57 protein-coding genes (2 of these 57 only partly in view) are annotated in these 54,397 nt (G+C 64.2%); 19 read left to right on the top strand and 38 right to left on the bottom strand.

Annotation, left to right across the window (positions count from 1 at the left end):
* The 8 genes from AAG591_RS02525 to AAG591_RS02490 form a co-directional block, all read right to left on the bottom strand.
* Positions 1 to 555, bottom strand: partial view of a cytochrome c oxidase subunit 3 gene (locus tag AAG591_RS02525; RefSeq protein ID WP_342529371.1) — the 5' portion only. It extends 72 nt beyond the left edge of the window; 555 of the gene's 627 nt are visible here — the first part of the coding sequence; the start codon lies at positions 553 to 555; its stop codon lies beyond the left edge, outside the window.
* Positions 552 to 2,657: a cbb3-type cytochrome c oxidase subunit I gene (locus AAG591_RS02520; RefSeq protein WP_342529370.1), complete on the bottom strand. Its 2,106-nt coding sequence runs from the start codon at positions 2,655 to 2,657 to the stop codon at positions 552 to 554. Before AAG591_RS02520 ends, AAG591_RS02525 begins: the two co-directional genes overlap by 4 nt.
* A complete protein-coding gene (locus tag AAG591_RS02515) occupies positions 2,654 to 3,544 on the bottom strand; it encodes a cytochrome c oxidase subunit II (RefSeq protein ID WP_342529369.1) in 891 nt (296 codons plus the stop codon). Before AAG591_RS02515 ends, AAG591_RS02520 begins: the two co-directional genes overlap by 4 nt.
* 131 nt (positions 3,545 to 3,675) lie before the next feature.
* Positions 3,676 to 4,095, bottom strand: a complete 420-nt coding sequence (locus AAG591_RS02510) for a hypothetical protein (RefSeq protein ID WP_342529368.1) — start codon at positions 4,093 to 4,095, stop codon at positions 3,676 to 3,678.
* A gap of 46 nt (positions 4,096 to 4,141) precedes the next feature.
* Positions 4,142 to 5,860 carry a thiamine pyrophosphate-dependent enzyme gene (locus AAG591_RS02505; protein ID WP_342529367.1) on the bottom strand — a complete coding sequence of 573 codons (1,719 nt, stop codon included), beginning with the start codon at positions 5,858 to 5,860 and terminating at the stop codon, positions 4,142 to 4,144.
* Between the two features lie 93 nt (positions 5,861 to 5,953).
* Positions 5,954 to 6,898, bottom strand: coding sequence for a mechanosensitive ion channel family protein (locus tag AAG591_RS02500; RefSeq protein ID WP_342529366.1), 945 nt, complete (start codon positions 6,896 to 6,898; stop codon positions 5,954 to 5,956).
* Between the two features lie 7 nt (positions 6,899 to 6,905).
* On the bottom strand, positions 6,906 to 8,525 hold the full coding sequence (locus AAG591_RS02495) for an FMN-binding glutamate synthase family protein (RefSeq protein WP_342529365.1): 1,620 nt from the start codon (positions 8,523 to 8,525) through the stop codon (positions 6,906 to 6,908).
* Positions 8,526 to 8,656: 131 nt separating this feature from the next.
* On the bottom strand, positions 8,657 to 10,045 hold the full coding sequence (locus AAG591_RS02490) for a M20/M25/M40 family metallo-hydrolase (RefSeq protein WP_342529363.1): 1,389 nt from the start codon (positions 10,043 to 10,045) through the stop codon (positions 8,657 to 8,659).
* 144 nt (positions 10,046 to 10,189) lie between these two features.
* Here AAG591_RS02490 and AAG591_RS02485 point away from each other — a divergent pair, with 144 nt between their 5' ends.
* Entirely contained in the window at positions 10,190 to 10,597 is a 408-nt protein-coding gene (locus tag AAG591_RS02485) for a hypothetical protein (protein ID WP_342529361.1), read from the top strand.
* 25 nt (positions 10,598 to 10,622) lie between these two features.
* Here the strand turns inward: AAG591_RS02485 and AAG591_RS02480 are convergent, their stop codons facing one another.
* Together AAG591_RS02480 and AAG591_RS02475 are read right to left on the bottom strand one after the other, a co-directional pair.
* On the bottom strand, positions 10,623 to 11,120 hold the full coding sequence (locus tag AAG591_RS02480) for a DUF427 domain-containing protein (protein ID WP_342529360.1): 498 nt from the start codon (positions 11,118 to 11,120) through the stop codon (positions 10,623 to 10,625).
* A gap of 45 nt (positions 11,121 to 11,165) precedes the next feature.
* On the bottom strand, positions 11,166 to 12,239 hold the full coding sequence (locus AAG591_RS02475; RefSeq protein ID WP_342529359.1) for a L,D-transpeptidase family protein: 1,074 nt from the start codon (positions 12,237 to 12,239) through the stop codon (positions 11,166 to 11,168).
* 111 nt (positions 12,240 to 12,350) lie between these two features.
* On the opposite strand from AAG591_RS02475, the gene ettA reads away from it, so the two are divergent.
* Positions 12,351 to 14,024, top strand: a complete 1,674-nt coding sequence (gene ettA / locus AAG591_RS02470) for an energy-dependent translational throttle protein EttA (protein WP_342529358.1) — start codon at positions 12,351 to 12,353, stop codon at positions 14,022 to 14,024.
* A gap of 384 nt (positions 14,025 to 14,408) precedes the next feature.
* Here the strand turns inward: ettA and AAG591_RS02465 are convergent, their stop codons facing one another.
* Complete coding sequence (locus AAG591_RS02465; protein WP_342529356.1) at positions 14,409 to 14,720, bottom strand: GIY-YIG nuclease family protein; 312 nt, start codon at positions 14,718 to 14,720, stop codon at positions 14,409 to 14,411.
* Between the two features lie 559 nt (positions 14,721 to 15,279).
* Between AAG591_RS02465 and AAG591_RS02460 the strand changes: the two genes are divergently transcribed.
* Both AAG591_RS02460 and AAG591_RS02455 read left to right on the top strand, forming a co-directional pair.
* Positions 15,280 to 16,332 carry a PAS domain-containing protein gene (locus AAG591_RS02460; protein ID WP_342529354.1) on the top strand — a complete coding sequence of 351 codons (1,053 nt, stop codon included), beginning with the start codon at positions 15,280 to 15,282 and terminating at the stop codon, positions 16,330 to 16,332.
* 10 nt (positions 16,333 to 16,342) lie between these two features.
* Positions 16,343 to 16,612 carry an acylphosphatase gene (locus AAG591_RS02455; protein ID WP_342529353.1) on the top strand — a complete coding sequence of 90 codons (270 nt, stop codon included), beginning with the start codon at positions 16,343 to 16,345 and terminating at the stop codon, positions 16,610 to 16,612.
* Here the strand turns inward: AAG591_RS02455 and AAG591_RS02450 are convergent.
* Entirely contained in the window at positions 16,609 to 18,042 is a 1,434-nt protein-coding gene (locus tag AAG591_RS02450) for a DUF1254 domain-containing protein (protein WP_342529352.1), read from the bottom strand. The two genes, AAG591_RS02455 and AAG591_RS02450, sit on opposite strands and share 4 nt — an antisense overlap.
* A gap of 69 nt (positions 18,043 to 18,111) precedes the next feature.
* Here AAG591_RS02450 and AAG591_RS02445 point away from each other — a divergent pair, with 69 nt between their 5' ends.
* Positions 18,112 to 18,768, top strand: coding sequence for a TetR/AcrR family transcriptional regulator (locus AAG591_RS02445; protein WP_342529351.1), 657 nt, complete (start codon positions 18,112 to 18,114; stop codon positions 18,766 to 18,768).
* 67 nt (positions 18,769 to 18,835) lie between these two features.
* Here AAG591_RS02445 and AAG591_RS02440 read toward each other — a convergent pair whose 3' ends face one another.
* Positions 18,836 to 19,222, bottom strand: a complete 387-nt coding sequence (locus AAG591_RS02440) for a winged helix-turn-helix transcriptional regulator (RefSeq protein WP_342529349.1) — start codon at positions 19,220 to 19,222, stop codon at positions 18,836 to 18,838.
* A 109-nt stretch (positions 19,223 to 19,331) separates the two neighbouring features.
* Between AAG591_RS02440 and AAG591_RS02435 the strand changes: the two genes are divergently transcribed.
* Together AAG591_RS02435 and AAG591_RS02430 are read left to right on the top strand one after the other, a co-directional pair.
* Complete coding sequence (locus tag AAG591_RS02435; RefSeq protein ID WP_342529347.1) at positions 19,332 to 19,904, top strand: FMN-dependent NADH-azoreductase; 573 nt, start codon at positions 19,332 to 19,334, stop codon at positions 19,902 to 19,904.
* 116 nt (positions 19,905 to 20,020) lie between these two features.
* Complete coding sequence (locus AAG591_RS02430) at positions 20,021 to 20,521, top strand: hypothetical protein (RefSeq protein ID WP_342529346.1); 501 nt, start codon at positions 20,021 to 20,023, stop codon at positions 20,519 to 20,521.
* Between the two features lie 166 nt (positions 20,522 to 20,687).
* Here AAG591_RS02430 and AAG591_RS02425 read toward each other — a convergent pair whose 3' ends face one another.
* Positions 20,688 to 22,052, bottom strand: a complete 1,365-nt coding sequence (locus AAG591_RS02425) for a chloride channel protein (protein WP_342529345.1) — start codon at positions 22,050 to 22,052, stop codon at positions 20,688 to 20,690.
* Positions 22,053 to 22,085: 33 nt separating this feature from the next.
* Positions 22,086 to 22,655 (bottom strand): pyridoxamine 5'-phosphate oxidase family protein, encoded by a 570-nt coding sequence (locus AAG591_RS02420; RefSeq protein WP_342529344.1) that lies wholly within the window; start codon positions 22,653 to 22,655, stop codon positions 22,086 to 22,088.
* A gap of 215 nt (positions 22,656 to 22,870) precedes the next feature.
* On the opposite strand from AAG591_RS02420, the gene AAG591_RS02415 reads away from it, so the two are divergent.
* Positions 22,871 to 23,815, top strand: a complete 945-nt coding sequence (locus tag AAG591_RS02415; protein WP_342529343.1) for an RcnB family protein — start codon at positions 22,871 to 22,873, stop codon at positions 23,813 to 23,815.
* Between the two features lie 68 nt (positions 23,816 to 23,883).
* Here the strand turns inward: AAG591_RS02415 and AAG591_RS02410 are convergent, their stop codons facing one another.
* Positions 23,884 to 24,441 (bottom strand): cytochrome b, encoded by a 558-nt coding sequence (locus AAG591_RS02410; protein ID WP_342529342.1) that lies wholly within the window; start codon positions 24,439 to 24,441, stop codon positions 23,884 to 23,886.
* A gap of 68 nt (positions 24,442 to 24,509) precedes the next feature.
* Between AAG591_RS02410 and AAG591_RS02405 the strand changes: the two genes are divergently transcribed.
* Positions 24,510 to 25,190: a prolyl hydroxylase family protein gene (locus AAG591_RS02405; RefSeq protein ID WP_342529341.1), complete on the top strand. Its 681-nt coding sequence runs from the start codon at positions 24,510 to 24,512 to the stop codon at positions 25,188 to 25,190.
* Positions 25,191 to 25,194: 4 nt separating this feature from the next.
* Here the strand turns inward: AAG591_RS02405 and AAG591_RS02400 are convergent, their stop codons facing one another.
* A complete protein-coding gene (locus tag AAG591_RS02400) occupies positions 25,195 to 26,829 on the bottom strand; it encodes a lysine--tRNA ligase (RefSeq protein WP_342529340.1) in 1,635 nt (544 codons plus the stop codon).
* 86 nt (positions 26,830 to 26,915) lie between these two features.
* Entirely contained in the window at positions 26,916 to 27,287 is a 372-nt protein-coding gene (locus tag AAG591_RS02395; protein WP_342529339.1) for a VOC family protein, read from the bottom strand.
* 114 nt (positions 27,288 to 27,401) lie between these two features.
* On the opposite strand from AAG591_RS02395, the gene soxR reads away from it, so the two are divergent.
* Complete coding sequence (gene soxR / locus AAG591_RS02390) at positions 27,402 to 27,842, top strand: redox-sensitive transcriptional activator SoxR (protein ID WP_342529338.1); 441 nt, start codon at positions 27,402 to 27,404, stop codon at positions 27,840 to 27,842.
* 3 nt (positions 27,843 to 27,845) lie between these two features.
* Here the strand turns inward: soxR and AAG591_RS02385 are convergent, their stop codons facing one another.
* The 3 genes from AAG591_RS02385 to ubiA are packed head-to-tail and all read right to left on the bottom strand — an operon-like array spanning position 27,846 to position 32,145.
* Positions 27,846 to 28,373 carry a SixA phosphatase family protein gene (locus tag AAG591_RS02385; RefSeq protein ID WP_342529336.1) on the bottom strand — a complete coding sequence of 176 codons (528 nt, stop codon included), beginning with the start codon at positions 28,371 to 28,373 and terminating at the stop codon, positions 27,846 to 27,848.
* Positions 28,374 to 28,400: 27 nt separating this feature from the next.
* Positions 28,401 to 31,172 (bottom strand): ATP-dependent DNA helicase, encoded by a 2,772-nt coding sequence (locus AAG591_RS02380; protein WP_342529335.1) that lies wholly within the window; start codon positions 31,170 to 31,172, stop codon positions 28,401 to 28,403.
* A gap of 49 nt (positions 31,173 to 31,221) precedes the next feature.
* On the bottom strand, positions 31,222 to 32,145 hold the full coding sequence (ubiA, locus tag AAG591_RS02375) for a 4-hydroxybenzoate octaprenyltransferase (protein WP_342529334.1): 924 nt from the start codon (positions 32,143 to 32,145) through the stop codon (positions 31,222 to 31,224).
* A gap of 40 nt (positions 32,146 to 32,185) precedes the next feature.
* On the opposite strand from ubiA, the gene AAG591_RS02370 reads away from it, so the two are divergent.
* Positions 32,186 to 32,953, top strand: a complete 768-nt coding sequence (locus tag AAG591_RS02370; protein ID WP_342529333.1) for a 16S rRNA (uracil(1498)-N(3))-methyltransferase — start codon at positions 32,186 to 32,188, stop codon at positions 32,951 to 32,953.
* A gap of 41 nt (positions 32,954 to 32,994) precedes the next feature.
* Positions 32,995 to 34,365, top strand: coding sequence for a glutamate--cysteine ligase (locus tag AAG591_RS02365; protein WP_342529332.1), 1,371 nt, complete (start codon positions 32,995 to 32,997; stop codon positions 34,363 to 34,365).
* Between the two features lie 9 nt (positions 34,366 to 34,374).
* On the opposite strand, the gene AAG591_RS02360 is transcribed toward AAG591_RS02365, so the two are convergent.
* From AAG591_RS02360 to AAG591_RS02340, 5 genes are all read right to left on the bottom strand, one after another.
* Positions 34,375 to 35,739 (bottom strand): methyltransferase family protein, encoded by a 1,365-nt coding sequence (locus tag AAG591_RS02360; protein WP_342529331.1) that lies wholly within the window; start codon positions 35,737 to 35,739, stop codon positions 34,375 to 34,377.
* Between the two features lie 59 nt (positions 35,740 to 35,798).
* Positions 35,799 to 37,139, bottom strand: coding sequence for an outer membrane protein assembly factor BamB family protein (locus AAG591_RS02355; RefSeq protein WP_342529329.1), 1,341 nt, complete (start codon positions 37,137 to 37,139; stop codon positions 35,799 to 35,801).
* 36 nt (positions 37,140 to 37,175) lie between these two features.
* Complete coding sequence (locus AAG591_RS02350; protein ID WP_342529327.1) at positions 37,176 to 37,970, bottom strand: tetratricopeptide repeat protein; 795 nt, start codon at positions 37,968 to 37,970, stop codon at positions 37,176 to 37,178.
* A 130-nt stretch (positions 37,971 to 38,100) separates the two neighbouring features.
* Positions 38,101 to 39,255, bottom strand: a complete 1,155-nt coding sequence (locus AAG591_RS02345) for a glycosyltransferase family 4 protein (RefSeq protein WP_342529326.1) — start codon at positions 39,253 to 39,255, stop codon at positions 38,101 to 38,103.
* Positions 39,255 to 40,142, bottom strand: coding sequence for an alpha/beta fold hydrolase (locus tag AAG591_RS02340; protein ID WP_342529325.1), 888 nt, complete (start codon positions 40,140 to 40,142; stop codon positions 39,255 to 39,257). The genes AAG591_RS02345 and AAG591_RS02340 overlap by 1 nt, the downstream gene beginning before the upstream one ends.
* 70 nt (positions 40,143 to 40,212) lie before the next feature.
* Here AAG591_RS02340 and AAG591_RS02335 point away from each other — a divergent pair, with 70 nt between their 5' ends.
* The 3 genes from AAG591_RS02335 to rarD all read left to right on the top strand — a co-directional run bounded on the left by AAG591_RS02335 (position 40,213) and on the right by rarD (position 44,440).
* Entirely contained in the window at positions 40,213 to 41,610 is a 1,398-nt protein-coding gene (locus AAG591_RS02335; RefSeq protein ID WP_342529324.1) for a protein adenylyltransferase SelO family protein, read from the top strand.
* Between the two features lie 247 nt (positions 41,611 to 41,857).
* Positions 41,858 to 43,273 carry a succinylglutamate-semialdehyde dehydrogenase gene (gene astD / locus AAG591_RS02330; RefSeq protein WP_342529969.1) on the top strand — a complete coding sequence of 472 codons (1,416 nt, stop codon included), beginning with the start codon at positions 41,858 to 41,860 and terminating at the stop codon, positions 43,271 to 43,273.
* A gap of 246 nt (positions 43,274 to 43,519) precedes the next feature.
* Positions 43,520 to 44,440, top strand: coding sequence for an EamA family transporter RarD (gene rarD / locus AAG591_RS02325; RefSeq protein ID WP_342529322.1), 921 nt, complete (start codon positions 43,520 to 43,522; stop codon positions 44,438 to 44,440).
* 2 nt (positions 44,441 to 44,442) lie between these two features.
* Here rarD and pyrC read toward each other — a convergent pair whose 3' ends face one another.
* Positions 44,443 to 45,480, bottom strand: coding sequence for a dihydroorotase (gene pyrC, locus AAG591_RS02320; RefSeq protein ID WP_342529321.1), 1,038 nt, complete (start codon positions 45,478 to 45,480; stop codon positions 44,443 to 44,445).
* 208 nt (positions 45,481 to 45,688) lie between these two features.
* On the opposite strand from pyrC, the gene ygfZ reads away from it, so the two are divergent.
* Positions 45,689 to 46,444: a CAF17-like 4Fe-4S cluster assembly/insertion protein YgfZ gene (ygfZ, locus tag AAG591_RS02315; RefSeq protein WP_342529320.1), complete on the top strand. Its 756-nt coding sequence runs from the start codon at positions 45,689 to 45,691 to the stop codon at positions 46,442 to 46,444.
* Positions 46,445 to 46,567: 123 nt separating this feature from the next.
* Here ygfZ and AAG591_RS02310 read toward each other — a convergent pair whose 3' ends face one another.
* Positions 46,568 to 47,173, bottom strand: coding sequence for a TetR/AcrR family transcriptional regulator (locus AAG591_RS02310; RefSeq protein WP_342529319.1), 606 nt, complete (start codon positions 47,171 to 47,173; stop codon positions 46,568 to 46,570).
* A 131-nt stretch (positions 47,174 to 47,304) separates the two neighbouring features.
* Between AAG591_RS02310 and AAG591_RS02305 the strand changes: the two genes are divergently transcribed.
* The gene (locus tag AAG591_RS02305; RefSeq protein WP_342529318.1) at positions 47,305 to 48,153 is read left to right on the top strand and encodes a metal-dependent hydrolase; all 849 of its coding nucleotides are present in this window, start codon (positions 47,305 to 47,307) and stop codon (positions 48,151 to 48,153) included.
* A gap of 27 nt (positions 48,154 to 48,180) precedes the next feature.
* On the opposite strand, the gene AAG591_RS02300 is transcribed toward AAG591_RS02305, so the two are convergent.
* The 3 genes from AAG591_RS02300 to rplU form a co-directional block, all read right to left on the bottom strand.
* Complete coding sequence (locus tag AAG591_RS02300; protein ID WP_342529316.1) at positions 48,181 to 48,735, bottom strand: GNAT family N-acetyltransferase; 555 nt, start codon at positions 48,733 to 48,735, stop codon at positions 48,181 to 48,183.
* A 156-nt stretch (positions 48,736 to 48,891) separates the two neighbouring features.
* On the bottom strand, positions 48,892 to 49,161 hold the full coding sequence (rpmA, locus tag AAG591_RS02295) for a 50S ribosomal protein L27 (protein ID WP_010414272.1): 270 nt from the start codon (positions 49,159 to 49,161) through the stop codon (positions 48,892 to 48,894).
* A gap of 31 nt (positions 49,162 to 49,192) precedes the next feature.
* Positions 49,193 to 49,726 (bottom strand): 50S ribosomal protein L21, encoded by a 534-nt coding sequence (rplU, locus tag AAG591_RS02290; protein WP_342529315.1) that lies wholly within the window; start codon positions 49,724 to 49,726, stop codon positions 49,193 to 49,195.
* 198 nt (positions 49,727 to 49,924) lie between these two features.
* Here rplU and AAG591_RS02285 point away from each other — a divergent pair, with 198 nt between their 5' ends.
* Both AAG591_RS02285 and AAG591_RS02280 read left to right on the top strand, forming a co-directional pair.
* Positions 49,925 to 50,500, top strand: a complete 576-nt coding sequence (locus AAG591_RS02285; protein ID WP_342529314.1) for a hypothetical protein — start codon at positions 49,925 to 49,927, stop codon at positions 50,498 to 50,500.
* 9 nt (positions 50,501 to 50,509) lie between these two features.
* Positions 50,510 to 51,199 carry a Crp/Fnr family transcriptional regulator gene (locus AAG591_RS02280; protein ID WP_342529313.1) on the top strand — a complete coding sequence of 230 codons (690 nt, stop codon included), beginning with the start codon at positions 50,510 to 50,512 and terminating at the stop codon, positions 51,197 to 51,199.
* Here the strand turns inward: AAG591_RS02280 and AAG591_RS02275 are convergent, their stop codons facing one another.
* The 7 genes from AAG591_RS02275 to AAG591_RS02245 all read right to left on the bottom strand — a co-directional run.
* On the bottom strand, positions 51,200 to 51,718 hold the full coding sequence (locus AAG591_RS02275; RefSeq protein ID WP_342529311.1) for a hypothetical protein: 519 nt from the start codon (positions 51,716 to 51,718) through the stop codon (positions 51,200 to 51,202). It abuts the gene before it with no gap.
* A gap of 122 nt (positions 51,719 to 51,840) precedes the next feature.
* Complete coding sequence (locus AAG591_RS02270; RefSeq protein ID WP_342529310.1) at positions 51,841 to 52,308, bottom strand: molybdenum cofactor biosynthesis protein MoaE; 468 nt, start codon at positions 52,306 to 52,308, stop codon at positions 51,841 to 51,843.
* 3 nt (positions 52,309 to 52,311) lie between these two features.
* Positions 52,312 to 52,554, bottom strand: a complete 243-nt coding sequence (locus tag AAG591_RS02265) for a MoaD/ThiS family protein (RefSeq protein WP_342529308.1) — start codon at positions 52,552 to 52,554, stop codon at positions 52,312 to 52,314.
* A 1-nt stretch (position 52,555) separates the two neighbouring features.
* On the bottom strand, positions 52,556 to 53,587 hold the full coding sequence (gene moaA / locus AAG591_RS02260) for a GTP 3',8-cyclase MoaA (RefSeq protein ID WP_342529306.1): 1,032 nt from the start codon (positions 53,585 to 53,587) through the stop codon (positions 52,556 to 52,558).
* Entirely contained in the window at positions 53,571 to 53,933 is a 363-nt protein-coding gene (locus AAG591_RS02255) for a Rossmann fold domain-containing protein (RefSeq protein ID WP_342529304.1), read from the bottom strand. Before AAG591_RS02255 ends, moaA begins: the two co-directional genes overlap by 17 nt.
* A gap of 22 nt (positions 53,934 to 53,955) precedes the next feature.
* Complete coding sequence (locus AAG591_RS02250; RefSeq protein ID WP_342529303.1) at positions 53,956 to 54,327, bottom strand: dihydroneopterin aldolase; 372 nt, start codon at positions 54,325 to 54,327, stop codon at positions 53,956 to 53,958.
* Between the two features lie 11 nt (positions 54,328 to 54,338).
* A protein-coding gene (locus AAG591_RS02245; protein ID WP_342529302.1) for an RsmD family RNA methyltransferase crosses the window boundary here: on the bottom strand, positions 54,339 to 54,397 show its 3' end. 928 nt of this gene lie beyond the right edge of the window; the window shows 59 of its 987 coding nt (coding positions 929-987); its start codon lies off the right edge, out of view — the gene reads right to left on this strand; the stop codon is at positions 54,339 to 54,341.

The raw sequence follows: 54,397 nt of genomic DNA, 5'->3' as shown, positions 1-54,397 counted from the left end.
ACCCAGCATCGACAGGCGGACCTTTACGACGTCGTCGACCCCGCGGGTCGCGATCTGCACGATCATTGCGAGTATCCAAAGGATGCCGGAAAGGACGTGCAGGCCGTGAAGGCCCACCAGCATCCAGTAAGAACTGAGCCAGCCGCTTGCCTGCGGAGTGCCGCCCTTCCCGGCCGCGCTGATGAAATCCTTCACCTCGAAGAACAGGAAGCCCGCACCCAGCAACGCGCACACGATCAGCCAGGCAATCAGTTTCCCGCGTCCCTGCATATACTTCAGCGTCAGCGAAACGCCTGCATAGGCGATACCGCCGATGAGCAGGAATGCGGTCTGGATAGCGACGCTTCTTATATCGAAAAGGTCGCTCGGCCCCGGCCCACCGGCCATCCCCATCGGATCGAGGTAAGACGCGTAGGATGCGAACAGGATGCCGAAGATGATGAGGTCGCTCATCAGGAAGACCCAGAAGCCGAACACGGTCGTCTCTGCCTGTTCGTGCGCCTCGCCATGCGTCGCGCCGAGGTTGAGGCCGGGATAGAGACGGTTTTCGCTCATCCTGCGAACTCCGAGATGTCTGGAACGCCGCGATTGCGCCGCGTCTCTTCATCGGCGCGGGTTGCCCCCGGAAGGCTGGCGACCAGCTGCCGGAAGCGGCGATCAACATCCGCGACCTCGGCCGCCGGGATGATCCGTGGCTCGATCACGCGTATCGCGCGCATCACGACAAGGACAGGGACGGCAGCGAAGCCGATGATCGCGAGCCACCAGATATGCCACACCATCGCAAAGCCGAGCAGGAACGCCGCGATTGCGATCAACAGGCCGTGTGCGGTGTTGGCAGGCATTTCGATGTCGGCATATTCGGCCGTCCCCTTCCACGGATCGCCTGCGCGCTTCCTCTCGCCCCACTCGTGGCGTGCCTGCACCTGCGGTATGCACGGGAATGTCCATTCGGGCACCGGCGCGGGCGTCGACCATTCGAGCGTGGAGCCGTTCCACGGATCGCCCCCGGGCACCGCGAGGTCCGCGCGGTGGCGATAGCTGGTCCAGAACGTCCAGATCAGGCTCGCGAGCGCACAGAGCATCAACACTCCGCCGAACGCAGCAAGGTACATCCACGGCAGGAAATCGGGGTTCTGAAAGGTGGGCGAGCGGCGCGGCATGCCCATCAGACCGAGGACGTAGAGCGGCATGAAGGTGAAGACGAAGCCGCCGACGAACAGGTAGGCCGTGCGCCGCCCCCATGTCTCGCTAAGCCGGAAGCCGAACGCCTTGGGGAACCAGTAATGAATGCCCGCCAGCATTCCGTACAGCACGCCGGGAATGATCACATTGTGGAAGTGAGCGACGAGGAAGGTCGAGTTGTGGACCTGGTAGTCGATCGACGGATTGGCGAGGATGATGCCCGATAATCCGCCGATGACGAACAGCAGGAAAAACCCGGTTAGGTACACGATCGGCGTCGTGATCCGCACCCGGCCGCGCCACATGGTCGCCATCCAGTCGTAGATCTTCACGCCGGTCGGAATGCCGATCACCATCGTCGCGATGCCGAAGGCGATGTTCACGCCCGCGCTCTGCCCCATGGTGAAGAAGTGGTGCAGCCACACGGTGAAGCTGACCACCGCGATGCACATGCTGGCGATCACCAGCGAGGTGTAGCCGTACAGCCGCTTGCCCGAAAAGGTGGAGCTGATTTCCGAGAACACGCCGAAGGCGGGCAGGATCAGGATGTAGACTTCCGGGTGGCCGAACATCCAGAAGATGTTGGCATAGTTCATCATGTTGCCGCCCGCTTCGTTGGTGAAGAAGTGGAAACCGGCATAGCGATCGAGCGCCAGCATGGCGCTCGACACGGTCAGCGCGGGCATCGCGTAGATCAGCATGATCGCGACGCACAGGCTCGTCCAGCAGAACAGTGGCATGCGCATCAGGTGCATTCCCGGCGCGCGCTGTTTGAAGATCGTGACGGCGAAATTCATCCCCGTCAGCGTCGATCCCATGCCCGAAATCAGGATCGCCCAGAGCCAGTAGTCGACTCCCTCGCCTGGACTGAATATCTTGCCGGTATAGGGCGGATACATGGTCCAGCCACCGGTGCCGAAATCGCCGACCAGCAGCGAAATCATGACCAGCGCCGCGCCTGCCGCGGTCAGCCCCAGGCTCACCTGATTGAGCACCGGGAACGCCATGTCGCGCGCGCCAAGCTGCTGTGGCAGGACGAAATTGATCAGCCCGATCAGCAGCGGCATGGCGACGAAGAAGATCATGATCGTGCCGTGCGTGCTGAACAGCTGCGCGAAGTGATCAGGGGCAACGAGCCCGCCTTCGGGCTGCGCCAGCGTGCCCAGCGCGCTCGCCTGGTGCGCGCGCATCACGAAGCCTTCGATGATCCCGCGCGCCAGCATGATCAGCGCGAGCGCAATGTACATGATGCCGATCTTCTTGGCGTCGGGCGAGGTCAGCCAATCGCGATAAAGCGGCCCCCACCAGCCCTTCCTGCTGAGCAGAGCCAATACCGCGATCCCGCCGAGCACAAGGATGCTGGCCGCCGCAGCGCCCACAATGGTGCTGCTGCCCGGATGCTGGATCACATCGGTGAACGGGGTGACGGTCCAGTCGAGATTGCCGAAGATCGGGCTGGTACGTCCGGTCATCTTTCGGCCCCCGACGCGCCTGTCTCCGGCAGGCCAGTGCCGCCCAAGCGCTCTGCCTCGCCGCCATGGTACTTCGCGACGATCTGCTGGAAAATGTCGGGCTGGCCGAGTGTCATGACGATCGGCGCGGCGATTTTCTCCAGACCCAGGTCGCCGCGCGCTTCCGCCAGAACGGTGCGTCGGCGTAAAATGCGATAGGTGTTGTCATCAAGCGTTAGGGCGCCGCCGCTGCGAGCCTTCCAGGATTTATAGTCCGCCCGGTCGAGCGCCCGGACAGTGAACTTCTGGCGTCCGAAGCCATCGCCGTTGAATTGCGTGTTCTCTCCCTCCGCCTCGCCGGTGCGGCTGGCGGAGAAATTGAGTTTCGTCGTCATGCCCGGCATTGCGTATATCTGCCCGGTCAACGGCGCGATCAGCAGGCTTTGCATCACGGTGTCGGTGGTCAACGTCAGCTCCACCGGTCGCCCGACGGGCACGACCAGCTCGTCGACGGTCGCCAAGCCCTCTTCCGGGTAGATAAACACCCATTTCCAGTCGAGCCCGATGGCCTGCACCTGCAACGGCTCCGGGCCGATCTGCTCGTATGGGTCGAGCTTGTCGGTCGAATACCACAGCCAGCTGGCCAGCACGGCGACCACCGCGATCGGCACGCCCCACAGCAGGTATTCGAGCTTTCCGGAATATTCCCACTCGGGCGCGTAATCGCCGCGCGGCTTCGCATACCGATACCGCCACAGGATAAAGGGCACACCGATCAGCACCGGCAGGATCACCAGCATCGTGATCCCGACGACGCGCATCAGGTGCGTCGCCTGCTCCTGCGCGACCGGCCCCATCGGCTGGAGAAAGCTCTGTTGGAGCCCGCCCGAAGCCATGGCAGCATCCACGGCGAAACAGGCAATCAGGCAGGTCGCAACAATCCTGGCCCAAGAGAGAGGACCTGAAGCCATCAGAACTGTCCGAAAATCAGAATGAAATCGGGATCAGGCGCCGCCGGAAATGCGGCGGCGCCCGTCACTTACTTCGCGTCGGATGCGGTGGCCGAACCGGCAAGCTTGTCGTGAAACTGCTTGGCCGCTTCCTGCATACCGGCCATGTCTTCCGCTTCGAGCGCGTCCTGGGCAGACTGGATATCCCCGGTCAGCGCCGGGCGCATGTCTTCGGGGAAATCGGTCAGATTATCGGTTACCAGGCGATTGAGGTCTTCGAGAACGATCGCCGCTTCGCCAGCTTCCAGAGTATCCGACGAGAGATGTTGAGCGAGCGAAAGCGCCTCCGACTGCGCTTCCGAAGGCGTCGCCGACTTGCCATCGAAGCCTGGCTGGTCGAGCGTCTTTTCCTGCACCGCTTCGGCCTGCTTTTCCTGCGGGTTGCCACAGGCCGACAGCGCGAGGGCCACCGGCAGGGCGATGAGGGCGTATTTCAATTTGCTGGTCATGATAGTCTCTTCCTCGATTGCGCCGCCGTGTTAGCCGCATGACAGGTCATCGCAAGAAATTGTTCCGCAGCAGGTCGACCACCTCCTTCGTCCGGCCATCGAGCACGGCTTTCACACCGAACATGGCGGTCGATGCGACCTGAGACACCTCGACCTTGGGCGGCATGACCAGTTCCATCTGGTTGACGTGAACGTCCAGCAGTGCGGGCCCTTCGTGCCGCAGCCAGGCATCCATCGCCGCTTCGAGCTCTCCCGCCTGCTCGACATGCCAGCCGGCAAACCCGCAGGCCTCCGCCAGCTTGGCGAAATCGGGATTGTGCAGCCCGGTGAAGTGATCGACCAGTCCCTCGACCCGCTGCTCCATCTCCACGAAGCCGAGCGTGTTGTTGTGGAACACCACCAGCTTGAGCGGGATATCCTCCTGCACCAGTGTCAGCAGGTCGCCCATCAGCATGGTCAGCCCGCCATCGCCGCACATCGCGATTACCTGACGATCGGGATAGGCGAGCTTGGCACCCATCGCCTGCGGCATTCCACTCGCCATCGTGCCGTGAAGCAGGCTGTTGAGGAAGCGCCGTTTGCCATTCGCCTTCAGGTGCCGCAGCATCCACACCATCGCGGTGCCGACGTCGGACACGAAGATCGCATCGTCCGCTGCCTTCGCGTCGAGCATATTGGCCACGAATTGCGGGTGGATCAGGTCGGGATCATGCTCCTCGCCCTCATGGTCGTAGCCCTTCAAGTCTTCGGCCCACTGCCTGAGGTGCGCCTGGAGGTGGCTGTCGTCGCTCTTCGGGGCGACCAGCGGGGCCAACGCCGCAAAGGTCGTCTTCGCATCGCCGACCAGCCCCATGTTGATCGCCGACCGGCGGCCCAGATGCGTGGGATCGATATCGATCTGCACGATCTTCTTCGCCTCTGGGTAGAACTGAGTGTAGGCAAAGTCGCAGCCCAGAGTGATGACCAGATCGGCGTCTTCCAGCGCTTCCACACCCGCCTTGTTGCCGAGGATGCCGTTCACCCCGACGTTGTACGGGTTGTTGGGCTCCAGGAACTCCTTCGCGCGGGTGGTGTGCACCATCGGTGCCTTCACTTTCTCGCAGAAGGCCATGATTTCCTCGCGCGCATCGCGGGCACCGATCCCGGCATAGACCGATACCTTGCTGGCGGCGTCGACCATCGCGGCCAGCTCGGCCATTTCGGCATCATTCGGGCGGCTGACCGGCTGCGGGCGATAGACCTCCCAGTCCATCGCATCTTCGTCGGTCTCAGTGAACATGTCCCCGTTGACGATAACGACCGCCACGCCCCTCTTCGTCAGCGCAGCCTGCGCCGCCTTGGTCACGATCCGCCGCGCCTGCGAGGGGTGCGAGATATATTCGCAGAAGTGGGAATGCTGCTCGTAAATCTTCTTCTGATCGACTTCCTGCGGGAAGTTGAAGCCGCTCTCCGTGCGCGCAACATCGGAGGCAATCAGCACCACCGGCGCGCCGTTGCGGTGGCTTTCGTAGATCCCGTTGACGAAGTGCAGCGACCCCGGCCCGCAGGTACCCGCGCAGACGGATAGCTCGCCGGTCATGTAGGATTCTCCGCCTGCAGCAAACGCGCCCACTTCCTCATGGCGAACGGTGATCCAGCGAAGGTCGCTTTTGGCGACGGCATTGGTGAAATGATTGATCGTATCGCCGGGGATTCCGTAGATCCGCTTCGCACCCGCCTTTTGCAGGGCATCGACGACGATCTCCGCCACCTTCTTCGACATCATGTTCCTTTCGTTGGGCAGCGCCTTGCGCCCCGGTTAAGATACGATCTCGGCGGCTTTCTGTGCCATCGCCGCCTTACTCGGAGGGCGGATGCCTCAAGGCTGGTCCGTGGCGCTTGCCGGAGCGATCGAGCCGCTCACGATCACGTTCTGGTAGGCGTAGGGAATCTCGATGCCCGCCTCGTCGAAGCGCGTCTTGATCTGTTCCAGCAGGTCGAATTCGACCGCCTTCGCAGACGACGCATCGGCGCACCAGGCGCGCAGCGAGAGGTCCACACTCGACGCACCGAGGTTCACAACGGGGCAACCGACCACTTCCAGAACATCGTCGTGCGCGTGCGCCAGCTCGAGGATGATCGCGCGCGCCTTTGCGATGTCGGAATTGTAGCCGATGGAGATCGTCGGCGTCATCATGACCCGGAGATCGACCGACGACAGGTTGATCATGATCTGGTTCGCGATGGTCCCGTTCGACAGGACGATGCGGCGATTGTCGAACGTCCTGAGCACGGTGTAGCCGAGCGACAAGTCCTCCACGATACCGGTCTCCAGCCCCGTCGGGGTCGTCAACTGCAACCGGTCGCCGCGGCGGAAGGGCTTGTAGATCACTAGGCTGATGCCCGACACCAGATTGCCCAGCGTCGATTGCGCGGCGAACCCGATCACCACGGAGACGATGCTGACGCCTGCCAGCAGCGAGGTCGTCAGCTTGTTGAGCGCGGGCACCGCGTGGCAGAACACCAGAGCGAGCACGATCCACATGACGAAGGTCGCGAGGTTCGAAATGAAGCTCAGCGTCATCCGGTCGAGATGCTCGTTCGGGTCGTGATCGATCAGCGCATGGATCGCATGTCGCAGGAGCCTGGTCAGCAGCAAACCGAAGATCAGGAACAGGATGCCGATCGCCACCGCACCCCACAGGTGGTTGGGATCGATGTAGTGCGTCAGTTCGACCACCGCTTTGGGTGTGTCGGACGCTGCGGGTGATGGCGTCGCGGTGGGCGGTGGGCTCGCCTTGGCGTTCAGGAACGGTGTGATCATCGCGCGATCACAGCGTCGGCTTGAACGTGTCCGGGTTCGCCATGCGCCAATATTCAGCAAAGGGCGTGTCGTCCGGCTCGCTCAGCAGCTTGCCGGGCTCGACCTCGTGCACGATCTGCGACCACGGGATCATCTGCGCGTTGTTCTTCCACTGGCGGAGGTGGCGCGGGGTGAACTCGTCGGGCGATTCCAGGCCGCAGGCGACGACGATATCGTGCAGACTGTCGAGCGTTTTCGACTGGAAATTGGCCACCCGCTGGGCCTTCTCCGGGATGACAAGCCCGCGCTGGCGAGCGGGCGAGCTGGTCGCCACGCCCGTCGGGCAGGTGCCGGTGTGACAGCGCAGCGACTGCACGCAGCCGAGCGAGAACATGAAGGCGCGCGCGGCATTGCACCAGTTGGCACCCAGCGCGGCATTCATCGCGATGGCCGAACCCGAGAACACCTTTTCCGACGCGGCGAGCTTGATCTTGTCCTTCAGGCCCGTGCCGATCAGCGCATTGTTGACGTAGTAGAGCCCGATCCGGAGCGGCAGACCGATATGGTCGGACAGTTCGAGCGGCGCGGCACCCGTGCCCCCGCCGCCACCATCGACGACGATGAAGTCGAGCGTGATGCCGCTGTCGAGCATCGCCTTGCAGATCGCGAACACCTCGTGCGGCATGCCGACGCACAGCTTGATGCCGACCGGCTTGCCGCCCGAAAGCTCGCGCATCTTCGCCGCGAATTCGAGCATTTCGCGCGGGGTCGAGAAGGCCGAGTGGCCGGGAGGCGAAAGGCAGTCTTCGTGCGCGGGCACCTGCCGCGTCTCGGCGATCTCGTCGGTCACCTTGGCGGCGGGCAGCAGGCCGCCGTGGCCGGGCTTGGCCCCCTGGCTCAGCTTGATCTCGGTCATCTTGACCTGGTCATGCTGCGCCTTGTCGCGGAAGCTCTCCGCGTCGAAATTGCCATCCTTGTCGCGCGCACCGAAATAGCCCGATCCCAGCTCCCACACGATATCGCCACCATGCTTGAGGTGGTACTTCGACAGCCCGCCCTCGCCCGTGTCGTGATAGAAATCGCCGATCTTCGCACCCATGTTGAGCGCTTCGATCGCATGATTGCCGAGCGCGCCGAAGCTCATCGCGCTGATGTTCAGCCGGGCGGCGTCATAGGGCTTGCTGCACTGATCGGTGCCGACATGCACCCGCGTACGCTTGGGTGCCTTGGGGTTGGGATTGATCGAGTGGCACAGCGCCTCGTATTCTTCGGAATAGACATCCAGCTCGGTGCCGAAAGGATGCGCGTCTTCCTGCTTCTTGGCGCGGGCATAGACGAGAGAGCGCGAGACCCTGTCGAACGGGCGACCCTCCAGCGGGCCTTCGACGATATAGCTGCGCAGGAAGGGGCGCAGGTCCTCGAACAGCCAACGGAAGCGCGCGGTGAGCGGATAGTTGCGGCGCAGCGAATGGGTGGTCTGCACCATGTCCCACAGCGCGATCAACAGCAGCGGGACAGCTACGACGAGGCCCCAGAAGAAGCCTTCGTGCACCCAGAGCCCGAGGATCGCCAGAGCGACGGTCAACGCCAGCGGCACCCAAAGGCCCAGATTTCGCTCCAGACCCTTGTCCGCAATCAATCCGCGCATTCGCAATCCCTTACCTTGTCTCTGCCTCGATCAATGCGATCGGTGCGGCTCCGGACAGAGGCAGAGAGACCGCACCTCAACTTGCCCTCACCCAGGCCTCACAGCCATAGCGGCGCGAAAGGCCCCGGTGATTACTCCGCAGGCTTGTAGGGCGCAGCTTCGTTGGCGAGGATGCCGACCACCTGCGTGTACACCGCGACGTTCTGCCTCAGCTGTACGGGGTCGATCTTGTCGAGCGTATCGTCGGGCGTGTGGTGCAGGTCGAAATAGCGGGTTCCATCCTGCTGCAGGTCGATGATCGCACCACCCTGCTCGCGCACCACGTTGATGTCTGCCCCGCCGGTTGCGACCTCGCGCGAACCGGCCACGCCGAACCGCGCGACCGCTTCGGCAAGGCGCTTGTACAGTGCGGGGTTCTTGTCGGTGAAATTGCTGTCGATCCGCCAGATGCGATCCGCGCCGAAATCGCTTTCGATGCCCACTGCAAACGGTTCGTCGGCGTGGGCCTTCGCATAGGCGGCGCTGCCGAACAGGCCGACTTCCTCCGCGCCTGCAAACAGCACGCGGATCGTCCGCAGCGGCTGCCCAGCCTCAGCAACGTTCTTCGCTGCGGCGGCAACGATCCCGCAACCCGCCGCATCGTCGATCGCGCCCGTACCCGGCCACCAGCTGTCGAGGTGACAGGCAAGCAGAACCGGCGGCAGGCTGGGGTCCTTGCCGACGATCTCGCCGACGACGTTGCCGCTTTCCTGTTCGCCCAGCGAACGCGGCGTCAGGACCAGCTTCATGGTGATCGGCTTGCCGTCCGCACGCGCGAACATACGCTCCAGGTTGTCCGCATCGGGGTTGGAGAGAGCGCCCGCCGGGATCGGATCGACCCCTGCGCCGAAGCCCGTGCCGCCAGTATGCGGCGTGCGGTGATTGTCGGTACCGATCGATCGGATCACCGCGCCCACCGCACCCTTGCTCGCGGCGAGGCCCGGCCCGGTCCAGCGCACCGGACCGGCGAAACCGTAACCCGAACCATCCTGCGTCGGGCGCATGTCGTGGCTGATGAAGGCGATCTTGCCCTTCAGGCTGCCATCGGGGGCCGCCGCAAGGGCGGAATAGCTCGGGAAATACACCACCTGGGCGGTGACGCCTGCTTCGCCCGAGCTGCCGCTGCCACCCAGCGGGAGGATCGTCAGCGATTGCGCGTAGGGCGAGACGACGGTCGCGCTCGCGTGCTCACCCGGCACCCATGTCTCCATCATGTAGGGTTCGTCCGCGACATTCTGGAAGCCGTTCGCACGGAGCCATTTGATCGCCCATTCGCGCCCGCGCGCCTCGTCGACCGTGCCCGCCTGCCGCGGGCCGACCTCGGTGGTGATCCCTTCGACGAAATCCCACGCCAGCTTGTCGTCCGCCAGTGCCTCATCGGCGGCGCAGGCGATCGCGCCTTCGCAAGGGCCCGGCCCGAGCTGTGCGACGGCGGGGGCGGAGAGCGAGAGCGCGGTCAGCGCGAGGAGAGATGTTTTCATGGCGCGCAGAGCTAGCGCCATGGCCGCCCCCTGCCAAGCCTCCAGCGCGCGAGAGACAGCCGATTCACCATCGACATTGACCGACCCCATCGATCAGGGCTAGACGCTATTGCGAAGCATTCTCATATTTAACGGAGCGCAAGCGTGACCCTACAGAACCTGCTCGTCACTCCCGACCTCAACGAAATTGCTCCGGTCCACGCGCGGCTGGTCTGCGCCATGCGCTACGTCCACATGGCCCGCGCCCAGCGCAGCTATTGCTGCCGCGCGCTCGCCACGCAGCTTGGGTCAGCAGACGCGGTCCGGCCGTTTCACGTCTTCATGGACGAGGCGGGTCGCGCCTGGCCCGACCCTATCGCCCTCAACCGGCCCTGTCAGATGTCGCTCAGTTACGACGAGATGCTGCTGGTGGACCTGTGTACGGCGGCCGCCCGCAAGGAACGCGGCGTCTTCGATGAACTGGTGGAGGACATGATCGGCGTCGGCGGACGCAACGCAATCTGGGGTGCCGGTCGCAGGCTTATGGCGCACATCGTGGGTATCGTTCACTAGAGGCCTGACGCCGCCGCGACACCCGTTACCAGAAGCGGCTTCCGGGGACGCCCTTGAACGGGCCGACGACCTTGCTCGTCACCCATCCGCCATAGAACTCGCCGGGCTGCGGCTCGACCGGTTCCCCATCGAGCGTGATGCGGTCGAACGGCGCGGCGTAGAAGGCCACATGATCGGTTAGCAGACGAAAGCCCGGTGCCGGGTCCGGATAGCTCCAGCCCACGCGATCTAGACGCTCACCGCCGACAACCACGCTCCAGTAGCGCGCCTGCCCCTTCCACTCGCACAGGGACTTGCCGGGCGCCGGTTCGAGAATGCCCGAGGCGATATCGTCTGGCGGGATATAATATTGCGGCGGATGGCTGGTTTCGAGCACGCGCACTGCACGGCGGGTTTCCGCGATCCGCTTGCCCCGATGCTCGATCAGGATATGCGCCGTGGTCGGTTCGGCGATGGCGGGGCGCGGATAGTCCCACACGCTTTCCTGCCCCGGTCCGGGCACGATGGGTTCGGGTCGGTTCATGGTGGCGCAGAATAATGGTTGCCGCACAAGGTCCCGATATGGACCTTAGGCGAAGACCACCTTCGTTCCCTTCTGGATCACCTTGGCGAGTGCGGCGGCATTCCAGTTGGTCAGCCGCACGCAGCCGTGGCTTTCGCCCTTGGCGATGAAGTCCGGATCGGGCGTGCCGTGGATACCGTAACCGTCCTTCGTCAGGTCGATCCATGTCCCACCGACCGGATTGTTCGGCCCCGGCGGAATGATGAAAGTGCCGTCCGGCCCCCATTCCTGCTTGTCGCCATCAAACGTATAATTGGGTTCGGGGGCGACCGTGTTGACCGCCATGGAGCCGCTCGGGCTCGGGAATTCGACGCTGCCGATGCTGGCGGGGAAGCTCGCGACGATGTCGCCCGCGTCGTCGAAAGCCACCAGACGCCCCTCGCCCTTGCGCACTTCGAGCTTCGCGATGTCGCCGGGCACTTTTTCGTTCCCGTGGCTGACGATCACCAGCTTGGTGCCCGCTTTGCCGAAATCGGCGTCGGGGTTGAGCGCTTCGAGGAATTGCTGGTCCATGTGAAACCGCTCGGCCAGCATTTCCGCCGGGGTTTCGTAGCCCATCGCATCGACCTTGGCCTGATCGGCGAAGTCTTCAGGCAGCTTCTTGTACGGGCCCTTCGCGTCCTGCTCGGTCACGGTATAAGTGCGGAACACATCGCCGCCGGTTTCATCGTACAGCGCCTGAAGGAATTTCGCGTCGACACCGCCATTGGCGGACATGCCATGCGTTTCGCGGAAATAGCGGACGGCGCTGTCAGTGTTGCCGCCGCCGTATCCGTCGATCACTCCCGGCGCGTGGTGCGTGTGATCCAGCATCACCTGAACCGCGATCATCTCCGGCGTCCGCTCGCCCAGCATTTCCTGCGTCACGCCCTCGGGCAATGTCAGCGACACCTTACCGTCGGTCACTTTCGCCTCGGGCTCGGCAGCGGTGCGCGCATCGTCGTAGCCTTCGGGCGCGGTCGACCGGGTTTGCGTGGGTGTATCCGGCTGGTCCTTCTCCTCCGTATCGGTTCCCTGGAGGCCGCACGCGGCGAGAGAGGTGGCGACGAATGCGACGATTGCGAGATTGGAGTATTTCATGTGAGCCGAACGGCAGGCGACAGACCCTGTTCCCGCGCTTGCCCCTGCGCGCTTCTGCCCCTATCTGGCGGGCCAAATCTCCGAACACGACCAGACCCGAAGGACCATCCGATGGCCGCGCAATACGCCTACGTCATGAAGAACATGACCAAGACCTTCACCGGCGCCCCCAAGCCGGTGCTGAACAACATCAACCTGCAATTTTACCAGGGCGCGAAGATCGGCATCGTCGGGCCCAACGGTGCGGGTAAGTCGACCCTGATGAAGATCATGGCCGGGATCGACACCGAATTTGCGGGCGAAGCATGGCCGGGCGAGAACATCACCGTCGGCTACCTGCCGCAGGAGCCCGAGCTGGACCCGACCAAGACCGTGCTCGAAAACGTCAAGGACGGCGCGCGCGAGACCGCCGACATGGTCGAACGCTTCAACCAGATCGGCATCGAGATGGGCGAGGAAGACGCCGATTTCGACGCGCTGAGCGAAGAGATGGCCGAGCTGCAGGACAAGATCGACGCGGTCGATGGCTGGACGCTCGACAACCAGCTCGAAATCGCGATGGAAGCGCTGCGCTGCCCGCCCTCGGATGCCTCGGTCGAGAACCTGTCCGGCGGTGAAAAGCGCCGCGTCGCGCTGACCCGCCTGCTGATCCAGAAGCCGGGGATCCTGCTGCTGGACGAACCGACCAACCACCTCGATGCAGAAAGCGTCAACTGGCTCGAAAACCACCTCGCCGAATATGCCGGCGCGGTGCTGATGATCACCCACGATCGCTACTTCCTCGACAACGTGGTGGGCTGGATCCTCGAGCTCGATCGCGGCTCGTACTACCCCTACGAAGGCAACTACTCGACCTATCTCGACAAGAAGGCCAAGCGACTTGCGCAGGAAGAGCGCGAGGAATCGGGTCGCCAGAAGGCGCTGTCCGAGGAACTCGACTGGATTCGGCAGAACCCCAAGGGTCGCCAGACCAAGTCCAAGGCGCGCCTCAAGAAGTTTGAGCAGTTGCAGGACGCGCAGAACGACCGCAAGCCGGGCAAGGCGCAGATCGTCATCCAGGTGCCCGAACGCCTCGGCAGTCAGGTGATCGAAGCGCACAACCTGACCAAGAGCTTCGGCGACAAGCTCTTGTTCGAAGACCTGAGCTTCACCCTTCCCCCGGGCGGCATCGTCGGCATCATCGGGCCGAACGGCGCGGGCAAATCGACGCTGTTCCGCATCATCACCGGTCAGGAACAGCCCGATAGCGGCAGCATCAAGATCGGCGACACCGTGCATCTTGGCTATGTGGACCAGAGCCGCGACGATCTGACTGCGAGCAACAACGTGTGGGAGGAAATCTCCGACGGGCTCGATTACATGAAGGTCAACGGCCACGACATGAGCACGCGTGCCTATGTCGGCGCGTTCAACTTCAAGGGCCAGGACCAGCAGAAGAACGTCGGCAAGCTGTCGGGCGGTGAACGCAACCGCGTGCACATGGCCAAGATGCTCAAAGAAGGCGGCAACGTGCTGCTGCTGGACGAACCGACCAACGACCTCGACGTGGAAACCCTGCGCGCACTCGAAGACGCGATCGAGAACTTCGCCGGCTGCGCCGTGGTCATCTCGCACGATCGCTTCTTCCTGGATCGCCTCGCCACCCACATCTTGGCGTTCGAGGGCAACAGCCACGTCGAGTGGTTCGAGGGGAACTTCGAAGCTTACGAGGAAGACAAGCGGCGGCGTCTTGGCGATGCGGCGGATCGGCCTACGCGGTTGGCGTATAAGAAGCTGACGCGGTGATAAAAGTCGAGGTTTTCGCGGGAGAACATGGCGATACACTGCTCTTTGCAGGCGATTTCCCCGCGATGCCTCGGATTGGTGAAACAATCTCGAGGGACGCTGGTGGCTATTTCGAGTATTATGACGTGACCGACGTTTGGTATCGTCAAGACGGCGAATCTGGTCGGTTCAACGCTTGCGTTTCTGTGAAACTGAGCGACTAGCTCGCAGGAGAGTGACGTCCAAAGAAGCCTGATCCCGGCTCGGGGGCCGGGATGACGTGGGTGGGAGTGTAGCGCTTATCCATCCTCGTCGGCCCGTGCCTGACACGGGCCAGGGCTTCTTTTTGCTTGGCGGGGAAGAAGGGGAGCCTTGGACCGTGTCAAGCACGGCCCGACGATGTTGCTAGGGGCGTGCGTTATCCCCGCCGAACCATACGTCCCACAAGTCATTCCACTCGGGGTTCTCCGCCTCGATCAGTGCGAACTTCCATTCGCGGCGCCATTTCTTGACCAGTTTCTCGCGGGCGATGGCGGCTTCGATCCCTTCGTGGCGTTCGGCGTAAACCAACAGCGTCCTGCAGGTCTGCGCGACGTGATCCGAGCCTTCGCCGGTGCGGTGCTGGTATACTCGGGCGATCAGGTCTGCGGTGACGCCGACATACACTCCGCCGCGATAGCGGTTGGCCATGACGTATACCCAGCCGCCCTTTTCCATCTCTCCGTTATGCCGGAGTGCGTGGCTGAAGAGAAGCCTTGGCCCGTGTCGAGCACGGGCCGACGAATGTGGATAAGGTTGCACCACCCCCTCCCCCTGCTAGCCCCCGCGCCTGTCATATGGGGAGTAGCCCGCCGCCGCCCACGCGCAGCGGTTCCATCGCGTCAACATACTCGGCCGAGAGGTCGTGGCGCGGGGGCGCGGAAGTGTCGCGCACGGGCAAGAGCAATGGGACCTGACCTCAGCTCGATCTCCGAAAGAAAAGCCTGATCCCGGCTCGGGGGCCGTGATGTCGCCCTTGGGTCCCAAGCACTTATCGGCCCTCCGTTCGGTACACCGGGCCCTGGCTCCTTACAGCCTGGCAGAGGATCGCTCACCACGATTCATTTCACGTCCGCTCTCCATAATCCTGTTCGAATGCGATGTTTATTTCGGAACCCGCTCTACGGACGTGCCATTACTTCACCAAGCGGGGCGTAGACCCCGGACGGACAGGCAGACGCACTCCGCGATCGAGAATGGGTGAACCATCGAGGCCGGATGCGTGAACAGGGGAATCATGGCCAACGATCTGAAGCAGCTGAGTGTCAGCGAGGACTTTCCGTTTGCCCTCGCGATTTCCGATCCTTCGATCGAAGACAATCCTCTGGTCTTCGTCAGCGATGCGTTCGAGAGTTTAACCGGGTATGCCCGCGATGCGGTGATCGGTCGCAATTGCCGGTTCCTGCAGGGGGAAAACACCGATCCCGATGCGGTCGCCCGATTGCGCGAAGCGGTCGAAGAAGAAGCCGAAATCCAGATCGACATCTACAATTACCGGGCGGACGGCAAGGGGTTCTGGAACCGCCTGATGCTCAGCCCGCTGAAGGGCGAGGACGGCAAGGCCAAGTTCTTCGTCGGCATCCAGCACGATCTGGGCGAACGCAAGACCAGCGAAAGCGCGCGCGAAACCGACCAGCTGCTTGCGGAGATCCAGCACCGGGTGAAGAACCACCTGTCGATGGTGGTCGGGATGATCCGCGTCCAGGTGCGCGACCACGACGCGTCGGAGAGCTTCGACAGCCTCGCCCGCCGTGTAGAGGCGCTGCAACTGCTCTATAGCGAAATGAGCCACGCAGGCTCTGCCTCCGCGACCGACAAGGTGATCCCGCTCGGCGCCTATCTGGGGCGCATCGCCGCGGCCATCAGCCATATCGACGGTCGCCGGAGCATTCGCGTCAATTTCGATGCCGACAAGGTGGAGGTGCCGATCGAAACCGCGGCACGCACGGGCCTCGTCTTCTCCGAAATCCTCACCAATTCGCTGCAGCATGCCTTCGAGGGCCGCGATGAAGGGGTGGTGGAAGCGTGGGTCAAGCGCCTGAGCGGAGACGTGCTGCGCATCTCGATCATGGATGACGGGGTCGGCCTGCCGGAAGATTCCGAGTGGCCTGAGAAAGGCAATCTCGGCGCGCGGATCGTGCGCAATCTGATTAGGGGTCTCGACGCGGAACTCAACCTGCAGCGGGGTGCCCGGGGGACGACCTTCCTGATCGACATTCCGCTCGACGAACAGGCCCGGATCATCGCCCGGGATCATCAGAAGGACGCGGGCAATCTCGACGAAAACTGACTCCGGCAGGATGCCCAGCGCCACCCACCTCATCCTCCACGGCAAGGTCCAGGGCGTGTTCTATCGTGACTGGACGGTCGAGACCGCACGCGGGCTTGGCCTCACCGGCTGGGTCCGCAACCTGCCCGATGGCACGGTCGAGGCGCAGCTGGAGGGCGACGAGGGCACTGTCGAGCGGATGATCGAGGCGATGCGCGACGGCCCTCCCCGCGCGTCGGTCGAACGGATCGAACGGCGCGATACCGAACCGCAGGGGTTCGACAGCTTCGCGCGACGCTAGCCCTGCTTTTCCAGCGGTGGCACGCTCCAGCTGCCGTCGATCACCGGCTCCTCCGGCCGATATGTGCGGAAGATCGCTACGAACGGGCCATCGGGCGTCGGCACCCAGACCACATCCTTCGCCGCAGGCCGCTCGCGCGAGAGGTGGAGGACGATCGATCCGTCGGCCCGCTTCACCAGATCGGACGAGCCCGAATTGATCGAGTGCCGGTCGATCGGCACCTTGAAGAAGAACAGCCGCCCGTCGGCATCGGGCTTGTACACGCTCAGCGACCAGAATGCCTTCACCGGCACGCCTGCGGGCGGGATCACCATCTCGTACGCGGCATCGCCCGTCAGCCCGTCGCCCTTGGCATCGGTCTCGGTGCGGAAATAGCGCGCGTCCTTTGTCTTGAGCGCGCCGAACCCAATGAGGGCGATTGCCGCGCGCACCAGATCATTATTGCCGTAATCGCCCAGGATCAGCGGCGGCGCGTTCCAGCCCGGCTTGTCCTGCGATCGCGAAAGCCCCTTCCGCAGCATCTCCAGCGCGCGGGGCAGCCATGCGCCCCACGCGGTGCGCGAACGGGCGGAAAGATCGTCCCACACATCGACCTTGCCCGGGACGATGCCCCTGTCCGCGAACTTCGCTGCGCGCGCGACCTGCGGATGGCTGGGCGAACGCCCCAGCACCTCGTTGGTCAGCGCAAGGAAGCTCTTCGGCTCCATTTCGGGCGGGGCGAGCGTGGTGAAGAGCTTCGGTTTCACCTTGGTATCCATCGGTTCCACCACGATCCCGCTTTGCACCGCGCGCGCGGCATCGAGATCGTCGACCCCGGCCACGAAGGTGCGTGCCAGCAACCAGACGTCGTTCGAAGGCATGCGGATCACGCCGGGCCCATCCTTTTCCGCGCTGTCCGGGCCGACGATCAGGTAGGTCCCGCCCTTCCCGCCCTTGTCGGCATGGCCCACCATCGTCTGGTCGGTGAACATGTCCATCAGCGCGACCGACAGATAGCGGTCGCCTGTATCGGGCAGCGTCAGGCGCACCGCCGTCTTCGAGAGTTCCAGCACCGCCGAAGTGTAAAGCGTGTCGTTGTTGGGGGCGGTGACCGATCGGATACGCTCATCGGCCAGATCGCGCACGTGGATGTGGCGATTGATGAGCACATCGGTATCGCCCGCCCGCTTCGCCGCATCGGCCAGCGCATTTTCCGACACCAGCGTATCACCGACATCGATCTGGCCCGAAAGCGCCTGGATCGAGCGGGCGAACTCGTACGGCCCGAAGGCGTAGAAAAACGCGTCGACCACCGTCCCGTCGAGCGCGCCGGCCAGCTGGTCTTCGCGCGAATTGGGATCGGGCTGGATCGGCGCGCAGCCGGGTAGCGCGAGCAGGGAAAAGGCCGACAGATTGAAAAGCGCGGCGCGGCGCGTGATAACATGGCGCATGAGAGCGATCCTTTTGCCCGAAACGACTGACATGACATTTTATGTACACTCGTACATATACGAGACACGATGAGCGAAGGTCAAGATCGAACCGCCCCGCGACGCGGACGGCGCACGGCAGATGCGCCGGCGGGGCGCGATGCCTTGCTGCGCGCGGCGACGCGGTGCTTTGCCGACCACGGGTTCGAAGCGGCGGGCGTCCGCATGATCGCCAGCCGGGCGGGTGCGGCTCCCAATCTGGTCGCGGTCCATTTCGGCAACAAGGAAGGGCTGTGGCTCGCCTGCGTCGACCTGCTGGCGGACACGCTCGCGTCGCGGATCGAGGCGCTTTCGGCCCTCTCGAACGACCACAAGACGCCCCTTCGAGAAAGGTTGCAGTTCGCCATCGCAATGACAGCCGACTACTATGATCGGAACCCGGATCTGCGCGGCTTCATCGCACGCGCCAGCCTGGAACCGGCTCCACGTGGCGATATCGTCGCTGAGCGCTTGCTCAAACCCCTTTACGAGGCGGCACGGCCGCTGATCGAGCAGGGAATCGACGCCGGGGTTGTTCCCATCTCCGACCCGGCCATCGTCTTCGTGATACTCCATGGCGCGCTGGGTCAGCCAGACAGGATTACGTCGGCGCTTGCGATACTCGCGCCCGACAGGGCGACGGAGAACGCCGCCGGGAAAATAGGCGAAGCATTGGCTCAGCTCTTGCTGGGCGGCGAGGGAAGCTAGCCCGCACATTCGTTTCGAGGTCTAATCGAGCCTCAGCAACGCGAGCAACGGACGCCCCCGCGCAAGCTCAGGCTGCGTTCGCAAGCTCGTCGTAAGCGGAGCGGTTGGCGTGGATCAGCTCCATGTTCTCGAACGTCCAGTCGGCGAGCGCCATGACCGGCACCGCGAGCGAGTTGCCAAGATCGGTCAGCCGGTATTCGACCTGCGGCGGCACCGTGGGGTGCACCGTGCGCGCCACCATCCCATCACGCTCTAGAGAACGCAGCGTCCTCGTGAGCATCTGCTGAGAAATCCCGCCGATATCACGCTTCAGATCGTTGAAGCGGCGGCCGTCTTCGTCAGCCGCTTGCAGCGATTTGACGATCAGGACGGTCCACTTGTCGCCCACGCGGCTGAGCACTTCGCTCACCGCGCGGCAGCCGGGTTCGGAATGGGGATGCGAATTTGCAGTCATATTCGTGTGACCTGGTCAGGAAGATTTGCGTTCTTGCGAGGCTTATGTGGTCACTTATGTGGCTCTGGTCAACATTAGTGACCACCCAATACGACCGGAGCACAGACCCATGAACATCCTCCACATCGACAGCAGCATCACCGGCGAGGCATCGGCCAGCCGCGACCTGACCGCCGCCATCGTCGCCAACCTGAAAGACGCCAACGGCGACGCGAATGTGACCTATCGCGATCTTGCAGCAAATCCGCTCACCCACCTCACCCTGCCCGCGTTCGGCGAAGAAGATTCCGCCGAGGCGCTCGCACAGTTCAAGGCGGCGGACACGGTGGTGATCGGCGCGCCGATGTACAACTTCACCATTCCCAGCCAGCTCAAGGCGTGGATCGACCGCATCCTCGTGGCAGGCGAAACCTTCCGCTACACCGAAACAGGCGCTGTTGAAGGGCTGGCGGGCGGCAAGCGGGTCATCGTGGCCATCGCGCGCGGCGGGCTGTACGGCGAAGACAGCGAGCAGCGCAGCGTCGAACACGCCGAACGCTACCTCACCAGCGTGCTCGGCTTCATCGGGATTACCGATCCTGTCTTCGTCATCGCCGAAGGCCTGAAGATCAGCGAGGACGCGGCGAAGGCGGCCATGGCCGAAGCGCACGAGAAGGTGCGCGATCTGCTCGCCATCGCCTGAGAGGGGCCTTTCCAACACACAGCGCGCGGGGCGCCTCAAGTCGCTCCGCGCCTAGGCAGCATACCTACAATTGTCGGTTTTCGGACCTTCCTGCCCACTCGTTCGCTGCCCCCAGCATGAGCAGCAAACGCAGTATTATCTATCCCGTCCTTTCCTTCACCGTCTTCTGCCTGATCGGCCTCGCCGCGCGGCAGGCCATCGGTTCGGTCTATGGCGCCGCCGAGGCGCGCGATCTGCTGGAGGCATTGAGCCGTGCCGGGCTCTATCTCGGCTCGGCCATCGCCACCGCATCGGCCACCACGCTTGCCCTGATGCTGACGCTGATCGGCATGATCCGGCGGATCGAGACGGATTTCGACCGGCAGACCTACAAGCACGTCAGCCGCATTGCGGTGATCTCTACGGCAACCCTGATGCTCAGCTTCCTCGTCCTGCTGGCCTACACGCTGCCGATGGGCGAATTCGAGAACCTGCCGAGCGGCTGGTACAATTACCTCTATACCGCGCTGTTTTCCCTAACCGTGCTGATGGTAGCACTGGCCGCGTCGAGCGTGACGATCGTGTTCATGACGATACGGTCGATCGTGATGCACATTACGCCGGGAGACGAAGTATAAGGGCCAGGCAGGGCGGCGCGCGATTTTCCTACTCTCGGGAGAATAGCTATCCCCCTCCCCGCTCTTTCGCATTGTCGGCTCCCCATGCCCGCGCACCCCGCGCGAGCAAAAATTCGCGACTTCCACGCGTGGAGTTTTTTGACCCCAGGACACTGTGTCAGGTGTGTCAGGCGCCGTTGGTAGGAGAACCCTTCAGCGGGTCGTCGTCCGTGCCCTCGATCTTATCCGCCTTCACGGACGGCGCGAAATCGCCCGCCAACGCGTGGTAGAGTCGTTCCTTGCACACCAGCGAGCCCGCCCAGTCGCCGATCAGCGCGGTCGCGAAAAGCGGCAGGATCGCGTGGCTCGAACTGGTCGCCTCGCTGAGGATGATGACCGCGGTGAGCGGCGCACGCACCACCCCGGTAAAGTACCCCCCCATTCCGATCAGGATAATCAGCCCCGCCTGCTCTGGGGGGAACAGCGGCGTCAGCAATTCGCCGAAGCCTGCGCCCACCGCCAGCGACGGAGCAAATATCCCGCCGGGAATGCCGCTGGCGCTGGTCGCCAAGGCCGAGAGGAACTTGGCCGGGCCGAACCAGTATTCTGCATCCTCGCCCGAAAGCAGCGCGCGAGTGGGCTCGTACCCCGTCCCCGACGTCGCCCCCGCCGTGACGAAGCCGAGCACGCCGACCACAACGCCGCACACCAGCGCGGTGGTCAAGGGGCGAGCCTTGAGCTTCGCTGCGAAGCGCCCGCCCGGCCCACGCAAGGCGAGCACCATGCGCGAGAACAGGCCGCCCGCCGCGCCTCCTGCGAGGCCGGCGATCGGCGCAGCGACCAGCACTGTCAGTATCGGCAGGCTGCCCGTGATCTGCCCGAAATAGACGTAGTCGCCCGAAATGCCCTGCGCAGTCAGACCGGAGATCATCACCGCGCCCATCACCAGCACGGCGACTCGCTGCTCGTAGGCGACCGCCAGCTCTTCGATGGCGAAGGCGATGCCCGCCAGCGGCGTATTGAACGCCGCCGCAACCCCCGCCGCGCCGCCTGCGATGTACACGCCCGCGCTGATCGGCACACGAAACAGGCGGTGGACCTGCACCATGATCGCCGCGCCCAGCTGAACCGTCGGCCCCTCTCGCCCGACCGAAGCCCCGCCGAGCAGAGCGGCGACGGTCAGCACCGCCTTGAACAGCGCGGTGCGGATCGCGACCAGTCCCGCGATGGCCGCATTGCCCGGCATACGGCTGGCGGCGATGACTTGCGGAATGCCCGATCCGCGTGCGTCGGCTGCAAACCGGTTGGTGACGGCGGCGATCGCGACGAACACCAGCGGTGCCGACACAAGGTAGACCCAGGGATAGCGGTGCGTCGTCCGTTCGAACAGCGTGCTGGCGTGGTCGCCTGCGATCGCGAACCCGATCGCGACCAGGCCGATCAGCACCGCGCTTACCAGCGTGGCGGCACGGCGGCCCCAGTCGCTCGGGCTGATCAGCTCTTCGCCCATGCCCGGCAACAGATCTCTGGCTGGCAGGCGGGGGCGCTTCATGGTGCATCCCCTATGGCAAGCAGCCCTGGCGGTCTAGGGCGTAACCCAGCGCGCCGTCCCGCCAGCCAGATCGAACCGCGCGCGCCGGTGCCCTTCGTGCGAAAGGCTGAACCAGTCGAGCGTGGCCAGCTCGACCAGCATCACCGCAAAGTTGTGTCGTGCCGGGAGCAATTCGCCGTCCGTCGGCTCGACGCCCTCGAATGCAGTAGGCAGGCCACTAGAGGCGGTCTGGGCCACGGTGCCCGGCCCCTCGCCCAGATAGCAGCGGCGGGCGAAGTTGGTGCCCGCCTCCCACGCAGCATCCGCCACCGCACCATGGCGCTGTATGGTGGCTGTGCCGCGTACGCGGATCTGCACGTTCTCCGCCTGGTCGTAGAACAGCACGCCGACGCGCGGATCGTCAGCGATCACATTCACTTTGGGCGCGCGGAAATCGGTGTGGAAGCGTAACGTCCACGGCGTGAAGGCACGCAGCACCATCACCCGCGCATCGGCATCGCCTGTCGCCACGACAGGCGTATGCATCGCGGATCGCCGGTCGCTGGCGGCTCGCGCCAGTCGCCGGGAGGCATCGTCCAGAATGGCGTCGAGCGTATCGATCATTGTGCGCTCAAAGCCACGTAATTGCCCGGCCTGTCAAATCGCTCCACGTTTCCATCATTCATCAACTTGACTTCAAACATGAACAAATGGTCAATGGTCACGTTCAGTTTTGTGTCAGCGCGTATCGCGCATGTATCAATTCAGGACATGGGAGTCGCATGGTGGGCGCGGCGGCCATTGGCCAAAAGCAACGAAGGGAGCCGCAAGGACACATCATGTACGACATCTCCAGAATTCTCCGACATAGCGGGCTTACCGCAATTGGGCTGGCCCTCGCCGCCACCAGCCTGCCCGCGAGTGCATCGGCAGCAGAAGCGCAACCGGTCGCCGTGATAGCCTCGGTCAGCGCCAGTGGCGCAATCGCAGAACGCCCGACCCGCGACGACAATCGCAGGCAGCGGGTGCAGGAGCGCGGCGACCGTCAACAGGCTCGGCAGGAACGTCGGGCGGCGCGGCAGGACAATCGCCAGAACGCCCGTCAGGAACAGCGACAGGCCGACCGCCGTGTCGAGCGACGCGAAAACCGCCAGGAAAATCGCGCTGAGCCCTATCGCCAAGAATGGCGCGAAGCGAGGCGCGAAGCGAGGCGCGATGCCCGTCAGGACGCCCGGCAGGAAGCACGCCGCGATGCCCGCCAGGAAGCACGGCAGGATGCACGCCGCGAAGCCCGCCAGGAAGCGTGGCGCGATGCTCGCCAGGAAGCACGTCGCGATGCGCGCCAGGAAGCACGTCGCGACTACCGTCAGGAAGCACGTCGCGATGCGCGCCAGGAAGCACGGCGTGACTACCGCCGCGAAGTGCGTCGCGACTACCGCCAGGCAGAGCGCCGTGAAGCCCGCCGCGACTATCGCCGGTGGAACCGTGGATGGCGGAACGACCGGCGGTATGATTGGCAGCGCTATCGCAACCAGAATCGTCGCGTCTACAACATCGGCCGCTATTATGCGCCGTATCGCAACTACAGCTATCGCCGCCTGAACATCGGCTTCACGCTGGGCAGCCTGTTCTTCGGCAACCGCTACTGGATCAACGATCCGTGGAGCTATCGCCTGCCGCAAGTCTACGGCCCCTACAAGTGGGTCCGCTACTATGACGACGTACTGCTGGTGAACACCTATACCGGCGAAGTGGTCGATGTGATCTACGACTTCTTCTGGTAAGTCGCCGGTCGAAACCCAACCTTGTGCCCCGTCGGCTTACGCAGCCGGCGGGGCCTTTCGTTTGCAGCCTATTCGCGCGCCTTGCCGCCGAAGGGGAGCATCCGGAAGATGCCGAGATCCTTGTCGATGAAGGTGTGCTTGAGAGCGCCGAGGATATGCAAACCGATCAGGTAGATCATGATCGTGCCCGCAGTTTTGTGTGCATCGAAGATCGTGCCTGCGAGATCCTTGTTCTCGCCCACCGGCAGCATCGGGATGGTGAACAGGCCGAAGAAGTCGACCGGGCGCAGCGCCAGCGAGCTGGCCAGCCAACCGCCCAGCGGCAGGCCGACGAGCAGGACATAGAAGATGACGTGCGTCGCGCGCGCGAGCAATCTCTCCCACGGAGCATAGTTGTTGGGCAGGCTGGGCAATGGGTGGGTGAAGCGCCATGCAAGCCGCCCCAGCGTCAGCACGAGGATCAGCATCCCCAGCGCCTTGTGATTGGCGAAGACGGCGCCCTTCTCGGGGCCCGAAAGATGCTCGGCGCTTTCCGCAATGCGCCAGTTCACGATCACCAGAACCGCGATAAGCCAATGAAAGATCATCGCGCCGATGCTGTAGCGCTTCTGGTTTCCGATAGTCATGCAAGTTCCCTTTCGCCCTGAATTCCCGCTGTCTAGCGGGCGCGCGATGCACTTGCTAGAAAACTTGCATGACAGAATCGACGACGAAAACAGCCAAGGTGCCTGATCAGGACGCACTCGCCCGCGTAGGCAAGACCGTACGCGAACGCCTGGATGCGGACCCCAAGGCTTACAAAATCCCGAGCGAGAAGGCGGAAATCTACGCGATCGGCGAGTTCCTGACCTCGAACGAATGTCGCAAACTGGCCGGCATGATCGATCAGGTGGCCCGGCCGAGCAGCCTGTACGAAGGCACCTACAAGGACGGGTACCGCACATCCTACTCGGGCAATTTCGACAGTAGCGACCCGACGGTGAAGATGATCAGCCGCCGCATCGATGATGCGCTAGGCCTGCCGGGCAAGATCGGCGAAACGATGCAGGGCCAGCGCTATCTGCCCGGTCAGGAATTCAAGAACCACCACGACTATTTCTTCCCGAGCGAGGAGTACTGGAAGCAGGAACGCAAGAACGGCGGCCAGCGCAGCTGGACCGCGATGATGTATCTCAACAATGTTCCTGCCGGCGGTGCCACGGCATTTCCCACGCTCGGCATCCAGATCGCGCCGAAAGCCGGCGTCCTACTGCTCTGGAACAACGCAAAGCCCGATGGTTCGCCCAACGTGAACACGTTGCACGCGGGCACCCCTGTTGAATCGGGTGCGAAATACGTCATCACCCGATGGTATCGCACGCGAAAATGGGGCTGACCGATCAGCCCTGCGCGAGCGCTTCCGCTATAAGATCGCGGGTGTTCGCCACCCCATAGAGCGCGATGAAGCTGCCCATGCGCGGCCCCTGCTGCGACCCGAGCAGCGTCTCGTACAGCGCCTTGAACCAGTCGCGCAGCGATTCGAACGCGAACTCTTCGCGCTTGCCGATTTCATAGACCATGGTTTGCAGGTCTTCGGCACTGGCATCGGCCGGGGCCTGCGCCAATTGCTCGTCGAGCATCCGCAGCGCCGCAGCCTCGTTCGGTGCGGGCGCACGGCGCTTGAGCGTCGGCGCAATGAAATCGCGATTATAGGCAAGCGCAGTGCCGACGAGAGCGTCAAGCTCCGGGTGCTTCGCCGGATCGGGGTCGGCGATGTAATTGCCGAGATAGGCCCACACCTGATCGCGGGTCGTCGCTGCGCCCATGACGCCCACCAGGTTCAGCAGAAGGCCGTACGTCACGGGCAAGCTATCGCCCGCACCGGGGGCCTCCTCGGCCTCATACCCGCCATTCGCGCGCAGCAGGTGCCACGCCGGATTCCCCAGCTGCTTGTCGAGCGCTTGCTCGGGCAAACGCTCGCGGAACTGCCAATAGTCGTCCACTGCGCGCGGGATCACACCCACGTGCAGCTGCTTGGCACTCTTGGGATTGGGGAAGATGTAGAAGCCGAGCGATTCCTCGCTGCCATAGGTCAGCCATTCGTCGATCGTCAGGCCATTGCCCTTCGACTTGCTGATCTTTTCGCCCTTTTCGTCGAGGAACAGCTCGTAAATCAGCCCCTCTGGCTTCCGCCCGCCCAGTACCTGCGCGATCTTGCCCGACTGGATGCCGGTGTCGGTCAGGTCCTTCCCGTACATCTCGTAGTCGACGCCCATAGCGACCCAGCGCATGGCGAAATCGACCTTCCACTGAAGCTTCGCCTGTCCACCGAGCGCGGACTGCTCCACCATCGTGCCGTCTTCATCCGTGAAGCAGATCGTGCCCGCCTGTGCATCGACCACCTCGACCGGCACCTGCAGCACGCGGCCAGTGGCCGGGCTGATCGGCATGATCGGCGAATAGGTCGCCGCGCGTTCGGCACGCAGCGTGGGCAGCATGATGTCGAGGATCGCCTGGTTGTTCGCCAGCACCTTCCTCAAGGCATCGTCGAACGCGCCCGAATTGTACTTCGTGTGGCTGGCGATGAACTCGTAATCGAACCCGAACCGGTCGAGGAACTCGCGCAGCTTGGCATTATTATGTGCGGCGAAACTCTCGTGATCGGTCCCGAACGGGTTGGGAATGCGGCTGAGCGGCTTGTGCAGGTTCGCTTCTAGCAATTCCGCATTCGGCACGTTGTCGGGTACCTTACGCAGACCGTCCATGTCGTCGCTGAACGCCACGAGGCGCGTCTTGCCATCCTCGGGCCGGGCACCGATCAGCGCCTCGAACGCGCGACGCACCAGCGTGGTGCGCAGCACTTCCTGGAAGGTGCCAATATGCGGCAGGCCCGACGGTCCGTATCCCGTTTCGAACAGGATCGGCGAACCGTCGGGCTTCGCGCCGTCAGGATAGCGTTTGAGCAGCCGCTGTGCCTCCTGGAAGGGCCAGGCCTTGGACACGCGGGCGGCTTCGATCAGGTCTTGCATGCTCATCGTTCGAGCCTGTTGCGGAAGCCCTGCCACGTTGCAAGTGCGAAGACCCACTACCGCGTGAGAACATCGGCTCTTTCAGGATCGGCTCATTCATAATTGACCACCTCGAATTCGATCCCGTCCCAGTCGAAGAAGTAGAAGCGGCGGCCCGGTTCGTAGTCGTCGTGCCCAAAGGGCTTGAGCCCGTGGGACACGACCACTTTCTCGGCCGCTTCGAGATCGTCGACCACGAAGCCGAGGTGGTTGAGCGGATTCCCTTTCTCGAAAGACCCGCGCACGTGCGGGCCGGTGTAGAGCGCAACATAAGCGTGCTCGGTCCCGACGTGGATCGTGTGTCCGCCGCTCATTGCGTCACCCTTCCAACGTTCGTGCCAGCCGAGCAGGTCGATCAGCAGCGCGGCACTGCGGTCGGGATTTGTGACGGAAATATTGGCGTGTTCGAGGTTTCCCTTGGGCATCGCGATTCTCCTTACTCTGGCGGTGCCGGGGTGGCCCCGCGATTGCGATGCGCAAACAGATGGAACCTCAACCTAACTTGAGGTCAAGAGGCAATGCTTCTATTGTGGTGATCGATGAAAGCGAACGACCTGCTGCCTATCGGAGATCTCGCCCGGCGTACCGGGCTCAGCGTCTCTGCAATTCGGTATTACGAGAGCAAGGGGCTGATCGAACCGCATCGCACGGGCGGCAATCAGCGGCGTTTCCTGCGCTCGGACATCCGGCGCCTCAGCTTCATCCTGATCGCACAACGGCTGGGCCTGTCACTCGGCGAGATCGAGGGCCAACTCGCACGACTGCCACAAGGGCGAACCCCCGATGCAAAGGACTGGGCGGCAATCAGCCGGTCGATCCGCGATCAGCTCGATGCGCGGATCGCCGAGTTGCAGCGCGCACGCGACAATCTCGATGGATGCATCGGCTGTGGCTGCCTAAGCCTGAAGAACTGCACGCTGTACAATCCGGACGATGCCCTTGCCACCAAGGGGCCGGGCCCGCGCATAGTGATCGGCTAGAACCTAGTCCTCGGGGCCAAGGTTGGGGTCCAGATCGCGCGGCCGCATGAAGTGGACGAGGCGCGCGTCGCGCCTGCCAAGCTCGCTCCAGTCGTCGATCGGCAGTTCGAGAATCGCGAAGGACGCGGTCGGGAATTTCACCATCGCTTCGCGAAAATCGGGCGTTTCGTTTTCATGCGATACCAGCGCCAGAACGAGATCCTGCAGGCCCGGATTATGCGCCGCGATCAGCACTGCGTCAGCGTCACCCGCCTGTTCGCGAACCACCTCATAATGAGTTTCCGGACCGGCAAGGTAGAGCCGCTGATCATAGGTCGGCTCGATCCCGATCGCAGCCGCCTCGAGCGTGTGCTTTACGCGCACGGCCGGGCTGGCGAGTAGCTGATCCCACTTCTGCCCCTGCGACCGGATGTGCCGGCCCATCAGCCGCGCGCCCGCGCGCCCGCGCTCGTTGAGGCCGCGATCGAAATCGCGCGTGCTCCGGTCGTCCCAGTCGGACTTCGCGTGCCGCAACAGGCCGAGATATTTCATGCTACCAGCCCCATCATCGCCGCATCCTCAATCCGCCGTCGCATCGATGGCGGCGGGTTTCATCTCTCCCTGCCTTGCCGGAGGCCCAGCGGCAAGGCGCGAAACGGCTTCGTCCAGCGTAACACGCTCAATCGGCGTACCCTTGGGAAAGGCGCTGAGCAGGCGGCTGGGAAATGCTGCCGAGAGAACGACGAAATGGCCGCTGTCCTCCCGCGTGCGAATCAGCCGTCCGAACGCCTGCGCCAGCCGGGCACGGATGATCCGGTCGTCATATGCCCCGCCCCCACCTCCGGATTCGGCGAAAGCGGCGCGGCGTGCGCGATGGAGGATCGTGGGGCGTGGCCACGGCACCGCCTCCAGCACGACGCTGCGCAGCGAGTCGCCGGGCACGTCGATCCCGTCGCGCAGGGCATCGGTACCGAGCAGGCTGGCGCGCGGATCGTCGCCGAATATGTCGGTCAGCGTGCCCGTGTCGATCGGATCGACGTGCTGCGCGTAGAGCGGCAGCCGCGCCCTCGCCAGCCGGTCCGCGATCCGCGCATGGACCGCACGCAGCCGCTTGATCGCGGTGAATAGGCCGAGCGTTCCGCCACCCGACGCCTCGATCAGCCGCGAATATGCTCCCGCCAAGGCCGCTATATCGCCGCGCCGTATGTCGGTGACGATCAGAACCTCGGCATTGCGGGCATAGTCGAAGGGGCTCGGCTGGCTGGTCAGGTGCGGTTTCAGCCCGATATGCTCGGCCCCACTGGCAGAAATGGCGCGCGCCCAGTCTGGCTCGCCTTCGGCATCGCGATCCGCCAGCGTCGCGCTGGTCAGCATCACGCCATGCGCAGGTTCCAGAACGACCTTGGCGAAGGGCTTCATCGGGTCGAGCCAGCGGCGATGCAGGCCGATATCGTAATCGCGCGCCTCGAACCGGTCGACCGCAAGCCAATCGACGAAATCGGCGTCGGCAGGGCCGCCGATTCGCGCGAGCAGCGCTTCCCATGCGGCGAGCAGATCGATCCGCCAGCCCAGCGAATGGCGTGCGCCCTCGATCCGTGCCCGCCCCTGCGAGTCGAGCCAGTCGGGTGGGTCTTCCATCACCGCTTCGAGGCGCTGGCCGAGCGTCAGCAACGGCTTGCGGAGGCCCGCCAGCGCGACCTGCGCATCTTGCGCCGCATCGACCAGCGCACCGGGCGGATCGGCAATTTCGGTTTCGATCCCGTAGCCCGCTTCGGACCCGCCACTCTCGTCGCGCGCGAACACGGTTGCGCGCACCTGCGCGAGCAATTCTTCCAGCGGTCCCGACGGAGCACCCTCGGCGATCCGCCCCAGCCAGCCATCGGCGGGCAAGGCCTGCGCCGCTTCGATCGCTGCTTCGACTGCCTCACCGCCCGCATCGTCGTAGGATGCGACGTCCGCCAGCCGCGCTGCCAGCCCGCGCCTGCGTCCACGCGAGTTGCGCTCCGGCCCGATAATCCAGCGGCGCAGCTCGATCGCTTCCTGGCCGTTGAGCGCGGCGGCAAAGGTGCTATCGGCGGCGTCGAACACGTGATGGCCTTCGTCGAAGATCAGCCGTGTCGGTGGGTGGCCGTGATGGCGCCCGCGCGCCGCGTTGATCATCACCAGTGCGTGGTTGGCGATCACCAGGTCGGCCTGCGCGGAGGTTCGCGCGGCGCGTTCGATAAAGCACTTCCGGTAATGCGGGCACCCCGCATAGACGCACTCGCCGCGCTGGTCGGTAAGCGCCGAAATTCCGCGTCGTGGGAACAGCGTGCCGAGCCAGCCGGGCAGATCGCCGCCGATCATGTCGCCATCGCGTGAATATTGCGCCCAGCGAGCGACCAGCTGCGCCAGCACCGCGCCGCGCCCGGCGAACCCGCCCTGCATCGCGTCTTCGAGATTGAGCAGGCACAGGTAGTTTTCCCGCCCCTTGCGCACCACCACTGGCGCACTGCCGTCTGCGCGCTTCTCCGGCCACGCACGCCGACTCTCGCGCCGCAGCTGGCGCTGGAGGTTCTTGGTATAGGTGCTGACCCAGAGCGTGCCTTGCGAGCGCTCAGCCCACACGCTCGCCGGCGAGAGATAACCGAGCGTCTTTCCAATACCCGTGCCCGCCTGCGCCAGCAGCAGGTGCGGGCGGCCTTTGGCATCGCGGGGCGCAAAAATGCGGGAAACCTCGCCCGCATAGGCTCGCTGACCCTCGCGCTTCTCGGCACCCTGGCCCGTCAGGCGGGCGAGCTGCCCATGCACTTCTTCCTCGCTGATCGAGACTTGCGCGGGTTGCGGACGTTCGGGCGATTCTTCCCATTCAGGCAGGGTCGCGAACAGCCAACGTTCCGCGCGTTCGGGCTTCGGTATAAAGGGAGCCAGCACTTGCGCCCACGGCCACCGAGCGCGCGCGAGCGATTGCAACGTGCTCCACGCACCTTGCCGTTCCTGCCAGTCATCCCGACCGCAGACGGCGAGCATCGCCACCAAAGCTTCGCGCAGGAAAAGCGGTGTCGCCGCATCGTCTTCGGGAGGCTCGATTCCCAGTGCCGCTGCCAGGCCCTTTGGAGTGGGGACACAGAAACGCGCGGGATGCAGGAAGGCGTAGAGTTCGAGGAGATCGAGACCCGAAAGGTCGGGGTACCCCAGCCGTGCAGCGACCAGCGGCGCATTGAGCATGAGGACGGGCGTATCGGCGCACGCATTGATCGCCTGCCCCTTGCCGATCTCCTGCGCGACACCGCCCGGCGCGCTCAACCACAATCCAGCATGGCTGGCGTGGAGTGCGGGCAAAGCAGGCGGTTCTGGGGTCGGCGCAGCCATCGCGCGCCAATGTCGGGGGTGAGGAACGAAAAGTAAACGGCTGGGCGAATTATACCCCTGCGTTCCCCACGATGAAGCACGCAATCGCGAGCAGGAACCCAGCCCAACGGTTCGAACGGAAGCGGTGAAGCGGATTTGCCGGATCATTCTCGTCCAGCGTCGTCACCTGCCATCCGAGATGCCACGCCACCGGGATCAGCGTGATGCATGCCACCCAATCGGCCCGCAAAAACCAGAAGCCAATGGCCCACATGGCAACTGCCAGCGCATAGCAGCCCGCGACGCCCTGCTTCACCTTGCCCCCCATGCGCAGCGCGGAGGACCGGATGCCCACCAGCGCATCGTCCTCCCGATCCTGCAGCGCGTAGATCGTGTCGTAGCCGACCGTCCACGCAACGCAGCCGAGATAGACCGCAATTGGCGCTGCCCAGTTGTCGCTTCCGAACACTGCCCAGCCGACCAGCGCACCCCAGCTGAAGGTCAGCCCCAGCCACGCCTGCGGCCACCAGGTGATCCGTTTCATGAACGGATAGGCGGCGACCAGTATCAGGGAGACCAGCGCCACGATCTGGGCGCGAAGCGGCAGTTGCAGCAGCACGATCAACCCAACGAAACTGAGCACCGCCAGCCAGATCCATGCGGTCCGCTTGCTCACCCGCCCGCTCGCTATCGGACGGCTGGCGGTGCGCGCCACCTTCCTGTCCAGCTCTGCATCGGTGATGTCGTTGTAAACGCAGCCTGCGCCGCGCATGGCGATGCTGCCGAGTAGCAGCCATGCGAGCAGCGCCCATTGCCAGCCCGCCCCGCTCAGCCACACGCCGGCGACGCAGGGCCAGAACAGCAGCCACCAGCCGATTGGCCGATCGAACCGGGCGAGCTGCGCGAGATCGCGCGGCAGCGGTGGCAGACGCGCGATCAGGCCGCGGTGTTCGGTATCGGGGACGATCGTCTCGGCGGAGTCGCTGCTGCTCATGGACTTGCTCCCTAGCGCGCCGCGTGCCACCTGCACAGCCATGCCCGCAACCCCCGCCTGGCCTCCGAAAAGCGCCCCGAGACTGTTCGTCGAACAAGAGCTGGCGGCCGGGATGCGCGTCGCACTCGAAGGGAACCCGGCGCATTATCTGATTCGCGTAATGCGGGTCGCAGAGGGCGACACGGTGATCCTGTGCGACGATGCGACCGGCGAGTGGGCTGCGCATGTTACCGCACCTGGCAAGCGTGCGGTCTGCCTCGAAACCGATCGATTGCTGCGCCCGCGCGAGCCTGTACCCGACCTCTGGCTGTGCCCCGCACTGCTCAAGAAAGACCGGTTCGATCTCGTGCTCGAAAAGGCGACCGAGCTTGGCGTCGGCGCGATCCGCCCGGTAGTCACCCGCCGGTGCGTTGCCGACAAGCTCAACCCCGACCGGGCCCGGGCGAATGTGATCGAAGCCGCCGAACAATGCGCGCGCACCGCCCTGCCCGAACTGGATTCTCCGCAAAAGCTGGACGCACTGCTGGCTAGCTGGCCCCAGGACCGCACGCTGTTCTTCGCCGATGAAGAGGGCGGCGAGGAAGCAGCCAGTGCGTTTGCAAAGCATGGTTCGCCCGCTGCGATTCTCATCGGCCCCGAAGGCGGGTTCGACGACGCAGAGCGCGAGGCAATACGGTCCCTGCCACAGGCAATTCCCATCACGCTCGGCCCGCGCATCCTCCGGGGTGAAACGGCTGCGATTGCAGCTACCGCGTTATGGATGGCGCAGGCTGGCGACTGGAATCGTGTTGCGGGCAGCGAAGAATAAATTTCTTTCATCCCGGCGATCGGTTTCCTATCGCCACCGACATGAGCACGCGCGACGCATCGAACGAAGATGATCCGATCATCGAAAGCCGCGACCAGCTGGTCGCACCGATGCAGCAGGGTGAGAAGCCGAAGGCCAATTGGCGCATCGGCACCGAGCACGAAAAGCTGGTTTACAAGCGCAGCGATTTCCACGCCCCATCCTACGACGAACCCTGCGGTATCCGCGATATCCTCATGAATTTGAAGGATTTCGGGTGGGAGCCCGTCGAGGAGGGCGGCAAGGTTATCGCCATGCGCGGCGAAGATGGTACGGTCAGCCTGGAGCCGGCGGGCCAGCTCGAACTCTCGGGTGCACCGCTCGAAAACCTGCACGAGACCTGCAACGAAGCCGGGCGTCATCTCAGCCAGGTGAAAGAGATCGGCGAGCGTTGCGGAGTCGGCTTCCTCGGTCTTGGCATGTGGCCCGACAAGACCCGCGAAGACCTGCCGATCATGCCCAAGGGCCGCTACGAGATCATGATGCGGCACATGCCGCGCGTCGGCACGCTCGGGCTCGACATGATGCTGCGCACCTGCACCATCCAGGTGAACCTCGACTATTCGAGCGAGGTCGACATGGTGCAGAAATTCCGCGTCGGCCTCGCGCTGCAACCGCTCGCGACCGCGCTGTTCGCCAATTCGCCCTTCACCGAGGGCAAGCCCAACGGATATCTGAGCTACCGCAGCCATATCTGGTCGGACACCGACCCGCACCGTACCGGAATGCTGCCCTTCGTCTTCGACGAGGATTTCGGGTACGAACGCTATGTCGACTACATGCTCGATGTGCCGATGTACTTCGTCTTCCGCGACGGGAAATACCTCGACGCCGCAGGTCTCAGCTTCCGCGATTTCCTCGAGGGCAAGCTGTCGATCCTGCCGGGCGAGAAACCGACGCAGAGCGACTGGTGGGATCACCTTTCCACCGCCTTCCCCGAGGTACGGCTCAAGAGTTTCCTGGAAATGCGCGGCGCCGATGGTGGCCCGTGGAGCCGCATATGCGCCCTGCCCGCCCTGTGGGTCGGCCTGCTGTACGACAGCCAGGCTCTCGATGCGGCGTGGGATCTGGTCAAGGACTGGACGATGGAAGAGCGCGAAGCGCTGCGCAATGCGGTGCCACAGGAAGGTCTGGCGGCGAGCGTGCCGGGCGGACGCACCTTGCAGGACCTCGGCAAGGATGTACTGGCGATCGCGCGGTCGGGGCTGACTGCACGCGCACGGCTGAACACCGGCGGCGACAACGAGACCGGTTTCCTCCAGACGCTCGACGAGATCGTCGAGAGCGGGAAATCGCCCGCCCAGCGCATGCTCGATCGCTATAATGGAGAATGGGGCGGCGATATCAGCCGGGTCTACAAGTACAGCTTCTAGGCTGCGCGCTTACTCCGCAGGTTGCAGAGACTCTCTACGTCCACGAGTGATTGCTCTGCTGAGAGCCGCGAGCGGCGCGGTGATGATGCCATGCTCGCTCATCCACGCATGGTATTCGCGATACTTGGCGTCCTCGCGCAGCAGGTGCGCCTCCTCGGTACGGGCGCGCCAATAGTAGATGCCCGAGACCAGCGAGATGCCCACCACATTGCGCAACGCCTCCATCGGGCCGCCATCGGTGACAAGGAAAGGCAGCGACGCGCTCCACCAGAAGGTGTTCTTCGCCAGATAGGCGGGATGGCGCGTAAAGCGGTACGGGCCGTTCGTAATGACGCCGCGATAGGTCAGGTTTGAGAACCGCAGGCCGAATGCCACTGTCGCCCACGCGTACACGCCGGTCAGAAAGACCAGCCACCCACCCCACATCGAAAGCAGAAGAGGGCTTCCGGCCAACCAGTGCTGCCAGCCGGGAGCATTCGATTCATACGCGAGAAGCCCGCCCGCTTCCATCACACCATAAACGAACGGGGGGTAGCAAAGCAGCGCAGCGAGCCATCCGGCAAGGAATGGGTTGCCGCTCCGGATATGGCTGTCGAGCGGGCGCAACGTCATAACGTACCCGACAGTCCCGATCTGCACGTCGATCACGAACAGCAGCCCGATCAGTGCAACCGCCAGCGCGCCCGGCTGATGGGCAAGATCGGCGAGGTTGGAATTGACCACCTCGGCAAAGCCGCCCGGCAGGATCGAGATCATGAAGGCTCCGAAGAACCCCTTGATGATCCACGCGCGCCAGTGGCCGATGACCCTGTCACGGTCCCACGCTTCACGCGCGAGCAGGAAGGCCCCGAAATGCCATGTCGCATCGCGCGGGTTCACCATCCGGCGGTCGAGCCAGAAGACGTAGGGAATAGAGAGAACGAGCGCGGGGATCGCCACCGCGCCGAGCACTTCCATCGCGAACAGATATTGCCCGTCCCAATACCAGCGCCCGATCGCATACATCGCCGCGAGCACCGCCCACGTCGCCCACAGTCCGGTCAGCTTGGTGAACGATACGGCCCGGGTCGCCTCTGCACTGGCGGGCTTGCCCCAGTCCAGGCCGGTCGTGGGGTTGCGGTGCACCTTGTCGATGAAAACCGACCACAGGACCATCGGCACCCCGCTGGCCACAAGTCCGCAAAGCGCTGCGTAAGGTCCGTCGAGTCGCGCATGCGGGACCGGGAGGTTCAAGGCGGACGCAATCTCCGGAAATGCCCGGCAGAACACGATCCAGCCGAGCAATCCGGCCAGCCCGACGAGCCCTACCCCGACCGATACGTCGCTACGAGGAAGGCCTTCGATCCGGCCCGTGCTGTTGGCGGCTTCGCGCATGAAGCCGCCATAGGCGCATAATGGTTAAACGCTCGGTAATGCGCTGGCCGAAAACCGGCCTAGCGCAGCGCCGTGATCGTTCCGCCGTCGTCGAGCACGTACAGCGTCTCGTTCGCAACGATCGGCGGCAGGCTGACACCGTCAGGCAGCTCGGTCAGCATAGTGGCCGACCCTTCGCCGACGCTCGCCTGCCACAGCTCGCCCCGCGAGTTCGCGATATACAGCAGGTTGCTGGCGAGCACCGGGCCGGTCCAGAAAATCGGGCCCTTGCGGTCCTTCTCGTCGCGATAGCGCGCGAGCTGAGTGATCCAGCGGACCTTGCCCGAAGACCGCGCAATTGCGAGCAAGCGCGCATCGCTGGTCAGCGTGAACAGCCACTCGCCTGCAAGCGCGGGGGTAGAAATCCCAGCCAGATTGATTTCCCAGATCCGCTGCCCGGTCACGAGTTCGTAAGCCGCCATGCGGCCACCCTGGCCAAGCGCATAGACACGCCCGCCGTCGATAATCGGATCCGCGTCGATATCGGTGAGACTGCCGACCTCGGTCGAGATCGAGGTGCGTGCCAGCGCATCCGACCACAGGACGCGGCCATTTTCGTAGCGATAGGCAATCAGCTCGCCAGAGCTGTAGCCTGCAACGACGGTCCCTTGCCCTGCTGCAGGCGATGCGACGCCGAATACGCCGGCCTGCGCGATGGAGCCCGATTCCTGCCAGCTTATCGAGCCATCATTCTGGTTCAGCGCGATAATCCGGTTGTCCTGGGTCATCACCAGCACGAGATTGAAAGCGAGCGTCGGAGCGTCGCGCAGTGGGCCCGCCGGCTTTACCTTCCATTCCTCGCTGCCATCGGCCGCATCGAGCGCGACGACCATGCCGGTGCCCGTCGTCACGAAAACGCGATCGCCCGCGACGGCGAGACCGCCGCCGAAGGCCGAATTGCGCAGATCGGATGCAAGATCGAGCGAATACTGCCAGCGCTTGGCGCCGGTCGCCGCATCGAAGGCATGGACCGCACCTGCGGTGTCGACCGCGTAGAGTATCCCGTTCGAAACGACCGGCGACGCCCCAAGGCGGCGGCTGCTGGTCGAACCGGCGATCTTCGCGGACCATACGCGAGTCGGATTCGTGGAGAGCGCGAGATTGCCGTAACTCTTGCTCGGCACACCGCTGGCCATCGCCCAGGTCGTGTTGGCCTTGGCCGGCGGCAGGACAACCGAAACGCTCGCCAGAGCCGGATCGACACTCGCGCCGCTTTCGATGCGGGAGAGCACGGGAACGCGGTCGCCCACGGTCGGGGTGACGTTCTTGTCACCGCCACCGCCGAACAGGCCGCCCGCGCAGCCGCTGACGAGAAGAGCGGTGAGTAATAGCGGGATTGCGCCAATGGCTCGCAAGGTCATCCTCCGGTTGTTCGCCTTCGTGGGCATAAGTCTCTTTTACTGTCCCTGCGGACCGGCGGGGCGCCGACCGGTCGCTCCGCCCAATTCCTCGACCAGTTGATCCGCGTCGCCAACCGCATCGAACCCCAGCACGCTCGCCATCTGGCGGGCACGCCCCCGGGTGGTGTCGGCGACATCCTCGTTCCTGGCGATCTTCTCGAAAAGGGCACCGGCCTTTTTCTTATCGCCAGCGTCGAGATAGGCCATCGCGAGCACTTCGCCTGCGGTGCCGAAATAGGGCTCGCCTTCTTGCGCCAGCGGGGTCAGGCGACGGATCGCTTCCGCAGGCTTGATCGTGTCGTAACTCGCCAGGACCGCACGCAGTTCGGCGAGGTTGCTCAGCGATTCAGGAATATCGTCCATCGCGGCGACCTGTTCGAACATCGCCACGGCATCCTTCGGGCGACCCTGTTCAAGTGCGATCCCCGCACGCAGCATCAGGGCCTGCGCCTGCGCGCCGCTCTCTCCATCCTTGGCCAGCGGCGCAAGATCGCTATCCGCGGCTTTCAGGTTGCTGGCTTCTACCTTGTCCAAGGCGGTGACCAGAACTTCGGAATCAGCTTCCAGCGAGCCTTCGCTACGGTGACCGAAGAAAAGTACCGCCGCGAACACCAGCAGGGCGAGCACGATAGCGCCCACGATGTAGAGCCCGTATTTCTGCCAGATGCCGAGATACTGATCGCTACGGACCGCATCGTCGACCTCGCGAAGCAGGGCGTCGTCCTCTGCCGCTCGTGCCTTGGCCTTGCGGTCTGCTGCTGATGCGCTGTTGGGAGTGGGTAACAGGGCCACGCCTGGGTACTTTCTGTAGAAACTGCCGGGATTGGCGCGGGTCTTTAAACCATGGCGCTGTCAATTCAATAGTGGCGACTCAACAGCACGGCGGGTGAACGGTCGATGAAAACAACCGCCGGTTGGGGGTTCAATCGAGCGTCCCGCCACCCAGTGCGCTGGCGTAGAGACGGCGATAGGTGGCGAGCATCTTCGCCTCGTCGAATTGCGCGCGCGCCTTGGCGCGATTGGCCTGGCCGATCGTCTGGCGCCGATCCGCGTCCGCTGCGAGGGTCAGCAGCGCCTGTGACAAAGCATCCTGGTCGTTAGGGCGAACGATGAAAGGCGCATTTTCCTCTGCCACCATCGCAGCGATGTCCCCCACCGCGGGCGCGGCGACCGGCAAGCCGGCAGCCATCGCCTCGACCACCGAAAGCGGGAATTGTTCGGATCGCGAAGATAGTGCGAATATGTCGAACAGGCCCAGAAACGTTTTCGGCTTGGCAACGAAACCGGGCAAGTGGACGCGATGCGCGATTTCGGCAGCATCGGCAGCATCGCGGATCGCGTCACGCTCCGGCCCGTCGCCGACGATCACCAGCTGCCATTCTTCCGGCAAGCGCGCGACCGCGCGCACAAGCGCGGTAAGGTTCTTTACCGCGCGCAGCCCGGCTACGCTGCCGACCCACTTTTCGCCTTCGTGTTTGATTACGCCACGCAGCGCGTCGGGACGCGGATTGGCGACGAAGCCCTTGGTGTCGATCCCGTTGGGGATATGCTTGACCCGCCCGATCGGCTGCTGCCACGTCTGCAGCGCAATTCCTTCGAGCACCTCCGAAGGCACCACCAGACCGCTCGCCTTGCCCAGCGCGATCCTGCGATACCAGTTCCGCGATGGTTTGAGCCCATCCTGCTCATCCTCGTTGAAACCGTCCTCGTGATGGATCAGCGGCGGCAAATCCATCGCGTCCCTGAACAGGGTATGCGCCATGACGGCGTCCATCGCGCCCCAGTTATAGGTGAGGACGAGGTCGTATGGCTTCATCGCGGCCGCCAGCGCACGCAGCCGCTTCGGCCACGGTTTGCCCGACAGCGAAGGGAAGTTGCGCGGATAGATGACATCGCGGCCCTTCGCGATGTGTTCTGCGGCACCATAAGCATTGGGATCGGCGGATACGATCGCATGCGAGAGCTTGCTCCCGAAGGCGTTGATCAGCTGGACGCAACGCAGCTCCTTGCCGCCCGCAGCAAAGGTCGAATGGAGATGGAGCACGCGCGGTGCCCCGTCACGCGTCAGCGCCGACATCAGGCGATTTCCCGTGCCCTGACCTGCGCCAGCAGCGCATCGATGGCGGCGATTGCCTCGGGTTCGTCCAGCGTGGGGGCGTGTCCCGTCAGCGGAACCTCGACCACCTGCATACCCCGGTTACGCGTCTGCATCTGCTCGACCGTGTCCTGTGAAAGAAGGTTCGACAATTCTCCGCGCACCAGCAGGAGCGGTGTCTGCGCGAGAGATTCGAATGCCAGCCACATGTTTGCGGAAGGTGCGCCCGCCGTGTCGTCGCTTTCGCGGAATGCATCGGCAATGGCCATGTCGTAATCGAAGCTGATCCGCCCATGCTGGCCCAGAACCATCGTGCGCTTGGCCGCAGCGAGCCAGTCTTCAAGCTCGAAACCGGGGTGTGCGTCGCTATGCACCTCTTCGAGCGCGCGGGCCGCATGCATCCAGGTCGGGAAGCTGCGTGCCTGGCCAACGTAGCCGCGGATCTTGTCGATGCCTTCTGGCTCTATCTCCGGGCCGATGTCGTTCAGAACCGCACCCGCAATCCGCTCCGCACCCCGGCTTGCCAGCAGGATCGTCATAAGGCCGCCGAGGGAGGTTCCGATAGCTACGAACCGGTCGATGCCGAGTCCGCTCAGCAGGGTTTCGACATCCTCGACATATTGCAGCGGATTGTAGCTGTCCGAATGCTCGGCGTAGTCGCTCGCTCCGCGACCGCGCATTTCAGGGACGATGACCCGCCATTCGGGTGAAAGACGCTCGGCCAGACCCGCAAAATCGCGCGCATTGCGGGTGAGCCCGTGCATGCACACGATCGGCGGCTGCCCCTCGGAACCGCCGGGGTAATCCCGGTAATGCAGCTTCAGGCCGTCGGCACTGTGCCAGAAACCATCGGTAAAGCGCTGATCCATGGCCCTCTTTCGGGATTTGCGGGGGAAGGTTCGGTTGCACGGATGCCCGCGCGCGCCCACTATTGCCGCGATGTCCGAAAAACCGCAACCACACCACGAAGATAGCGTTCCACCGATAACCACCCTGGCCGGGTGGATCGCCGATCCCGTCGAGCCTGCCGATTTTCCCGCCACCCAGCTAGGGTGGCGAAACGATCGCGCGGCGCGGACAGTCGGCCTCGACACGCTGGGCAATGAAGAGTGGCTGGCGCATTTCGGGCGGTTCGAACCTTTGCCGGGAAACCTCCCGCAGCCACTCGCGCTGCGTTATCACGGGCACCAGTTCCGGGTATACAATCCGGACATCGGTGACGGACGCGGTTTCCTGTTTGCGCAACTGCGCGCGAACGACGGGCGCCTCCTGGACCTTGGGACGAAAGGATCCGGCCAGACCCCCTACAGCCGGGCGGGCGATGGACGGCTGACGCTGAAGGGCGCCGTGCGCGAATTGCTTGCAACCGAGATGCTTCAGGCGCTCGGCGTCGATACTTCGAAGACCTTCTCCATCGTCGAGACCGGAGAAGAGCTGTGGCGCGGTGACGAACCTTCCCCCACCCGATCGGCCGTGCTCACCCGGCTCAGCCATGGGCATATCCGCATCGGCACGTTCCAGCGCCTGCTCGCGTACGATGAGCCCGAGCATATGCGGCAGCTGGTCGAATATTGTCTCACCCAATTTCCCGGTCCTCCTCCGCCAGACGAAGCACCCGATCGCGAGGACCCTGCTGTGCGATTGCTGCATCAGGTGGTCGAACGCCTCGCCGATCTCGCCGCGAGCTGGATGGTTGCGGGGTTCGTCCACGGGGTCCTCAACACCGACAACATGAATGTTTCGGGCGAGAGTTTCGATTACGGGCCTTGGCGCTGGCTGCCGCGATGGGAGCCTGGCTTTACCGCAGCGTATTTCGACCATGGCAGCCTGTATGCATTCGGTCGCCAGCCCGAGGCACTGGGATGGAATTGTGCGCAGCTGGCCACCGCGCTGCGACTGATTGCCCCATCACAAGGGCTGATCGCCGCGCTCGAACGGTTCGGCCCGCTGTACGGCGAGCATCTTCGCGGGCGCTGGCTCTGGCGTCTTGGTTTAGAATCGCGCGGGGAAGAGCAGGATTCCGCCCTCATCGCCGCGTGCGAGCGTCAGATGCGAGAGAGCGGTGCACAGCCCGATGCGTTCTTCCACACCCATCGAGGGGGGCGGAACGCGAAGGGCGATCTCGCTCCGGTCATCGAAAGCTACGAGGGCACCCCGGCCGATCACCCGTACTGGAGCGAAGCAACCCCGCAGAGCATGCTGATCGACGAGGTCGAAGCAATCTGGTCTTCCATCGACGAACGCGACGACTGGCAACCCCTATACGACAAGGTCGCCGCGCTCAGACGGATGGGCGAGGCTCATGGTAACGCGCCCGTGCCTGCTGGGCATCTCTGAACGCTAACGATACCGGAAGCGGTCCGACTTCGTTGCTAACCGGCACAAAACCGACGTGCCTCTTTATCTCCTTTTTTTGCACACCAATTTCCGATCATGCCGACGAGCCATCATCGTTACCGGCGCCCCACCCTGGCGAGCATTGACCGATACGCCGCTCGGGTTAGAAGCCCCAAGTTCCTGACACGAGTTAACTATAGGCCCGTGCAGCAAAGACGCGCTGCTTTCCCGAGAGAGGTTGCTTAACTTGCCCCAGTCCGAGATCGTTTCCTTCCAGCCCGCGACCGGCGAAGAACTGTGGCGCGGCAATATTTGCGATGTCGATGAAGCGGTGGCACGGGCGCGTGCCGCCTTTCCGGGGTGGGCCTCTCGCCCGGTCGCCAATCGCATGGAAATGGCTCGCCGCTTCGCCAACGAAGTGCGCGCCGCCGCAGACGACTTTGCCGAACTGATAGCCCGCGAGACGGGCAAGCCCCTGTGGGAAGCCAAGACAGAGGTCGAGGCGGTGATCAACAAGGTCGAAATCTCGATCTCGGCGTATATGGAACGCACCGGGCAGAAAAAGCTCGACAGCGCGCTCGGCGGGAGCGCAGCGCTCCGTCATAAACCGCACGGCATCATGGCGGTGCTCGGCCCCTACAACTTCCCCGCGCACCTTCCCAACGGCCACATCGTGCCCGCGTTGATCGCGGGCAATACGGTGCTGTTCAAGCCGAGCGAAAAAACGCCTGCGGTCGGCGCATTGCTGGTCGAATGCTTCCACCGCGCCGGGATCGACCGCGATGTGATCCAGCTGGTCGTCGGCGGGCCGGACGAAGGCAAGGCGCTGGTCGCGCATCCTGATGTAGACGGCATCCTGTTCACCGGCAGCGCGCAGGCGGGGATCGCGATCAATCGCAAATGCGCGACCAATCCGGGCAAGATCCTTGCGCTGGAGATGGGCGGCAACAACCCGATCGTCGTCACCAAGACGCCCAAGGTGGAGGATGCGGCGCTGCTGATCATCCGATCCGCTTTCACCACTGCCGGGCAGCGCTGCACCGCCGCACGCCGGCTGATCGTGACCGAAGAAATGTACGACGCCACCGTGGAGGCGGTGAAGAACCTGACGGCGAAGATCATCGTCGACGAGCCTTTTGCAGAGCCCCAGCCCTTCATGGGCTGCGTGATCGACAACCAGGCAGCGGACCAGCTGACCGAAAGCTTCCTCTACCTGCTTTCCAATGGCGGCAAGGCGATCCGGCACCTGCGCCGGATTCGCGAGGATGCGCCGTTCGTCGCGCCCGCGCTGATCGACACGACTGCGATGGAAGAGCGTCCTGATGTCGAGCTGTTCGGCCCGCTGTTGCAGGTGATCAAAGTGCCCGATCTCGACCACGCGATCGCCGAGGCGAACAATACGCGATTTGGGCTTTCTGCATCGCTGATCGGTGGTTCGCCGGAGGATTACAATCACTTTTGGGCCAACATCCGCGCAGGGATCGTCAACTGGAACCAGCCCACCAATGGGGCCTCTTCCAAGGCACCCTTCGGCGGGTTGGGCCTCTCTGGCAATCACAGACCGGCGGCCTACTACGCTGCCGACTATTGCGCCTACCCGGTGGCCAGCACCGAGGTCGAACAGCCGCGAGCGAGCCTGGGCGTAGGGTTCAAAATCGACTGACATCGCGGACAAGTGAAAACGCCCCGGCACGGGTGTGGCCGGGGCGCTTTCCGCGACGCTGGTGGGACGCCGCGCTCCGACCCCCGCCAAGCGACAGTCAAAGATCGTAAATGTTGCCGAGCGTTCATTCGCGGGGGCTACAACGTATGTCCGCGCCGAATCACTCTGTCTGTTCATGTTTAGACGGTTTAATGTGAACGGTCGGCAACACTTGTTCAGGCTTTCGTACAGGCCTAGGTGCGCTCGGTGAGCGACGAATCCCCTCTCCCCCAGACCGCTGCACCCTCCGGCGTGCCGCACGCGATCGGTGCCTATGTCCTGTGGGGTTTCATGCCGCTGTACCTGCTGCTGGTGAAGCAGGTGCCCGCGTTCGAGTTCGTCGGCTGGCGAATTATCTGGACCCTGCCGATTTGCCTGTTGATCGTCGCTTTCCGCGGGCAGTTTCCAGCCATTCGCGAGGCGCTCAGGGATCGGCGCGCAGTACTGGTGCTCGCTGCCAGCGCGATCCTGATCGGGGTCAACTGGGTCGTCTACGTATGGGCGATCCAGCAGAACCAGGTCTACGCGGCGAGCCTTGGCTATTACATCAACCCGCTGGTCAACGTGCTGCTGGGCACAATGCTGCTCAAAGAGACGCTGAGCCGCGCGCAGTGGATCGCGGTCGCTCTCGCAGGCGTCGGTATCGCAGTGCTGGCCGCGGGGGCGCTGACCACCTTGTGGATCAGCCTGACGCTGGCCTTCAGTTTCGGCACCTATGGTCTCCTTCGCAAACAGGTGAGCGTCGGCGCGCTGCCCGGCCTCACCATCGAGAGCGCGATCCTGTTGCTGCCCGCACTGGGCGTGGCGGCGTGGTTCGCGGCGAGCCCCGCGGGATCGTCCTTCGGCGACAACCTGGGGCTGAGCCTTGCCATTGCACTCGGCGGGGCACTCACAGCTTTTCCGCTGCTCCTGTTCGCCATCGCGGCGCGGCGGATGGACTACTCCGCGCTCGGCTTCGTCCAGTTCCTTGCGCCCAGCATCGTCTTCGTCCTCGGCCTGACCGTCTTCGGCGAGGAACTGCACCCGGCGCAGGCATTCTGCTTCGGTTGCATCTGGGTCGCGGCGGCGATCTTCATCTGGGACCTGCTGGCGAAACGCCGCGCGCCCGCCCCGACGCGCCCCACCTGACGCTAGTCAACAAAGCTCCAGCCGATCGTCTTGCCCGCCATGAAGGGCACCACCTGCGTGTCCGCCGCCGGAATGCTCTCCGGCACCACCTGCTCGCGGCGCACCAGCGTCACGCTGTCGGCATTCGGCTCCAGCCCGTAGAAGCGCGGCCCGTTGAGCGACGCGAAGCCCTCGAACCGGTCGAGCGCGTCTTCCTCGTCGAAGACCTGCACATAGGCCTCCAGCGCGTGCGGAGCGTTATAGATGCCCGCGCAACCGCATGCGCTTTCCTTGGCGTGCTGTTCGTGCGGCGCGCTGTCGGTGCCCAGGAAGTACTTTGCCGATCCGCCAGTAGCCGCTTTCCGCAGCGCCAACCTGTGCTCCTCGCGCTTGGCGACCGGCAGGCAATAGTGGTGCGGGCGCATCCCTCCGACCAGCATCGCGTTGCGGTTGATATGCAGATGATGCGGCGTGATCGTCGCGCCGACATTCTCGCCCGCGCTTTCCACGAAATCGACCGCGTGGCGGCTGGTGATATGCTCGAACGCGATTTTCAGCTGCGGCAGATCGCGGTGGAGCGGCGCCAGCACGGTTTCGACGAACACCGCCTCCCGGTCGAAGATGTCGATGTCTGCATCGGTCACTTCGCCGTGGACGCATAGCACCATGCCCGCCTCTGCCATCGCTTCGAACACCGGGCGCAGCTTCCCGATATCGGTCACGCCATGCGCCGAGTTGGTCGTCGCGTTCGCGGGGTAGAGCTTGGCGGCGGTGAATACTCCATCGCGAAAGCCCCCGATGAGGTCGGCCGGATCGGTATCGTCGGTCAGGTAGGCGGTCATCAGCGGAGTGAACTGCGCACGCTCGGGCAGCGCAGCCATGATCCGGTCGCGATAGGCCCACGCCAGCGCAGCCGTCGTCACCGGCGGGGTGAGATTGGGCATCACGATCGCACGGCCGAACTGGCGCGCGGTTGCGCCCACCACGCTTTGCAGCATCGCGCCATCGCGCAGGTGCACATGCCAGTCGTCGGGGCGGAGGATCGTCAGCGTTTCGGTCATGCCGCGCGCTCTAGCCGAACCATCGCCGACAGGGGAGCCCTGACACACCTGACACAGTGTCCAGGGAGCAAAAAAGCAGCCGCGTTTCGTGCCATCGCACAGGCGCGGAAAATGAGGGGCAGCATTGCATGGCAAGAAGCCTACGGGTGCGGCCGCAAGTAGGACAGCGCACTGGCATGGGGCAGGCACCGCACCTATCTCCACGGGCATGACAGCACCGCAAACGCCCACGCTTCTGGCCGACCGCGCCGTGATTCGCCTCAGCCCGCTCGACGAAGGCGAGAATGTCGCCGCGTTTCTCCAGGGCCTGCTGACAAACGACGTAACCGGTGCCCTGCCCGCCTATGCCGCGCTGCTGAGCGCGCAGGGCAAGACGATGTTCGACATGATCGTATGGCCCGGCCCGACCGGTGAGCATGGCGACACCATCCTGATCGATTGCGAGGGGGCGGTGGCGGACGATCTGGCAAAGCGCCTCTCGCTCTATCGCCTGCGCCGCAAGATCGAGATCGCGCGCGACGAAAGCCTGGCCGTGCACTGGAGCGCCGACGCGGACGGCGCACACCCGCTCGATCCTCGCCTCCCTACCCTCGGCCAGCGCTGGCTCGGGGCAGCAGACGAGGGCGAGCCAGCGGATGCCGCATGGCGCGAACATCGCCTCTCTCTCGGCGTGCCCGAGGGTCAGGCCGAGCTGGGCGACACCCTGTGGCTGGAAACCAACGCCGTCGAGCTTCACGGCGTAAGCTTCTCAAAAGGTTGCTATATCGGGCAGGAAAACACCGCGCGGATGAACTGGCGGCAGAAGGTCAACCGGCGGCTAATCGTCGTCCCACTCGACCGCTCCGAGGCAAAGCGCCGCAAGGTGGCCTATCCCGACCTCGGGCTGGCAGTCGATCACCTGCGGGTGAGCGATATTCCCGCCGACGTGGTGCCCGGCTGGATGCGTTTAGAAGCAGCGGAGTAGCGCCCAGGCGCGGTCCTCCTGCCCACCGAATCGACGCTGCAGGAGGCCTACTGGACCCTGAAACGAGTTCAGGGTGACGAAGACCCTGCCGAGTAGCTCTCCCCTTAGAAGGGGAAAATCGACTTAAACGCCCGTCCCCCGGGCCTGCGCCAGCGATTCGACCACGAGCTTCTCGGCAACATCGCGCGCAACATTATCGGGCAGCTTCAACGCAGCCGAGAGCGGCGGGCCGATCAGCGATTGCCCCAGCGCCAACAGGACCACGACCAGCGTCGATTCGAGCGCTTCGCGATCCGCCGGGTGGTCCGCGCCCATCTCTTCGCGATGCACCTGCTCGATCATTTCGTGGATCGCCATCGTGAACGGCTCCAGCGCATCCTCCTGCCCGGTCGCCAGCAGCCAGCTCACCAGCGCGCCGCCGCCTTCATGGTCGAACGCGTCGAAGGCCTGATCCACGATGTCGCGCGGTGAGGCCGTGCCTTCGCGGCTTGCCCGGATGGAATCGGCGATTCGATCGCACACTGATTCCGCCAGATAGACTCCCAGCGCGTTCTGCAGTCCTGCCGCCGACCCGAAATGATGCAGCAGGTTGGCGTGCGTCCGCCCCACCCGCGCGCCGACCGCTTTGAGCGTGACCGCCTGTGGGCCTGCCTCGATCAAAAGATTGCGCGCCGCTTCCAGTGCCCCCGCACGCGATTCCTCGGGGCTCAGACGTTTACGAGTTGCCATCGCAGCTTGGTAATGCGCTGCGGCCTGCGCAGCAAGGAACCTCCTATTGACATTACCGTTCATCTTACTGACATTGGTGTAAGTTATTATCCAGCGAAACAATGGACGTTACGGAAGACGGAAGGTTCATCATGACCGCACACGACACGACCCTGACCGCGAACCCTGAGATTACCGTTCGCGACGAGCGCTTCAATCGCACCAACACCCCTTCGCGCTGGTGGGCAGGCGAGCCTTTCGGCACCGCCTGGCACAACGCCTTGTCGGGCACGTTCCCGCGCGGCGAAGCCTTCTTCATCGAATCGGTGAAGGCCTTCCGCGATGGCACCGATGCCAGGCTTGCCGCCGAAATCCGGGCATCCGTGAAGCAGGAAATCAACCACACGCGCGAGCATGTCGCGTTCAACCGGCTCGCGGCGGACGCAGGCTACGATATGGACATGATCGACCGCCGCACCGCCCAACTGCTCGACCTCGCGAAGGGAAAGCCCGCGATCGCCAAGCTGGGCGTGACCATGGCGCTGGAGCATTATACCGCGATGATGGCGCACGAATTCCTCGCCAATCCGCAGCATTTCGCGGACTCTGACCCCGAGGTGCGCAGGATGTGGGAATGGCACGCGGTCGAGGAGATCGAGCACAAGGGCGTCGCCTACGACACCTGGAACCACGCAACGCGCGAATGGAGCGGTTTCAAACGCTGGATGCGCCGCACGATCATCATGATGATCGTCACCCAGCGTTTCCTCAACAACCGCTGGAAAGACGCCACCGAATTGCTTGCACAGGACGGGATCACCGGCTGGCGCGCGCATTGGGGGCTGACAAAGTACCTTTTCGGCAAGCCGGGGGTACTGCGGCGCATCTTCCCCGCATGGCTCGGCTATTTCAAGCCCGGCTTCCACCCGTGGGATCACGACGACCGCGCGCTGATCGGGAAGTACGAGGGCGATTATCAGGACGCGCTGCTTCCCGCCTGAAGCAGCGCGACACGGCGGCGGCAGGTCTTACGCTGCCGCCGGCATTCCCTGGTCCACCTCTTCGAGGTCGAGCGCATAGCAGACCGTCTGGGCCTCGTAGCCGCGCCCCCTGCTGTGACGCAGTTCGATCCTGCCGGTCGGCAGGAAGCCTGCCTTGCGCAGGACCCGGCCCGAGGCGGGATTGTCGATGAAATGGCTCGCGACGATGCGGGGGTGGCCGCAGGCCCGCGCGACCTCGATCACGGCGCGCGCAGCCTCGCTGGCATAGCCCCGGCCCCAGTGCTTGCGGGCAATCCAGTAGCCCAGCTCCATCGTCCTATCGCCGCCGCCGTCTTCGACCGGCAAGGGGTCGAACCCGATGCAGCCGATGACCTCGCCGCTATCGGCGAGCGTGACGAGGAAGCGCGGCGCGTAGGGATCCTGCGGTTGCGCGCACCACTCCCGCGCGTCGTCCTGCGCATAGGGCCACGGCGCGCTTGCCATGTTGCGGACCACGCCTTCGTCCGCGATCCCGGCAAACACCGCCTGCCAGTCTTCCGGCCATGGCGGCCGCAACAGCAATCTCTCGCTCCGATGAAACATCGTGACTTCTCCCCGGGGCGCAGTTCCTCCTCGGAAAACCACGCCGACAAGGGAGACGAAAAAAGGGAGACGGGGCTGGCCCCCTCTCCCTTGATGGCCGGATGCTACCTCCGGCGGGGCCGCCTCGTTGGACGGCCCTGTTTGTGAAGCGTCCGATTATTCTGCCGCTTGCGCCAGCATGTCGACCGATACGTATTTGCGGCCGAGCTTCCCGTCGTGGAAGCGTACAATACCGTCGGTAAGCGCGAAGAGGGTGTGGTCCTTGCCCATGCCGACATTGCTGCCCGCATAGAACTTGGTCCCGCGCTGGCGCACGATAATGTTGCCCGCGACAACGCCTTCGCTGCCGAACTTCTTCACGCCGAGACGACGGCCTGCCGAATCGCGACCATTGCGCGACGAGCCGCCTGCTTTCTTATGTGCCATTGCTCTTCGTCCTTATCCGTCTGGGGCGCGCTTAGGCGTCCGAATCCTTGTCAGCCGCCTTCTTGGCGGGAGCCTTCTTCGCCGCAGGCTTCTTGTCGGCAGCCTTGGTTGCAGCGGCCTTCTTCGGCGCAGCCTTCTTGGCGGCGGGCTTGTCAGCCGTGTCTGCCTTGGGCGCAGCAGCCTTCTTGGCCGGAGCCTTTTCGGCAGCCTTGTCGTCCGCAACGTCCGCCTTCTTCGCGGCAGGCTTGGCGGCAGCCTTCTTGCTGCCTTCGCCCACTTCGAGGATGCGCAGCAGCGTCATCTGCTGGCGGTGGCCGTTCTTGCGGCGATAATTGTGGCGACGGCGCTTCTTGAACACCACCACCTTCTCGCTCTTCGCCTGGGCGATGATTTCCGCCGAAACGGAGACCTTGCCAGCGTCGGAAAGGCTGTCGCCCTCGCCAGCGAGCAGCACGTCACCCAGGGTGATCGTGTCGCCGGCTTCGCCTGCGAGCTTTTCGACTGCGATTTTATCTCCGGCGGCAACCCGGTATTGCTTGCCGCCCGTGCGCACCACTGCGAACATCGGTTCTACTTTCAATCGTTTAGCTGTGACGCCGCCCCTAACGAGACAGCGTGTCGACGGGCAACACGAAGGTGCGCCCCCCAAAGAAGGGCGCGCTTACGGCAGGAATCGCGGGAAGTCAACGCCGCGAATGACAGAATCGCGTGCCCCGCCTTATCTCCCCTACCACGCGCAGCACGCCGTGCTAAGGATGCGCGCATGAACGCCTTCCGCATTGTCCCTCTGTTTGCCTGCGCCGTGGCCCTTGCCGCCTGCGCGACCACGCCCGATGGCGAGTATCCCTCGCTTGCCGTGCGCGAAGCCGAATATCAGATGGGGCAGATACCCCGGCCGACCGGGGACTGCGCCGATTGCGCCCAGTGCCCCGAAGGTGGCGAGATGCCCACGACCGGACAGTTCGAGCCGCCCGCTCAGGTCGCACCCCCACCGCCGCCGCCTGCCCTTTCCACAGATCTGCTCGAACGTGTCGCACAGCTGGAAGCACAGGCGCGTGAAGCGCATGCGGATTTCGAACGTGCCGTGCCGGCCACCCGCTCCGCCATCGCCGAGCGTGGAGGCGTAGGCTCGAAGAGCTGGGGCCGCGCCGAGGTTGCCTATGCCAACCTCCGATCCATCCGCTCGCGCACCTCGATCCCGCTCGCCGACCTCGATACGCTGGTTGCCGTCCGCTCGGTCGATGGCGAGCCGGTCGAGGAAATCGTTGCCGCACGCAACGCGGTGCTCGCGCTGATCGCGCAGGAGGACGGGGTTCTCGACGAACTCTCTCCGCGCTAGGCAGCGCACATGAGTCTTGCCTGCGCCACCTGCCCTGTCCGCGATCGTGCCGCCTGCTCCGTGCTGAGCGACGAAGAGCGCGAAGATCTGTCCCAGCGCGGCCGCCACCGCACGCTCGAACCCGGCGAAGTCCTTTTCCATGCCGGCGAGAAGGTGACCGCTTGCGCCACTCTCACAAGCGGCGCGCTGAAAGTCTCCACCACCGATGCCGAAGGACGCGAGCGTATTCTCGCGCTGGTCCACCCGGCGGGCTTCGTGGGGGAATTCTTCCAGCCATTCGATGATCACGAGGTCGTCGCGCTCGCCCCGTCGGAGGTCTGCCTGTTCGCCGGGGAGGACATAGAAACCGCGATGTCGGAGCACCCGGCCCTGGGACGCGCGCTGCTGCGCCGGACGCAGGAAGACCTGCATGCGAGCCGCACCCTGCTGGCGCTGACCGGCAAGCCCGATGCCCAGGCGCGCGTTGCCGGGCTGATCCTAGGATTCGCGCAGGCGGCGAGCGATTCGCCCTGCCACCCTGCGCAGGAGTTCGATCTGCCGCTCAGCCGCGCCGAATGCGCCAACATGCTGGGTCTGACGATCGAGACTGTGAGTCGCAAGATCACCGCGCTCGAAAAATCGGGCGCGATCCGGCGGCACGGCAAACGCGGGATCGAACTGGTCGACCCCGCGCGCCTCTCCCTCATGGCGGAGGTATGATTAGGCGCTGACTGTTGCGGCAATCACCAGCACTGCACTTCCCCACGCCACGATGAGAACCGGCAGGATCATCATCTGCACGACTGCGTCGCGCCCTTTCAGCCGTCCGGTATTAGTATCGATCCCGCCGCGCAGCAGGTCACCGAAGCTTTTTGCCCGTACCTGCGGCTTGCGCCCCAGCCTGAGCCACGCGGCTGGTGCTGCGAACAGCCCGACGATGAAGATAGCGAAGATCGCCATCGGGATCGCAAGTTCGGGGCTGGAAAACCCGATGCCGAGCATCGCGATGAAGCCGAGATAGAGCGCGACGGTCGCGCCGTAGAGTACGCTCGGCATTTCGAAGGTGCGGTCGACATCCTGCCTGATGTTCGCCCGTTCGGCAGTGTCGGCGGAGAGCGCATCGACCAACCCCATGCCCGGCCCATCGAAGAAGCCATGCGTATTTACGCGAGCCTTGGGCAACTCGGCGTGCACGATTGCCTTGTCGGCTACGGTCGCACTGTTCAGACGTTCGGACATGGTATCGCTCCTCGTCATGGTTGAGGAGCCGTCTTTCCGGTGCTCCTCGCTATCATCGAGAAGCGGTTTGCTCGAACCGCGGGCTGCGCGCCTTGATCTGGATCAAATTACGAAAATTATCGTCACGCCCATCGGTTGCGGTCGGCAAAGTCCTGCGCGCGCGGCTCGATCCAGTGCCAGCCATCGGCGCGTTTTTCACGTTTCCACAGCCACGCCGCGCTCTTGAGGTAATCCATCAGGAAATCGACCGCGTGGAAGGCATCGCGGCGATGGCGGGCGGCGGCAGCGACCAGCACGATCCCCTCGCCAGGATGCATCACCCCGATTCGGTGCCACACCAGCACCCCGTCGAGCGGCCAGCGCGTGAGCGCCTTGTCCGCCAGTTCGCGCATTCCGGGCAGGGTCAGCGGCTCGTAATGGGTGAGTTCGAGGACGCGCACATCATCGTCGGGCCGCACTTTGCCCAGGAATGTCGCAATCCCGCCCGCCTCGGGATGCGCCGCGTTAAACGCGGCCAGCGCTTCGCCTGCCGACAACCCCTTGTCGAGCAGCCGCACATCGGCGGGGGCTTCGAGCGTCAGCCGCGTCATCGGCTAGCCTCCGCTGACCGGCGGCAGCAGCGCGACTTCGTCGTCATCGCGCGCGGCGAGATCGGCCTTGTCCGCCAGAACCATGCCCGCGCAGGCGACATGCACGGGCGGTTCGCGCAGTTGCTCGGCTACGGCGGGCGGCACTGCGGCGAGCAGCGTTTCCCAATCGAGCGGAGCGGGATATTCGGCCTGCGGGACACCGGCCAGATCGCGCAAGGGGCCGAGAAAGAGGACGCGCACTGCCATCTTACCCTCCGGTCACCGACATATGGCGCGGCTGCGTTGGCGCGAGGCCCGCACCGATCTGGAAGTCGTGTCTCTCGGGTTTGATCAGCATCGCGCGATCCAGAGCACCGGCCACCTCTGCTTCGGGCGCATCGGAGCGAAGCGCGGCGCGTAGGTCGACCCGCTCGCCTCCGCCGAGGCACGGGTAAAGCTGCCCGGTCGCGGTTACCCGCAGGCGGTTGCAGCCGGAGCAGAAATTCTCGCTCATCGGAGTGATGAAGCCGATCCGCCCGCCGGTCTCTGCAATGTCGAAATAACGCGATGGCCCGGGCGTGCGCGCGTCGCTGGGCGTCAGGGTCCAGCGCGTCTCCAGATCGCGGCGCACATCGGTCAGTGAGACGAAGCGATCCTCGCGGGCCTCGTCCACCTCGCCGAGCGGCATGGTCTCGATCAGGCTGATGGCGTGGCCCTGTGCGTGCGCCCACGCGACCAGATTGGGAATCTCGGCGTCATTCACACCGCGCATCGCGACCGTGTTGAGCTTGACCTGCAAGCCTGCCTCGCGCGCGGCGGCAATCCCTTCGAGCACTTGCGGCAAGGCATCGCGGCGCGACAGGGCTTGGAACGTCGCCGGGTCGCGCGTGTCGAGCGAGACATTGATCCGACGCACCCCTGCCCTCGCCAGCGCAGCGGCGTGGCTCGCCAGCTGCGTACCGTTGGTGGTCAGCGTCACTTCGTCGAGCTCAGACCCGACATGGCGGCCAATCGCGCGCACCAGGTCGATCACGTCGCGGCGCACCAGCGGCTCGCCGCCGGTCAGCCGGATCGTGCGCACACCGCGCGCCATAAAGCTGCGCGCCAGCAGGTAGAGTTCTTCGAGCGATAGCACCTCCGCCTTGGGGAGGAACTGCATCCGCTCAGGCATGCAATAGGTGCAGCGAAGATCACAGCGATCGGTGACCGACAGGCGCAGATAGGTGATCCGCCGCTGATGCGTATCGACCAGCGGCGCGGGCGCGGTCAGCGTGTCGAGGCGATCAACCGTCCGTGTCATCGTCCCCAAGTCGGCCATCGCTGCCGCTCTCGCAAGGGGCGCTGTCTGCAAGGGGCAAATATTGTCCGGTAATTGCGGGCGCGCGGCCAAGGAATTCGACCATCCGCGCGAGCGCGCCGCCCTCCATTCCACCAACGATATTGATGCAATGATCGGGATAGGCACGCGCCAGATCGCGCGCCGCCGCGCGCCGCCAGTCGGCATGGTCGAACGGGGCGGGATGCAGCACCACGACAATGAACTCGCTGCCCTGCGCAGCGGCATTGCGCACCTCGTCCGCCCATTTGGCATGGAACGCCGCCGCCGCATCGAGCGCGGACTCGGGCAGCGGGTCCACCCGGATCATTGCGAGTGCTGAGTCTTCCACCTCAAGGCCGCTCGCGATGGAGCGTGATGCCGATCTTCTCGTTATCGACCGCAATGGCGAGCTTCACGATCTTGACCGTGATCGCGTGAATCCGCGCATCCTGCAGGAACAGCGTTTCGCAGATATGGTCCGCGACCGCCTCGATCAGCTTGAAGTGGACGCCTTCGGGCAAAGCCTCGGTCGCGGCGTGCTTCAGGTCCATGTAGTTCTTGCTCGCGTCGAGCGTGGTGTCCGGCTCGTAGCGCTGCTGTGGGCGGATATGCACATCGATCGTGATCCGCAGCGGCTGCGGCTTGCCCGTCTCTTCGGAATAAATCCCGGTGAGCACATCGGTCTCGATGTCGGCGAACTGCAGGGTGAGGCTGTCGGTCATCGGAAGGCCCTTCAGGCAGGATTGCGCCAGCGTGCGAAGATGGCGGTGGGCAGAACGCGGCCATTATCTT

The sequence above is a fragment of the Citromicrobium bathyomarinum genome, from assembly GCF_038594485.1.
GTDB lineage: Bacteria > Pseudomonadota > Alphaproteobacteria > Sphingomonadales > Sphingomonadaceae > Alteriqipengyuania > Alteriqipengyuania bathyomarina_A.
This window is presented reverse-complemented; position numbering and strand designations above follow the sequence as displayed.

What these genes read in the sequence shown, in the direction of transcription:
- AAG591_RS02310 (WP_342529319.1), bottom strand. Translation starts at nt 47,173, where the DNA reads ATGGCAACTCGTAAACGTCTGAGCCCCGAGGAATCGCGTGCGGGGGCA.
- AAG591_RS02450 (WP_342529352.1), bottom strand. Translation starts at nt 18,042, where the DNA reads ATGCGCCATGTTATCACGCGCCGCGCCGCGCTTTTCAATCTGTCGGCC.
- AAG591_RS02410 (WP_342529342.1), bottom strand. Translation starts at nt 24,441, where the DNA reads ATGACTATCGGAAACCAGAAGCGCTACAGCATCGGCGCGATGATCTTT.
- AAG591_RS02440 (WP_342529349.1), bottom strand. Translation starts at nt 19,222, where the DNA reads ATGACTGCAAATTCGCATCCCCATTCCGAACCCGGCTGCCGCGCGGTG.
- AAG591_RS02445 (WP_342529351.1), top strand. Translation starts at nt 18,112, where the DNA reads ATGAGCGAAGGTCAAGATCGAACCGCCCCGCGACGCGGACGGCGCACG.
- AAG591_RS02360 (WP_342529331.1), bottom strand. Translation starts at nt 35,739, where the DNA reads ATGCGCGAAGCCGCCAACAGCACGGGCCGGATCGAAGGCCTTCCTCGT.
- AAG591_RS02400 (WP_342529340.1), bottom strand. Translation starts at nt 26,829, where the DNA reads ATGAGCATGCAAGACCTGATCGAAGCCGCCCGCGTGTCCAAGGCCTGG.
- AAG591_RS02395 (WP_342529339.1), bottom strand. Translation starts at nt 27,287, where the DNA reads ATGCCCAAGGGAAACCTCGAACACGCCAATATTTCCGTCACAAATCCC.
- AAG591_RS02480 (WP_342529360.1), bottom strand. Translation starts at nt 11,120, where the DNA reads ATGAACCGACCCGAACCCATCGTGCCCGGACCGGGGCAGGAAAGCGTG.
- AAG591_RS02455 (WP_342529353.1), top strand. Translation starts at nt 16,343, where the DNA reads ATGCCCAGCGCCACCCACCTCATCCTCCACGGCAAGGTCCAGGGCGTG.
- ygfZ (WP_342529320.1), top strand. Translation starts at nt 45,689, where the DNA reads ATGACAGCACCGCAAACGCCCACGCTTCTGGCCGACCGCGCCGTGATT.
- AAG591_RS02405 (WP_342529341.1), top strand. Translation starts at nt 24,510, where the DNA reads ATGACAGAATCGACGACGAAAACAGCCAAGGTGCCTGATCAGGACGCA.
- AAG591_RS02250 (WP_342529303.1), bottom strand. Translation starts at nt 54,327, where the DNA reads ATGACCGACAGCCTCACCCTGCAGTTCGCCGACATCGAGACCGATGTG.
- AAG591_RS02385 (WP_342529336.1), bottom strand. Translation starts at nt 28,373, where the DNA reads ATGAAATATCTCGGCCTGTTGCGGCACGCGAAGTCCGACTGGGACGAC.
- AAG591_RS02420 (WP_342529344.1), bottom strand. Translation starts at nt 22,655, where the DNA reads ATGATCGATACGCTCGACGCCATTCTGGACGATGCCTCCCGGCGACTG.
- AAG591_RS02345 (WP_342529326.1), bottom strand. Translation starts at nt 39,255, where the DNA reads ATGTCGGCGCTGACGCGTGACGGGGCACCGCGCGTGCTCCATCTCCAT.
- AAG591_RS02415 (WP_342529343.1), top strand. Translation starts at nt 22,871, where the DNA reads ATGTACGACATCTCCAGAATTCTCCGACATAGCGGGCTTACCGCAATT.
- AAG591_RS02430 (WP_342529346.1), top strand. Translation starts at nt 20,021, where the DNA reads ATGAGCAGCAAACGCAGTATTATCTATCCCGTCCTTTCCTTCACCGTC.
- AAG591_RS02255 (WP_342529304.1), bottom strand. Translation starts at nt 53,933, where the DNA reads ATGATCCGGGTGGACCCGCTGCCCGAGTCCGCGCTCGATGCGGCGGCG.
- AAG591_RS02380 (WP_342529335.1), bottom strand. Translation starts at nt 31,172, where the DNA reads ATGGCTGCGCCGACCCCAGAACCGCCTGCTTTGCCCGCACTCCACGCC.
- AAG591_RS02425 (WP_342529345.1), bottom strand. Translation starts at nt 22,052, where the DNA reads ATGAAGCGCCCCCGCCTGCCAGCCAGAGATCTGTTGCCGGGCATGGGC.
- AAG591_RS02505 (WP_342529367.1), bottom strand. Translation starts at nt 5,860, where the DNA reads ATGATGTCGAAGAAGGTGGCGGAGATCGTCGTCGATGCCCTGCAAAAG.
- AAG591_RS02270 (WP_342529310.1), bottom strand. Translation starts at nt 52,308, where the DNA reads ATGACGCGGCTGACGCTCGAAGCCCCCGCCGATGTGCGGCTGCTCGAC.
- AAG591_RS02355 (WP_342529329.1), bottom strand. Translation starts at nt 37,139, where the DNA reads ATGACCTTGCGAGCCATTGGCGCAATCCCGCTATTACTCACCGCTCTT.
- soxR (WP_342529338.1), top strand. Translation starts at nt 27,402, where the DNA reads ATGAAAGCGAACGACCTGCTGCCTATCGGAGATCTCGCCCGGCGTACC.
- rpmA (WP_010414272.1), bottom strand. Translation starts at nt 49,161, where the DNA reads ATGGCACATAAGAAAGCAGGCGGCTCGTCGCGCAATGGTCGCGATTCG.
- AAG591_RS02510 (WP_342529368.1), bottom strand. Translation starts at nt 4,095, where the DNA reads ATGACCAGCAAATTGAAATACGCCCTCATCGCCCTGCCGGTGGCCCTC.
- AAG591_RS02285 (WP_342529314.1), top strand. Translation starts at nt 49,925, where the DNA reads ATGAACGCCTTCCGCATTGTCCCTCTGTTTGCCTGCGCCGTGGCCCTT.
- AAG591_RS02490 (WP_342529363.1), bottom strand. Translation starts at nt 10,045, where the DNA reads ATGAAAACATCTCTCCTCGCGCTGACCGCGCTCTCGCTCTCCGCCCCC.
- AAG591_RS02370 (WP_342529333.1), top strand. Translation starts at nt 32,186, where the DNA reads ATGCCCGCAACCCCCGCCTGGCCTCCGAAAAGCGCCCCGAGACTGTTC.
- AAG591_RS02280 (WP_342529313.1), top strand. Translation starts at nt 50,510, where the DNA reads ATGAGTCTTGCCTGCGCCACCTGCCCTGTCCGCGATCGTGCCGCCTGC.
- ubiA (WP_342529334.1), bottom strand. Translation starts at nt 32,145, where the DNA reads ATGAGCAGCAGCGACTCCGCCGAGACGATCGTCCCCGATACCGAACAC.
- AAG591_RS02335 (WP_342529324.1), top strand. Translation starts at nt 40,213, where the DNA reads ATGTCCGAAAAACCGCAACCACACCACGAAGATAGCGTTCCACCGATA.
- AAG591_RS02435 (WP_342529347.1), top strand. Translation starts at nt 19,332, where the DNA reads ATGAACATCCTCCACATCGACAGCAGCATCACCGGCGAGGCATCGGCC.
- ettA (WP_342529358.1), top strand. Translation starts at nt 12,351, where the DNA reads ATGGCCGCGCAATACGCCTACGTCATGAAGAACATGACCAAGACCTTC.
- AAG591_RS02340 (WP_342529325.1), bottom strand. Translation starts at nt 40,142, where the DNA reads ATGGATCAGCGCTTTACCGATGGTTTCTGGCACAGTGCCGACGGCCTG.
- AAG591_RS02365 (WP_342529332.1), top strand. Translation starts at nt 32,995, where the DNA reads ATGAGCACGCGCGACGCATCGAACGAAGATGATCCGATCATCGAAAGC.
- moaA (WP_342529306.1), bottom strand. Translation starts at nt 53,587, where the DNA reads ATGACACGGACGGTTGATCGCCTCGACACGCTGACCGCGCCCGCGCCG.
- AAG591_RS02460 (WP_342529354.1), top strand. Translation starts at nt 15,280, where the DNA reads ATGGCCAACGATCTGAAGCAGCTGAGTGTCAGCGAGGACTTTCCGTTT.
- AAG591_RS02465 (WP_342529356.1), bottom strand. Translation starts at nt 14,720, where the DNA reads ATGGAAAAGGGCGGCTGGGTATACGTCATGGCCAACCGCTATCGCGGC.
- AAG591_RS02300 (WP_342529316.1), bottom strand. Translation starts at nt 48,735, where the DNA reads ATGTTTCATCGGAGCGAGAGATTGCTGTTGCGGCCGCCATGGCCGGAA.
- AAG591_RS02275 (WP_342529311.1), bottom strand. Translation starts at nt 51,718, where the DNA reads ATGTCCGAACGTCTGAACAGTGCGACCGTAGCCGACAAGGCAATCGTG.
- AAG591_RS02475 (WP_342529359.1), bottom strand. Translation starts at nt 12,239, where the DNA reads ATGAAATACTCCAATCTCGCAATCGTCGCATTCGTCGCCACCTCTCTC.
- AAG591_RS02305 (WP_342529318.1), top strand. Translation starts at nt 47,305, where the DNA reads ATGACCGCACACGACACGACCCTGACCGCGAACCCTGAGATTACCGTT.
- pyrC (WP_342529321.1), bottom strand. Translation starts at nt 45,480, where the DNA reads ATGACCGAAACGCTGACGATCCTCCGCCCCGACGACTGGCATGTGCAC.
- AAG591_RS02495 (WP_342529365.1), bottom strand. Translation starts at nt 8,525, where the DNA reads ATGCGCGGATTGATTGCGGACAAGGGTCTGGAGCGAAATCTGGGCCTT.
- AAG591_RS02265 (WP_342529308.1), bottom strand. Translation starts at nt 52,554, where the DNA reads ATGGCAGTGCGCGTCCTCTTTCTCGGCCCCTTGCGCGATCTGGCCGGT.
- AAG591_RS02500 (WP_342529366.1), bottom strand. Translation starts at nt 6,898, where the DNA reads ATGATCACACCGTTCCTGAACGCCAAGGCGAGCCCACCGCCCACCGCG.
- AAG591_RS02520 (WP_342529370.1), bottom strand. Translation starts at nt 2,657, where the DNA reads ATGACCGGACGTACCAGCCCGATCTTCGGCAATCTCGACTGGACCGTC.
- rplU (WP_342529315.1), bottom strand. Translation starts at nt 49,726, where the DNA reads ATGTTCGCAGTGGTGCGCACGGGCGGCAAGCAATACCGGGTTGCCGCC.